Origin of the sequence: Streptomyces sp. Root1310, from assembly GCF_001426425.1 — a bacterium.
Classification (GTDB): Bacteria; Actinomycetota; Actinomycetes; order Streptomycetales; family Streptomycetaceae; genus Streptomyces.
Genome location: NZ_LMEQ01000001.1, coordinates 1 through 55,273, shown reverse-complemented (window position 1 = coordinate 55,273; position 55,273 = coordinate 1). Strand labels below are relative to the sequence as shown.

The 55,273-nt window shown below is 71.6% G+C and carries 58 protein-coding genes (1 of these 58 cut by a window edge); 33 read left to right on the top strand and 25 right to left on the bottom strand.

What is annotated here, in order from left to right:
• Together ASD48_RS00285 and ASD48_RS00280 are read left to right on the top strand one after the other, a co-directional pair.
• Nucleotides 1-137, top strand: partial view of an alpha/beta fold hydrolase gene (locus ASD48_RS00285; protein WP_057599280.1) — the 3' end only. Its footprint begins 1,000 nt before the window's first position; the window shows 137 of its 1,137 coding nt (coding positions 1,001-1,137); its start codon lies beyond the left edge, outside the window; the stop codon is at nt 135-137.
• 302 nt (nt 138-439) lie between these two features.
• Nucleotides 440-1,876 (top strand): hypothetical protein, encoded by a 1,437-nt coding sequence (locus ASD48_RS00280; protein WP_199875600.1) that lies wholly within the window; start codon nt 440-442, stop codon nt 1,874-1,876.
• A gap of 120 nt (nt 1,877-1,996) precedes the next feature.
• Here ASD48_RS00280 and ASD48_RS00275 read toward each other — a convergent pair whose 3' ends face one another.
• Nucleotides 1,997-2,410, bottom strand: coding sequence for a VOC family protein (locus tag ASD48_RS00275; protein WP_057600924.1), 414 nt, complete (start codon nt 2,408-2,410; stop codon nt 1,997-1,999).
• Between the two features lie 245 nt (nt 2,411-2,655).
• Between ASD48_RS00275 and abc-f the strand changes: the two genes are divergently transcribed.
• The 3 genes from abc-f to ASD48_RS00260 all read left to right on the top strand — a co-directional run bounded on the left by abc-f (nt 2,656) and on the right by ASD48_RS00260 (nt 5,806).
• The gene (gene abc-f, locus ASD48_RS00270; RefSeq protein WP_057599278.1) at nt 2,656-4,254 is read left to right on the top strand and encodes a ribosomal protection-like ABC-F family protein; all 1,599 of its coding nucleotides are present in this window, start codon (nt 2,656-2,658) and stop codon (nt 4,252-4,254) included.
• A 408-nt stretch (nt 4,255-4,662) separates the two neighbouring features.
• Nucleotides 4,663-4,884 carry a helix-turn-helix domain-containing protein gene (locus ASD48_RS00265; protein WP_004002281.1) on the top strand — a complete coding sequence of 74 codons (222 nt, stop codon included), beginning with the start codon at nt 4,663-4,665 and terminating at the stop codon, nt 4,882-4,884.
• A gap of 118 nt (nt 4,885-5,002) precedes the next feature.
• Entirely contained in the window at nt 5,003-5,806 is an 804-nt protein-coding gene (locus ASD48_RS00260; protein ID WP_057599277.1) for an enoyl-CoA hydratase/isomerase family protein, read from the top strand.
• 61 nt (nt 5,807-5,867) lie between these two features.
• On the opposite strand, the gene ASD48_RS00255 is transcribed toward ASD48_RS00260, so the two are convergent.
• Entirely contained in the window at nt 5,868-6,584 is a 717-nt protein-coding gene (locus ASD48_RS00255) for a nucleopolyhedrovirus P10 family protein (RefSeq protein ID WP_199875598.1), read from the bottom strand.
• A gap of 94 nt (nt 6,585-6,678) precedes the next feature.
• On the opposite strand from ASD48_RS00255, the gene ASD48_RS00250 reads away from it, so the two are divergent.
• Genes ASD48_RS00250 through amaP form a run of 5 tightly spaced genes read left to right on the top strand, consistent with a single transcriptional unit; the run spans nt 6,679 to nt 8,983 of the window.
• A complete protein-coding gene (locus ASD48_RS00250) occupies nt 6,679-7,164 on the top strand; it encodes an Asp23/Gls24 family envelope stress response protein (RefSeq protein WP_057599276.1) in 486 nt (161 codons plus the stop codon).
• 46 nt (nt 7,165-7,210) lie between these two features.
• Nucleotides 7,211-7,396 (top strand): hypothetical protein, encoded by a 186-nt coding sequence (locus tag ASD48_RS00245; protein ID WP_054239245.1) that lies wholly within the window; start codon nt 7,211-7,213, stop codon nt 7,394-7,396.
• Complete coding sequence (locus ASD48_RS00240; RefSeq protein ID WP_057599275.1) at nt 7,393-7,773, top strand: Asp23/Gls24 family envelope stress response protein; 381 nt, start codon at nt 7,393-7,395, stop codon at nt 7,771-7,773. The genes ASD48_RS00245 and ASD48_RS00240 overlap by 4 nt, the downstream gene beginning before the upstream one ends.
• Complete coding sequence (locus tag ASD48_RS00235) at nt 7,770-8,399, top strand: DUF6286 domain-containing protein (protein WP_057599274.1); 630 nt, start codon at nt 7,770-7,772, stop codon at nt 8,397-8,399. Before ASD48_RS00240 ends, ASD48_RS00235 begins: the two co-directional genes overlap by 4 nt.
• The gene (gene amaP / locus ASD48_RS00230; protein ID WP_107104193.1) at nt 8,396-8,983 is read left to right on the top strand and encodes an alkaline shock response membrane anchor protein AmaP; all 588 of its coding nucleotides are present in this window, start codon (nt 8,396-8,398) and stop codon (nt 8,981-8,983) included. Before ASD48_RS00235 ends, amaP begins: the two co-directional genes overlap by 4 nt.
• Nucleotides 8,984-9,089: 106 nt before the next feature.
• Here amaP and ASD48_RS00225 read toward each other — a convergent pair whose 3' ends face one another.
• The 5 genes from ASD48_RS00225 to ASD48_RS00205 form a co-directional block, all read right to left on the bottom strand.
• Entirely contained in the window at nt 9,090-9,845 is a 756-nt protein-coding gene (locus ASD48_RS00225; RefSeq protein ID WP_057599272.1) for an SDR family oxidoreductase, read from the bottom strand.
• Nucleotides 9,846-9,850: 5 nt separating this feature from the next.
• On the bottom strand, nt 9,851-11,638 hold the full coding sequence (locus ASD48_RS00220) for a glycoside hydrolase family 15 protein (protein WP_057599271.1): 1,788 nt from the start codon (nt 11,636-11,638) through the stop codon (nt 9,851-9,853).
• 352 nt (nt 11,639-11,990) lie between these two features.
• Entirely contained in the window at nt 11,991-12,782 is a 792-nt protein-coding gene (locus tag ASD48_RS00215; protein WP_057599270.1) for an SURF1 family protein, read from the bottom strand.
• Between the two features lie 94 nt (nt 12,783-12,876).
• Nucleotides 12,877-13,110, bottom strand: coding sequence for a hypothetical protein (locus ASD48_RS00210; protein ID WP_078615750.1), 234 nt, complete (start codon nt 13,108-13,110; stop codon nt 12,877-12,879).
• Between the two features lie 148 nt (nt 13,111-13,258).
• Nucleotides 13,259-14,260, bottom strand: coding sequence for a DEDDh family exonuclease (locus tag ASD48_RS00205; protein ID WP_057599269.1), 1,002 nt, complete (start codon nt 14,258-14,260; stop codon nt 13,259-13,261).
• Between the two features lie 315 nt (nt 14,261-14,575).
• Between ASD48_RS00205 and ASD48_RS00200 the strand changes: the two genes are divergently transcribed.
• The 3 genes from ASD48_RS00200 (at nt 14,576) to ASD48_RS00190 (ending at nt 17,179) form a co-directional block, all read left to right on the top strand.
• Nucleotides 14,576-15,286 (top strand): VIT family protein, encoded by a 711-nt coding sequence (locus tag ASD48_RS00200; protein ID WP_057599268.1) that lies wholly within the window; start codon nt 14,576-14,578, stop codon nt 15,284-15,286.
• Between the two features lie 250 nt (nt 15,287-15,536).
• The gene (locus tag ASD48_RS00195; protein WP_057599267.1) at nt 15,537-16,484 is read left to right on the top strand and encodes a sterol desaturase family protein; all 948 of its coding nucleotides are present in this window, start codon (nt 15,537-15,539) and stop codon (nt 16,482-16,484) included.
• On the top strand, nt 16,481-17,179 hold the full coding sequence (locus ASD48_RS00190; protein WP_057599266.1) for a lysoplasmalogenase: 699 nt from the start codon (nt 16,481-16,483) through the stop codon (nt 17,177-17,179). Before ASD48_RS00195 ends, ASD48_RS00190 begins: the two co-directional genes overlap by 4 nt.
• 45 nt (nt 17,180-17,224) lie before the next feature.
• Here the strand turns inward: ASD48_RS00190 and ASD48_RS00185 are convergent, their stop codons facing one another.
• The 3 genes from ASD48_RS00185 to ASD48_RS00175 all read right to left on the bottom strand — a co-directional run bounded on the left by ASD48_RS00185 (nt 17,225) and on the right by ASD48_RS00175 (nt 21,405).
• Nucleotides 17,225-18,175, bottom strand: coding sequence for a CopD family protein (locus ASD48_RS00185; RefSeq protein WP_057599265.1), 951 nt, complete (start codon nt 18,173-18,175; stop codon nt 17,225-17,227).
• A gap of 95 nt (nt 18,176-18,270) precedes the next feature.
• Nucleotides 18,271-19,749, bottom strand: a complete 1,479-nt coding sequence (locus ASD48_RS00180; protein WP_057599264.1) for a CoA transferase — start codon at nt 19,747-19,749, stop codon at nt 18,271-18,273.
• A gap of 126 nt (nt 19,750-19,875) precedes the next feature.
• Complete coding sequence (locus ASD48_RS00175; protein ID WP_057599263.1) at nt 19,876-21,405, bottom strand: S8 family serine peptidase; 1,530 nt, start codon at nt 21,403-21,405, stop codon at nt 19,876-19,878.
• 313 nt (nt 21,406-21,718) lie between these two features.
• On the opposite strand from ASD48_RS00175, the gene ASD48_RS00170 reads away from it, so the two are divergent.
• The 3 genes from ASD48_RS00170 (at nt 21,719) to moaA (ending at nt 24,860) form a co-directional block, all read left to right on the top strand.
• On the top strand, nt 21,719-22,075 hold the full coding sequence (locus ASD48_RS00170) for a DUF485 domain-containing protein (protein WP_057599262.1): 357 nt from the start codon (nt 21,719-21,721) through the stop codon (nt 22,073-22,075).
• Nucleotides 22,072-23,697: a cation acetate symporter gene (locus ASD48_RS00165; protein ID WP_057599261.1), complete on the top strand. Its 1,626-nt coding sequence runs from the start codon at nt 22,072-22,074 to the stop codon at nt 23,695-23,697. Before ASD48_RS00170 ends, ASD48_RS00165 begins: the two co-directional genes overlap by 4 nt.
• 173 nt (nt 23,698-23,870) lie before the next feature.
• Entirely contained in the window at nt 23,871-24,860 is a 990-nt protein-coding gene (gene moaA / locus ASD48_RS00160; protein WP_057599260.1) for a GTP 3',8-cyclase MoaA, read from the top strand.
• Here moaA and ASD48_RS00155 read toward each other — a convergent pair.
• Both ASD48_RS00155 and ASD48_RS00150 read right to left on the bottom strand, forming a co-directional pair.
• A complete protein-coding gene (locus ASD48_RS00155) occupies nt 24,857-25,075 on the bottom strand; it encodes a hypothetical protein (protein WP_054239261.1) in 219 nt (72 codons plus the stop codon). The genes moaA and ASD48_RS00155 overlap by 4 nt on opposite strands.
• A 195-nt stretch (nt 25,076-25,270) precedes the next feature.
• Complete coding sequence (locus ASD48_RS00150; protein ID WP_057599259.1) at nt 25,271-25,678, bottom strand: DUF3099 domain-containing protein; 408 nt, start codon at nt 25,676-25,678, stop codon at nt 25,271-25,273.
• A 246-nt stretch (nt 25,679-25,924) separates the two neighbouring features.
• On the opposite strand from ASD48_RS00150, the gene ASD48_RS00145 reads away from it, so the two are divergent.
• Nucleotides 25,925-26,203 (top strand): GlsB/YeaQ/YmgE family stress response membrane protein, encoded by a 279-nt coding sequence (locus ASD48_RS00145; protein ID WP_057599258.1) that lies wholly within the window; start codon nt 25,925-25,927, stop codon nt 26,201-26,203.
• 146 nt (nt 26,204-26,349) lie between these two features.
• On the opposite strand, the gene tyrS is transcribed toward ASD48_RS00145, so the two are convergent.
• The 3 genes from tyrS to ASD48_RS00130 all read right to left on the bottom strand — a co-directional run bounded on the left by tyrS (nt 26,350) and on the right by ASD48_RS00130 (nt 30,609).
• Nucleotides 26,350-27,618 carry a tyrosine--tRNA ligase gene (gene tyrS / locus ASD48_RS00140; protein WP_057599257.1) on the bottom strand — a complete coding sequence of 423 codons (1,269 nt, stop codon included), beginning with the start codon at nt 27,616-27,618 and terminating at the stop codon, nt 26,350-26,352.
• A 67-nt stretch (nt 27,619-27,685) separates the two neighbouring features.
• Nucleotides 27,686-29,089: a metallopeptidase TldD-related protein gene (locus ASD48_RS00135; RefSeq protein ID WP_057599256.1), complete on the bottom strand. Its 1,404-nt coding sequence runs from the start codon at nt 29,087-29,089 to the stop codon at nt 27,686-27,688.
• Nucleotides 29,086-30,609, bottom strand: a complete 1,524-nt coding sequence (locus ASD48_RS00130; RefSeq protein ID WP_057599255.1) for a TldD/PmbA family protein — start codon at nt 30,607-30,609, stop codon at nt 29,086-29,088. The genes ASD48_RS00135 and ASD48_RS00130 overlap by 4 nt, the downstream gene beginning before the upstream one ends.
• Nucleotides 30,610-30,852: 243 nt before the next feature.
• Here ASD48_RS00130 and fabG point away from each other — a divergent pair, with 243 nt between their 5' ends.
• The 3 genes from fabG to ASD48_RS00115 all read left to right on the top strand — a co-directional run bounded on the left by fabG (nt 30,853) and on the right by ASD48_RS00115 (nt 32,847).
• Complete coding sequence (gene fabG / locus ASD48_RS00125) at nt 30,853-31,557, top strand: 3-oxoacyl-[acyl-carrier-protein] reductase (protein ID WP_020130402.1); 705 nt, start codon at nt 30,853-30,855, stop codon at nt 31,555-31,557.
• 5 nt (nt 31,558-31,562) lie between these two features.
• A complete protein-coding gene (gene fabI / locus ASD48_RS00120; RefSeq protein ID WP_057599254.1) occupies nt 31,563-32,330 on the top strand; it encodes an enoyl-ACP reductase FabI in 768 nt (255 codons plus the stop codon).
• A 163-nt stretch (nt 32,331-32,493) separates the two neighbouring features.
• Complete coding sequence (locus ASD48_RS00115; RefSeq protein WP_057599253.1) at nt 32,494-32,847, top strand: hypothetical protein; 354 nt, start codon at nt 32,494-32,496, stop codon at nt 32,845-32,847.
• Here the strand turns inward: ASD48_RS00115 and ASD48_RS00110 are convergent.
• Nucleotides 32,828-33,517 (bottom strand): FadR/GntR family transcriptional regulator, encoded by a 690-nt coding sequence (locus tag ASD48_RS00110; protein WP_057599252.1) that lies wholly within the window; start codon nt 33,515-33,517, stop codon nt 32,828-32,830. The two genes, ASD48_RS00115 and ASD48_RS00110, sit on opposite strands and share 20 nt — an antisense overlap.
• Before the next feature lie 73 nt (nt 33,518-33,590).
• Between ASD48_RS00110 and ASD48_RS00105 the strand changes: the two genes are divergently transcribed.
• From ASD48_RS00105 to ASD48_RS00095, 4 genes are all read left to right on the top strand, one after another.
• Nucleotides 33,591-34,928 (top strand): MFS transporter, encoded by a 1,338-nt coding sequence (locus ASD48_RS00105; RefSeq protein WP_242432537.1) that lies wholly within the window; start codon nt 33,591-33,593, stop codon nt 34,926-34,928.
• A 44-nt stretch (nt 34,929-34,972) separates the two neighbouring features.
• A complete protein-coding gene (locus tag ASD48_RS45905; RefSeq protein WP_107104192.1) occupies nt 34,973-35,089 on the top strand; it encodes an SGM_5486 family transporter-associated protein in 117 nt (38 codons plus the stop codon).
• Between the two features lie 252 nt (nt 35,090-35,341).
• Nucleotides 35,342-35,548, top strand: a complete 207-nt coding sequence (locus ASD48_RS00100) for a hypothetical protein (RefSeq protein ID WP_057599251.1) — start codon at nt 35,342-35,344, stop codon at nt 35,546-35,548.
• A gap of 79 nt (nt 35,549-35,627) precedes the next feature.
• A complete protein-coding gene (locus tag ASD48_RS00095) occupies nt 35,628-36,146 on the top strand; it encodes a histidine phosphatase family protein (protein ID WP_057599250.1) in 519 nt (172 codons plus the stop codon).
• A gap of 125 nt (nt 36,147-36,271) precedes the next feature.
• On the opposite strand, the gene serB is transcribed toward ASD48_RS00095, so the two are convergent.
• Both serB and ASD48_RS00085 read right to left on the bottom strand, forming a co-directional pair.
• Complete coding sequence (serB, locus tag ASD48_RS00090; RefSeq protein ID WP_057599249.1) at nt 36,272-37,486, bottom strand: phosphoserine phosphatase SerB; 1,215 nt, start codon at nt 37,484-37,486, stop codon at nt 36,272-36,274.
• A gap of 142 nt (nt 37,487-37,628) precedes the next feature.
• Nucleotides 37,629-39,617 (bottom strand): streptophobe family protein, encoded by a 1,989-nt coding sequence (locus ASD48_RS00085; RefSeq protein WP_057599248.1) that lies wholly within the window; start codon nt 39,615-39,617, stop codon nt 37,629-37,631.
• A gap of 246 nt (nt 39,618-39,863) precedes the next feature.
• On the opposite strand from ASD48_RS00085, the gene ASD48_RS00080 reads away from it, so the two are divergent.
• Nucleotides 39,864-42,386: an FHA domain-containing protein gene (locus tag ASD48_RS00080; protein WP_057599247.1), complete on the top strand. Its 2,523-nt coding sequence runs from the start codon at nt 39,864-39,866 to the stop codon at nt 42,384-42,386.
• Between the two features lie 69 nt (nt 42,387-42,455).
• Here ASD48_RS00080 and ASD48_RS00075 read toward each other — a convergent pair whose 3' ends face one another.
• The 3 genes from ASD48_RS00075 to ASD48_RS00065 form a co-directional block, all read right to left on the bottom strand.
• Nucleotides 42,456-43,187, bottom strand: coding sequence for a transglycosylase SLT domain-containing protein (locus ASD48_RS00075; protein ID WP_057599246.1), 732 nt, complete (start codon nt 43,185-43,187; stop codon nt 42,456-42,458).
• A gap of 302 nt (nt 43,188-43,489) precedes the next feature.
• Complete coding sequence (locus ASD48_RS00070; RefSeq protein WP_057599245.1) at nt 43,490-44,614, bottom strand: S-adenosylmethionine:tRNA ribosyltransferase-isomerase; 1,125 nt, start codon at nt 44,612-44,614, stop codon at nt 43,490-43,492.
• Entirely contained in the window at nt 44,611-45,309 is a 699-nt protein-coding gene (locus ASD48_RS00065; protein ID WP_057599244.1) for an SDR family NAD(P)-dependent oxidoreductase, read from the bottom strand. The genes ASD48_RS00070 and ASD48_RS00065 overlap by 4 nt, the downstream gene beginning before the upstream one ends.
• Nucleotides 45,310-45,551: 242 nt before the next feature.
• Here ASD48_RS00065 and ASD48_RS00060 point away from each other — a divergent pair, with 242 nt between their 5' ends.
• The 4 genes from ASD48_RS00060 to ASD48_RS00045 all read left to right on the top strand — a co-directional run bounded on the left by ASD48_RS00060 (nt 45,552) and on the right by ASD48_RS00045 (nt 48,198).
• Complete coding sequence (locus ASD48_RS00060; protein WP_057599243.1) at nt 45,552-46,697, top strand: GAF domain-containing sensor histidine kinase; 1,146 nt, start codon at nt 45,552-45,554, stop codon at nt 46,695-46,697.
• Nucleotides 46,690-47,331, top strand: coding sequence for a response regulator transcription factor (locus ASD48_RS00055; protein WP_057599242.1), 642 nt, complete (start codon nt 46,690-46,692; stop codon nt 47,329-47,331). The genes ASD48_RS00060 and ASD48_RS00055 overlap by 8 nt, the downstream gene beginning before the upstream one ends.
• Before the next feature lie 189 nt (nt 47,332-47,520).
• A complete protein-coding gene (gene chpE / locus ASD48_RS00050; RefSeq protein WP_057599241.1) occupies nt 47,521-47,766 on the top strand; it encodes a chaplin ChpE in 246 nt (81 codons plus the stop codon).
• Between the two features lie 192 nt (nt 47,767-47,958).
• A complete protein-coding gene (locus tag ASD48_RS00045) occupies nt 47,959-48,198 on the top strand; it encodes a chaplin (RefSeq protein ID WP_057599240.1) in 240 nt (79 codons plus the stop codon).
• 345 nt (nt 48,199-48,543) lie between these two features.
• Here the strand turns inward: ASD48_RS00045 and ASD48_RS00040 are convergent, their stop codons facing one another.
• Nucleotides 48,544-49,332: a hypothetical protein gene (locus ASD48_RS00040; RefSeq protein ID WP_057599239.1), complete on the bottom strand. Its 789-nt coding sequence runs from the start codon at nt 49,330-49,332 to the stop codon at nt 48,544-48,546.
• A gap of 153 nt (nt 49,333-49,485) precedes the next feature.
• On the opposite strand from ASD48_RS00040, the gene ASD48_RS00035 reads away from it, so the two are divergent.
• The 3 genes from ASD48_RS00035 to ASD48_RS00025 all read left to right on the top strand — a co-directional run bounded on the left by ASD48_RS00035 (nt 49,486) and on the right by ASD48_RS00025 (nt 51,861).
• Nucleotides 49,486-50,283, top strand: a complete 798-nt coding sequence (locus ASD48_RS00035; protein WP_054239278.1) for an ABC transporter ATP-binding protein — start codon at nt 49,486-49,488, stop codon at nt 50,281-50,283.
• A 53-nt stretch (nt 50,284-50,336) separates the two neighbouring features.
• Entirely contained in the window at nt 50,337-50,768 is a 432-nt protein-coding gene (locus ASD48_RS00030; RefSeq protein ID WP_057599238.1) for an NfeD family protein, read from the top strand.
• Nucleotides 50,769-50,910: 142 nt separating this feature from the next.
• Nucleotides 50,911-51,861: an SPFH domain-containing protein gene (locus ASD48_RS00025; protein ID WP_020130381.1), complete on the top strand. Its 951-nt coding sequence runs from the start codon at nt 50,911-50,913 to the stop codon at nt 51,859-51,861.
• 67 nt (nt 51,862-51,928) lie between these two features.
• On the opposite strand, the gene ASD48_RS00020 is transcribed toward ASD48_RS00025, so the two are convergent.
• From ASD48_RS00020 to ASD48_RS00010, 3 genes are all read right to left on the bottom strand, one after another.
• Nucleotides 51,929-52,435 carry an HNH endonuclease gene (locus tag ASD48_RS00020; RefSeq protein WP_054239279.1) on the bottom strand — a complete coding sequence of 169 codons (507 nt, stop codon included), beginning with the start codon at nt 52,433-52,435 and terminating at the stop codon, nt 51,929-51,931.
• A gap of 197 nt (nt 52,436-52,632) precedes the next feature.
• Nucleotides 52,633-53,172 carry a YbhB/YbcL family Raf kinase inhibitor-like protein gene (locus ASD48_RS00015; RefSeq protein ID WP_057599237.1) on the bottom strand — a complete coding sequence of 180 codons (540 nt, stop codon included), beginning with the start codon at nt 53,170-53,172 and terminating at the stop codon, nt 52,633-52,635.
• A gap of 119 nt (nt 53,173-53,291) precedes the next feature.
• The gene (locus tag ASD48_RS00010; protein WP_057599236.1) at nt 53,292-54,074 is read right to left on the bottom strand and encodes a sporulation protein; all 783 of its coding nucleotides are present in this window, start codon (nt 54,072-54,074) and stop codon (nt 53,292-53,294) included.
• Nucleotides 54,075-54,225: 151 nt separating this feature from the next.
• On the opposite strand from ASD48_RS00010, the gene ASD48_RS00005 reads away from it, so the two are divergent.
• Nucleotides 54,226-54,867, top strand: a complete 642-nt coding sequence (locus ASD48_RS00005; protein WP_057599235.1) for a DNA-3-methyladenine glycosylase — start codon at nt 54,226-54,228, stop codon at nt 54,865-54,867.
• The last annotated feature ends 406 nt before the right edge of the window (nt 54,868-55,273 follow it).

The following is a 55,273-nucleotide window of genomic DNA, read 5'->3' as shown; positions in this document are numbered from 1 at the left end:
CCCGCCGTCTCGCCGACCTCCGCCCCGAGCTGGTCACCCTGCACACCGTCCCGCACGCCCCGCACGGCGCCATGTGGAACCCCGACCCCGCGGCCTACGAGGAGGCCCTGCGCCGCTTCCTGACCCCGCTCATGTGACCCGCCACGGGTGCGCGACAGTGGCGCACCCCTGAGCCGACGCCGACGCGGCCCGCTCGGGTGCGCCCCGGCAAGGCACCCCGCCATGGCCCGGCACGGCCCGTCATGGTGGCCCGTCAAGCTGCCCCGGCAAGGCGGCCGGGCAGGGCCGCCGGACCGGTGCCGCCGGTTCCGTTTAAGCCCGTACCACTGGCCTGAAGGCGCCTCTCCGCCCGTCACGGAACCCCGTGCCTTGGCCAGTCCCGTAGCCGGCCGTGACATTCCGTTTGGGTTTTCGGACCGTCAACCGGAAGACTGCACCCGTGACGTCCCGTATCCCGCGCGACTCCAGGCTTCGACTCGTCCGCCCGCGACCCCTGGCCGCCGCCCCCTCAGCTGTGAACGAGCGGCGCCCGCGCCGCCCCGCACCCCGCCCGCCGGAGGGCACCCCGGCCCCCGCGGAGCTGGCCAGAATGGCGCGCTCCGGACTGGCCGCCGCGGCCCGTGTCGCCCGCTGGGCCGACAACGCCCTCGGCCCCGGCCGAGACGCCGCCACGACCGACGGCAAGGCCACCCTCTCCGACGCGACCGCAGAACGGGCCGCCGGTGATCTGGGCCTGACCACGGACCGGATCCGCGCCGACTGGGACACCGCCCGGCTCGCCGGCCTCGTCGAGGTGCACGGCGACAGCGCCCGCCCCGGCTGGCGGCTGCGCGCCTGGAACCGCGACGACAGCGCCGTCCTGCGCGGCTGGGTCGCCCTGTTCGACGCCTGGTCGCTCGCCTCCCCCGAACCCGGGGACCACGAGCCCGCCGCCGTCGCCGAGGTCGTCTCGGCCATGCCCCAGGTGCTCTCCTTCCTCCAGCTCTCCGCCGGGCCCGTCCCCGTGGAGCAGCTGCTCGACCTGCTGCGCCAGCGGGTCACCGAACTGCGCACCGAGCGCTGCGAGGTGCCCTACGGCGCCGGCTCGGAACCCGCGACCCCGATCGCCCCGGTCCTCTCCGTCGACGCCGACCCGGCGGAGCCCGCCCAGGACGCCGAACTCGTCCCCCTCCTCGACTGGGCCCTGCACGCCCTCGCCGCCGTGGGCGCCCTCACCTACGGCGCCGGCCAGGCCACGCTCACCCCGCTGGGCAGCTGGGCGGTCTGGGTCAAGCTGGAGCAGATCTGCGTCGCCGCGCAGAGCCCCGCCGGCAACATCGAGCAGTCGGCCGAGGCCATGCTCCGCGGCTGCGCCCAGCTGCGCCCCAACGCCGCCCGCGCCGAGTACCGCGCCTGGCTCGCCGCCCGGACCGTCGGCAGCGCCGTCGCCGAGCTGCTGTTCGCCGCCCGCGGCGACGACGCCCTGCTGCGCGGTCTCGCCTTCGAGGCGCTGCGCGTCGTCGGAGCCCCCGCCGAGCCCGATGTCCGCGCGGTGGTCGACGAACCCGCCCTGCGGCCGTACGCGCTGCTGTGGCTCGCCGAGCACGACGGCGTCGACCCCGAGGACGCCCACGAGGTGCTCACCCGGCAGGAGGCCACCTGGCTGTGGGTCGACACCGCCGCGGCCGTCGCCGACCACGGGGAGGCGCCGATGCTCGTACGTCACCTGGAGTCGGCGCTGCAGCCGACCGTCCCCGCCCTGCTCACCGAGGTGCGCGCCGTCGGACATCCGCGCACCGTGCAGGTGCTGGTGGCGCTCGCCGCCGCGCACCCCGACCCGGCGCTGGCCAAGGCCGTCCGCCGGGCCGCCTTCCAGGTGCACACCGGAGGCAGCTGACCGGGCCCGGCACGGGTCCACAGGAGGCAGCCGACCGAGCCCGGCACGGGTCCACAGGAGGCAGCCGACCGAGCCCGGCACGGGATCCGCGGGAGCTCCGCGCGGGCTCCGGCGGGGCTCTCAGCCCTGTATCTCGGGCGCGTACGTGCCGAAGCTCCAGAGGTTGCCCTCGAGATCGCGGGCCATGTAGTCCCGGGAGCCGTAGTCCTGGTCCGTCGGCGGCATCACGATGTCCGTGCCGTGCTCCACGGCCCGCCGGTGGTGTGCGTCGACGTCGTCCACCACGACGTACACCCCGGTCGGGCCCGCGTCCTTCATCGCCGTGTCGAAGACTCCGCCGCGGCCCTTCGAGCCGAGCATCACCGCGCCGTTGCCCTGCACCAGCTCGGCGTGCACGACCGAGCCGTCCTCGCCCTCGTAGACGGACAGCTCCGCGAACCCCAGCGCCTCCGTGAGCTGCCGGATCGCCGCTTTCGCGTCGGTGTACAGCACCGTCGGATAGATGCTCGGGCGCCCGCTGTTCGTGCCTGCCATGCCGATCACTCCCTTGTGATCCACGACGGATTCGTCATCCGCGGCCCAGTCTGGCACCCGCCACTGACAACGCCCCCGGGAGCGGGATCCGGCGGCAGCCCGGCAAGATCGAACACCTGAACCCAGAAAAAGTGCTTGCACGGTCCCGTTAGACTGGCCCTCATGGCCATTCTCCTCGCGCATTAGACGGCGGGAACGTCCTCGGCCGTCCATCCTGCCAACGACCCCCGCTCTGGAGTCTGTCCGTGATCTCCGCCTCCGGCATCGAGCTGCGCGCCGGTGCCCGCATCCTCATCGAGAACGCCTCCTTCCGTGTGGCCAAGGGTGACCGCATCGGTCTGGTCGGGCGCAACGGCGCCGGCAAGACCACGCTGACCAAGGTCCTGGCCGGCGAGGGCATCCCGGCCGCCGGCCAGGTCACCCGCTCCGGCGAGGTCGGCTACCTCCCGCAGGACCCCCGCACCGGCGACCTCGACGTGCTGGCCCGCGACCGCATCCTCTCCGCGCGCGGCCTGGACGTCCTGATCCGCAAGATGCGCGAGAACGAACAGCGGATCGCGAACGGCTCGGGCGCCACCCGCGACAAGGCGATGCGCCAGTACGAGCGCCAGGAGACGGAGTTCCTCACCAAGGGCGGATACTCCGCCGAGGCCGAGGCCGCCACCATCGCCGCCGCGCTCAACCTGCCCGACCGGGTGCTCGGCCAGCCCCTGCACACGCTCTCCGGCGGTCAGCGGCGCCGGGTCGAGCTCGCCCGCATCCTGTTCTCGGACGCGGACACCCTGCTCCTCGACGAGCCGACGAACCACCTCGACGCCGACTCGATCGTCTGGCTGCGCGACTACCTCAAGACCTACCGCGGCGGCTTCATCGTCATCAGCCACGACGTCGACCTGGTCGAGACGGTCGTCAACAAGGTGTTCTACCTGGACGCCAACCGCTCCCAGATCGACGTCTACAACATGGGCTGGCGGCTCTACCAGCAGCAGCGCGAGTCCGACGAGAAGCGCCGCAAGCGCGAGCGCCAGAACGCCGAGAAGAAGGCCGCCGCGCTGCATTCGCAGGCCGACAAGATGCGCGCCAAGGCCACCAAGACGGTCGCCGCGCAGAACATGGCCCGCCGCGCCGACAAGCTGCTCTCCGGCCTGGAGGCGGTCCGTCAGTCCGACAAGGTCGCCAAGCTCCGCTTCCCCGAGCCCGCGCCCTGCGGCAAGACGCCGCTGATGGCCGAGGGCCTGTCGAAGTCCTACGGCTCGCTGGAGATCTTCACCGACGTCGACCTGGCGATCGACAAGGGCTCCCGGGTCGTCATCCTCGGTCTGAACGGCGCCGGCAAGACGACTCTGCTGAGGCTGCTCGGCGGGGCGGAGCAGCCCGACACCGGCGAGGTCGTCGCGGGTCACGGTCTCAAGCTCGGCTACTACGCCCAGGAGCACGAGACGCTCGACCCGGAGCGTACGGTCCTGGAGAACATGCGCTCCGCCGCCCCCGACCTGGATCTGGTCGAGGTCCGCAAGACGCTCGGCTCGTTCCTGTTCTCCGGCGACGACGTCGACAAGCCCGCCGGCGTGCTCTCCGGCGGCGAGAAGACCCGGTTGGCCCTCGCCACCCTCGTGGTCTCCTCGGCCAACGTGCTGCTGCTCGACGAGCCCACGAACAACCTCGACCCGGCCAGCCGCGAGGAGATCCTCGGCGCGCTGCGTACCTACAAGGGCGCGGTCGTCCTCGTCACCCACGACGAGGGCGCCGTGGAGGCGCTCCAGCCCGAGCGGATCATCCTGCTGCCCGACGGCGTCGAGGACCTGTGGGGTGCCGACTACGCGGATCTGGTCGCGCTGGCCTGACCGAACACGGTCTCCACGGCGTGATCAACGGCGTGATCCAGAACGTGATCCAGGACGTGACCAACGGCGTGATCCACGATGTTGGATCATTCGTCTGGATCATTCGGCCTACCGGTGATCCATCATCTGTGTGAGATCTCCTCGTATCGAGGTGTGTCCTACATCGATTTCGCGGCCGATCCCTTTGTCGACAAGGGGTCGGCCGTCGCGCGTCTCTGACCTGCCACTTCGCGCAACAACCCGTTCGGCCCCACGAACACCACGGGGTGGAATCAAAGACTCCACTTGTGGGGACGCGCTCCTGTCGTCAAAACCCTGTCGCACGGACCTTGCCGAATGGGTGGCCATCGCGCGCCGGAGGGGTGATCATGAGGATGACCAGAGCGCACTTCCCATGAGGAGGCACGGGTGGCCGAGACTCTGAAGAAGGGCAGCCGGGTGACCGGCGCCGCGCGCGACAAGCTCGCGGCAGACCTGAAGAAGAAGTACGACTCCGGTGCGAGCATCCGGGCGCTGGCCGAGGAAACCGGTCGCTCGTATGGCTTTGTCCACCGGATGCTCAGCGAGTCGGGCGTCACGCTGCGTGGGCGTGGCGGGGCGACCCGGGGCAAGAAGGCTGCCTCGTCCTGACCCGGGGCGGCCCACCGCTTTCGATGGTGGCCACCCGGTCGGTTGTCCGACCGGCCGGGTGGTTACTGTGCAGTCACTTAGCTGACCGCTAGCTGACCGCACTCATCGGAGGCTTCTCATGGCCACGCCCGACCAGGAACTCGTCCCCCTGCTCGACAAGGACGGCGTACGGCTCACCGTCGACGACACGCTCGCCACGGTGACGCTGGCCAACCCGGCCAAGCGCAATGCGCAGAGCCCCGCCATGTGGCGGGCGCTCGCCGAAGCCGGGCGGCTGGTGCCGGGCTCCGTCCGCGTGGTCGTGCTGCGCGGCGAGGGCAAGTCCTTCTCCGCGGGGCTCGACCGGCAGATGTTCACGCCCGAGGGGATCGAGGGCGAGCCGTCCTTCATCGATCTCGCGCGCAGTGGTGACGCCGAACTGGACGCCGCCATCGCCGGGTTCCAGGAGGGCTTCACCTGGTGGCGGCGCAACGACCTCGTGTCCATCGCCGCCGTCCAGGGCCACGCCATCGGTGCGGGCTTCCAGCTGGCTCTCGCCTGTGACCTGCGCGTCGTCGCCGACGACGTGCAGTTCGCCATGCGGGAGACCGGGCTCGGCCTCGTGCCGGACCTGACCGGCACACATCCCCTCGTCTCCCTGGTCGGCTACGGCCGTGCGGCCGAGATCTGCCTGACCGGCCGGTTCGTGCACGCCGAGGAGGCGGTGAGCTCAGGGCTCGCCAACATCGCCGTGCCCGCGCAGGACCTCGACACCGCGACGCGTGAGCTGGCCGCGGCGATCCTGGCCGCGCCCCGGGAGGCCGTCATCGAGACCAAGGCGCTGCTGCGCGGCGCCGGCGACCGCACCTACGACGAGCAGCGCGCCGCCGAGCGCGCCGCCCAGGGCCGCCGTCTGCGTGACCTGGCCGGCGTGGGCGAGTGAGCCGGCTCCTCGCGGGCCCGGTCACTCCACCGGCCCACGGGTCACTCCACCGGCCCACGGGTCACTCCACCGCCGTGACCAGAACGGCCACCGTCGGGTGATCCCGTAGCGCCTCCGACACCGCCGCACGCACCCCCCTGGCCACCTCCAGGGCCCGGTGGCGCGCACTCACCGCGATCTCCACGCGTGCGTGGCGGTGCGGCAGGGCGGTCGCGTGCTCGCGTTCCTCGATGCGCATCGCCCTGCCGACGACATCGGTCAACCGGGTCACCCCGGGCACGGACAGAGCGGCGACGGTCGCGCGTGCCTCGTCGCCGTGCTGTGCGGCCGCGACGTGCCGCGGCTCGGGACCGGGCCGTACCTCCGGTTCCGGTTCCGGGTCCTCGTCCAGCAGAGCCGTCACCCGCAGGTCCACCTCCGACACCACCAGGCCGAGCCGATCCGTCGCGGCCGCCGCCAGCGCCGTGCGCAGGCGGGCCGCCGTCGTCGGCAGCGGGCCGGACGAGGACGCGGCGATGTCCGCCGTGACCCGCAGCGGCCCGGGCGGCAGGCCGCTCGGCGGAGGTGGCACGGCGGGCTCGTACCCCCCGGCCGGGTCGGCCACCGCGATCCGCAGCGCGCCCATGCGCACGCCCTCCACACCCCGCACCGCCCGCCGCAGCACCGCCTCGGCCGCCGCCTCCGTGATCCACGCGCCGTCACGCGGTCCGCCCAGCGGGAGCAGCCTGCCGAGGCTCAGCTGATGCCGTACCGCGCTCGTCCATCCGTCCACCGTCATTGCTCCAGCCTGCCGCATCCCTGGCGCGCGGTCGGGCAACCGCGCTTACCGTGGTGGAGGGACGAGCACGAACCGGACGTAAGGACGTACGGCGATGACCGAGGCAGCAGCGGAGCAGCACCGGACGCAGGTCTCCGACGGCGGAACCGAGCCGCTGGGGACCCGCAGGACGACCAAGCGCGGCGGCGGTGATCCGGCGACCCGAGGGCGCACCACCATCGCCGACGGCGTCGTCGAGAAGATCGCGGGCCTAGCGGCACGGGACGTCCTGGGCGTCCACGCGATGGGCAGCGGACTCAGCCGCACCTTCGGCGCCGTACGGGACCGGGTGCCCGGCGGTTCGAAGTCGGTGAGCCGAGGTGTGAAGGCCGAGGTGGGCGAGGTGCAGACCGCGCTCGACCTGGAGATCGTCGTCGACTACGGCGTGGCCATCGCCGATGTGGCGCAGGCCGTGCGGGAGAACGTGATCGCGGCCGTGGAACGGATGACCGGACTGGAGGTCGTCGAGGTCAACATCGCGGTGAGCGACGTCAAGCTGCCCGACGAAGAGGACGAGGAGCCGGAGCCCCGGATCCAGTGACACGCAGACGACGGCCCGGTGACCGGACCGCCGAGGGGAGAACACCTTGAGCATGGCCGTGGTCGGCATGATCGCCGGCATGGCGCTGGGCTTCGCCGGATACTTCGGCGGGTTCGGGGCCTTCCTCCTGGTGGCGGCACTGGGCGCCGTCGGGTTCGTCGTCGGCCGGTTCCTGGAGGGGGACCTGGACCTCGGCGACCTCTTCCGTACCCGCGACGACCGGCGCCGGTGACCTCCGTGGGCGAGAAGGGCGCCGTGGGCGGGCGTCCGTCCGTCGTTCCCGCGGGCGCCCGCGGCGCGACCCGCATCGCCGACCGGGTCGTGGCGAAGATCGCCTCCCAGGCCGCCCGCGAGGCGGTCGGACCGCTGCCGTCCGACGCCGCGGGACCGCACGCCACCGTCGTCGTCCACCACGACGCCGCGCATGTCCGGGTCCATCTCGAACTCGACTATCCGACCGATATCGGCGGACGCTGTCACCGTGTGCGTCGGCATGTCACCGAGCGGGTAGGCGCGTTGGTGGGAATGGAGGTTCCGGAGGTCGCCGTCCAGGTGGAACGGCTGCACCTGACAGCGGCCCCGGGCGTGGCGCACGGGAGGGCGCGATGAGCGAGCCCGGAGGCTTGCAGGGCAGCACACTGCCTGTTCTGGAGAAACCCACGCAAGAAGAGCACCCCGGCGCGGCGGGCCCCGCCGACCACCGCTTCTGGTCGGCGCGCCGCGTCCCGGCCGGTGTCGTCGCGGTGCTGCTGCTCGTCGTCGCGGCCGCCTTTCTCTACGACGTGGTCGCGGTGCGCGCCCACCGGTCCGCCATGGCCTGGCGGACCGGACTCGCCCGGCAGCTCGCCGAGCGCCCCCTCGACGACATCTGGGTGCTGCTGGGAGCCGGGGTCGCGGCGGCCCTCGGCCTGTGGCTGGTCGTGCTGGCGGTGACCCCGGGCCTCAGGGAGGTCCTGCCGATGCGCCGCACCCACCCGGACGTACGGGCGGGCCTCGACCGGGACGCGGCCGCACTGGTGCTGCGCGACCGGGCCATGGAGGTCGCCGGCGTGCAGTCGGTACGCGTGCGCGCGGGCCGCCGCAGGGCCGACGTCCGCGCGCTCGCCCACTTCCGCGACCTGGACGACGTACACGCCGACCTGGACGCCGTCCTCACCGACGCGATCCACGGCCTGGGCCTGGTCCGGCCGCTCGCCCTGTCGGTCCATGTCCGGCGACCCGGGAAGAAGAGGTGAGGACGATGCTCGGTACCGTCAACCGCGTGCTCATCGCAGTCGCCGGAGTGGTGCTGATCGCCGTCGGCGGCGCGGTGCTGGCCGTGGGCCTGGGCGCCTCCGCACCCTCCTGGTGGCTCCACCAGGGCCCGCACGACGTCCTTCTCACCACCGCCGAACGCACCCGCTGGCGCGCCGACGCCTGGTGGTGGCCGACGGTGATCGCGGGCCTCGCGGTCCTCGTCCTGCTGACCCTGTGGTGGCTGACGGCGGTTCTGCGCCGCCGCCGGCTGGGCGAGCTCCTCGTCGACACGGGCGACGGTGCGGGAGCGCTGCTGCGGGGCCGCGCCCTGGAGGGCGTACTCGCCGGTGAGGCGGAGCGGCTGGACGGCGTCGCCCACGCGCATGTGGCGCTGAAGGGCAGGAGGGAGGCGCCCGAGGCACGGGTCCGCCTGGTGCTGGAGCCCCATGTGGACCCGGCGACGGCGCTGGACCACCTCACGTCTCAGGCCCTGACCCACGCGCGGGACTCGGCGGCGCTCGAGGCACTGCCCGCGGAGGTGCGGATGAAGGGCGTCAAGCACAAGGCCGAAAGGGTCAGTTGAGCTGCCCGGACCGCCCGGGTTGCCCGGACCGCCCGGACTGCCCGGACTGCACGGACTGCAGGGGCGGAGTCGAGCCGCCCCGGGTGCGGGTGCGGGTGCGGGCGGGTCAGAACCCGTGCCGCATCCCGCCGTCCACCGGCACCATGAGGCCCGTCAGATACGAGGCCGCCGGCGACAGCAGGAACGCGGCCGTCCGGCCGAACTCCGCCGGAGTCCCGTACCGCCGCAGCGGAATCCGGGACTCGTTCGCGGCCCGGGTGGCCTCGGGGTCGGCCGACAGCCCGTCCAGCTCCCGCACCCGATCGGTGTCGATACGGGCCGGCAGCAGGCCCACGACCCGGATCCCCCGGGGCCCCAACTCGTCGGCGAGCGACTTCGCGAACCCGGCCAGTCCCGGCCGCAGGCCGTTGGAGATGGTCAGCCCGGGAATCGGCTCGTGCACCGACCCCGACAGGACGAACCCGATGACCCCGCCCGCCTCCAGCTCGGCGGCGGCCGTCCGCGCCAGCCGGACCGCCCCGAGGAACACCGACTCGAACGCGGTCTGCCACTGCTCGTCCGTGTTGTCCGCGACGAACCCGGGCGGCGGACCGCCCACGCTCACCAGCACCCCGTCGAACCCGCCGAAGGCATCGCGCGCCGCCGCGATCAGCCGCGCCGCCGCCCCGGGGTCGGCATTGTCCACGGCGAGTCCGACGGCGTTCGGCCCCAGTTCGGCCGCGGCGTCGGCGACGCGCTTCTCGTCCCGCCCGGTGAGGACGACCTTCGCGCCGTCCGCGACGAGCTCGCGCGCGGCGGCGTTGCCGAGGCCGCGCGTCGCCCCGGTGACCACGTACACCCGGTCCTTCAGTCCAAGATCCATGGTCCCTATCCTGCCTTCTCGGCGCCGAACAGGGCGAGGGCGGTGTTCACCAGGCCGATGTGGCTGAAGGCCTGCGGGAAGTTGCCCAGGTGCCGGCCGGTCGACGGGTCGTACTCCTCCGCCAGCAGCCCCACGTCGTTGGCCAGGCCCACCAGCCGTTCGAACAGCTCCCGCGCCTCCTTCGTGCGGCCCGTCATGTGCAGCGCGTCCGCGAGCCAGAACGAGCAGGCCAGGAAGGTGCCCTCGTCGCCCGGCAGACCGTCGACGGTCGCGTCTTCCGTGCTGTAGCGGCGCAGCAGACCCCCGTGCCCGAGCTCCGCGCGGACCGCTTCGACGGTCCCGACCACCCGCGGGTCGTCCGGCGGCAGGAAGCCGACGCGCGGGATGAGCAGCAGGGCGGCGTCCAGCTCGCGCGAGCCGTAGTACTGGGTGAACGTGTTCCGTTCCGGGTCGTAGCCCCGCTCGCACACCTCCCGGTGCACCTCGTCGCGCACCGCCCGCCAGCCCGCCGGGTCACCGCTCAGCTCGGGATGCTCCTCCAGCGCGCGGACGGCCCGGTCGGCGGCCACCCACACCATCACCTTGGAGTGCACGAACTGGCGCCGGCCGCCGCGCACCTCCCACAGGCCCTCGTCCGGCTGCCGCCAGTTCTCGCAGAGCCACTTCATCAGCGCGCACTGCAACGACCATATGTGCGGCCGGGGCGGCAGGCCCGAGGTCCGGGCCAGCGACAGCGAGTCCATGACCTCGCCGTAGACGTCCAGTTGCAGCTGGTCCACGGCGCCGTTGCCGATCCGTACCGGCCTGGAGTCCCCGTAGCCGGACAGCCAGGGCAGCTCGCACTCGGGCAGCCGCCGCTCGCCCGCCAGCCCGTACATGATCTGGAGGTCCGCCGGATCTCCCGCGACGGCACGCAGCAGCCAGTTGCGCCAGGCCTCGGCCTCGTCCTGGTAGCCGGCCGCCAGGAGGGCGCCGAGGGTCAGGGTGGAGTCGCGCAGCCAGCAGTAGCGGTAGTCCCAGTTGCGGACCCCGCCCATCTCCTCGGGCAGGGAGGTGGTGAGCGCGGCGACGATGCCGCCGGTGGGGACGTAGGTGAGGGCCTTGAGGGTGATCAGGGAGCGGACGACGGCGTCCCGGTGGGGCCCGTCGTAGCGGCAGCGGGCGGCCCAGGCCTGCCAGTCGTCGACGCTGACCCGCAGCGCCTCCCACGGGTCGACGAGCGGCGGACGCGACTCGTGCGAGGGGTGCCAGGTCAGCACGAAGGCGACCGACTCGCCCTCGGCGACGGTGAACTGCGAATACGTGGTGAAGTCCTCGCCCCAGGTGGGCACCTCCGGCTCGCTGCGGAACCACACGGCGTCCGGCCCGCCGATCGCCACCCGGTGGCCGTCCGCACGGCGCATCCAGGGGACGACCCAGCCGTAGTCGAAGCGCAGCCGCAGCGCACTGCGGACGGTGACCCGGCCGCGCAGCCCCTCGACGATGCGTACGACGTCGGGGGCCCTGTCGCGTTGGGGCATCAGGTCGGTGACCCGGATCGCGCCCTCGGCGGTCTCCCACTCGGTGTCGAGGACAAGGGTGTCGGGCCGGTAGGCACGCCGCGTGCAGGGACCCTGCACCCCCCGGGGCGCGATGCGCCAGTGGCCGTTCTCCTCCTCGCCGAGGAGACGCGCGAAGCACGCGCCGGAGTCGAAGCGGGGCAGACAGAGCCAGTCGACGGAACCGTCCAAGCCGACCAGGGCGGCGGTCTGTTCGTCGCCGATGAGCGCGTAGTCCTCGATGCGGGGGTGCACGCAGTTCCGGGTTCCCGTCGGGCCCCGTGGGCAATCAGGGCTACGGCCGGGCGAGTGACGGCGGGGGCCGTCGGGGGGCCGCACCCGAGAAGACGACTCCAGGGTCCGGTGGGCCGGGTTTCCGTCTCTGGTCCACGTGCGCCCGGCGGACCCGGCGGACCCGGCGGACCCGGCGGGTGAGCGACGGGCGTGTACGGGTTCCCGGCCTCGCCCGGGCCCGGTCCGCGCCCGGGCCTGTCCGAGGCCCAGCCTCAGCCTCAGCCCCACCCCAGCTACAGCCTCAGCCAGTGTCCGTTCCCGTGTCTGCTGTCCGTCTATGTTTGCTGTCCGTCTGTCCGTCCGGCGTCGTCCGTCAGACCGTCGCCGGCTCGGCCTGCTCCGCCTCTCGCACGGCGGCTTGGGCCCGGTCGCGGGTCTCGCGGCGGACCAGGATCACCCAGCCGACGGGGACGCCCACGGAGAACAGCCACCACTGGATGGCGTACGCGTAGTTCAGGGCCGCGTCCTCGCTGCCGGGCCTGCCGACCAGCTCCGGGCTGTCGCCCTTGGGCTCGGGCGCCGTCTGCGCGATGTAGCCGCCGAGCACCTGCGCGCCGAGCCGCCGGGCCTCCTGCTCGCTGTTGATCAGCATGACCTGCCGGTCCGGCAGTCCCTTGAGGTCCTTGATGCCGCTCGCGGCGGTCGTCTCGTCGGGCATCAGCCGCCCCGTGACGGTGATCCGGCCGGCGGGCGGCGCGGGGACCTCGGGGAACGAGGTCTGCGTCGGGGCGTCCGCGGGGATCCAGCCCCGGTCGACCAGCAGCACCTTGCCGTCCGTCAGGACGAACGGGGTCAGGACGTGGAAGCCGACCGTCTCGTCGGCGTTGACCCGGCGCCTGACGACGACTTCGTGCTCGGTGTCAAAGGAGCCGGTGGCGGTGACGCTCCGGTACCGCTCGTCGCGGGTGACGGCGTGCCCCGGGGTGGTCAGCTTCTCCACGGGCACCGCCTCGGCGGTCAGCGCGTCGGAGACCAGCTGGTTGCGGGCGGTGCGCTCGTCGTAGCGATGCATCTGCCAGAAGCCCAGCCTGATCATCGTGGGGATGAGGAGGAGGGCGACCAGCGTGAGGATCACCCACTGCCGGGACAACAGGAAGCGGTACACCCCACGACCGTACAACTCGGTCGTGGGGCGCATTCGGCCGGGTACCGGAAGGCAGCGTCGTCGGACGTCGGTCCCCGGAAGCTGCCGGGCCGGCTCACACCTTGTCGACGATGCCCGCCCTGCCCTCCGCGCGGGCGCAGTGCGCGCCGCAGTACCAGTGGCCCTCCACCTCGACGCCCTGGCCGATGATCTGCACCCGGCAGTGCTCGCAGATGGGGGCCATGCGGTGGATCGCACAGGAGAAGCAGTCGAAGACATGGATCGCGCCCTGCGCGTGCACTTCGAAGGTCATTCCGTAGTCGTTGCCGCAAACTTCGCATCTCGCCATGCGCCACAGGGTGAGCCGTCACCCGCGCGCGGGCGAGCGGACGGCGGGCGAGTCGCGCGGCAATCACCCGTACGTACGGGTCACCCCTGCGTACGGGTCACCCCTGCGTACGGGTCACCCCTGCGTACGACACGCCCCTGTGTACGGATCACTCGTCGGCGGGCTCCACGTCCCGCAGGAGTTGCCCGAAGGCGGCCTCGTCGACGACGGGCGTCCCGAACTGGCGGGCCTTCACCACCTTCGAGGTGCCCGAGTCGGGGTCGTTGGTGACCAGCAGGCTGGTCAGCCGGGACAGGCTCGTGGCGACGTGCAGCCCCGCCTCGGCGGCGCGGTCCTCCAGCAGCTCCCGCTCGACCGACGTGTCGCCCGAGAAGGCGACCCGCATGCCCTGCTTGAGCCTTTTGCCGTCTTCGTAACGGCCTGGGTTGGGATGGGGGCATGCGGGCCTTTTGCGGGACGGTCGCCAACTGCCGGGCCGGTAGCTGCCGTAGCCGCCGCCCGAACCGCTCGCCTGCCGGCCGATCAGGGGCGCGGGCCGGTCGGCCCACTCGGTCAGCGGCCGGCACTCGAGCAGCGGCAGCCGGACCCCGCCGGCCGCCGCGGCCCGCAGGCTCGGCCGGAACGCCTCCGCGAGCACGCGCGCGTCGTCCAGCGCGTGGTGGGCCCGCTGCTGCACCACGCCGAAGTGGGCCGCCAGGGACTCCAGCTTGTGGTTGGGCAGCGGAAGGCCGAGTTCCTTGGAGAGCGCGATGGTGCACAGCCGCTGCCGCACCGGCGCCTCGCGCTCCGCGCGCGCGTACTCCCGCGCGATCATCTGCCAGTCGAAGACCGCGTTGTGCGCGACGAGCACCCGCCCGTCGAGCCGGGCGGCGAACTCCGCGGCCACCTCCTGGAAGAGGGGCGCACCCTCGAGCACGTCGCTCGTCAGACCGTGGATCCACACCGGGCCCGGATCGCGCTCCGGGTTGACCAGCGTGTACCAGTGGTCCTCCACCTCGCCGCGCGCGTCCAGCCGGTAGACGGCGGCGGAGATGATCCGGTCGTCCCGGGCCAGGCCGGTGGTCTCCACGTCAACGACCGCGTACCCCTGGGGATACGCGGTCGGCCACTCCGTGGGGGAGGACGCTGTCGTCGTGTGGTCTTCGAGCATGGTCATTGAGGATACGGGCCCCCACTGACAGCTTGCGGCACCCGCCCCGAAGAGAGGCCGTGCGAAGCCCTTCGGGCCGTACGGGAGTTCGCGGGGCGCACGCGCGCGTGCCTGCGGCCGCCGGCTGACACCCGGCCAATTCCGACCTTCGGGACGACGGTTCACGCTCCCGTCCCGCCCACCGGTCCCGCCCGGCCCGTCGCAGGCGTCGCGGTCGTCGCGCCCCGCCGGTCGCGCCCGGCCCGTCGTGCCCAGTCCCGCGACGACGAGCGTCGGTACGGGGCACGGGCCTCCCGGGGTGCCATCCTCCGTGCTGTGACGGAACCCACCCACGCCGAGGGCCACGGAGGCTCGCTCGGATCCCGGCTGAACTGGCTGCGGGCCGCGGTGCTCGGCGCCAACGACGGCATCGTCTCCACCGCCGGCCTCGTCGTCGGCGTGGCCGGTGCGACGGACGACCGCTCGGCCCTGCTGACCGCGGGCCTCGCCGGTCTGCTCGCCGGGTCGATGTCCATGGCGGCGGGGGAGTACGTCTCGGTGTCGACCCAACGGGACTCCGAGAAGGCGGCCCTCGCACTGGAGCGGCGTGAGTTGCGCGAGCAGCCGGAGGCCGAGCTGGCGGAGCTGACCGGGCTGCTGGAGGAACGCGGACTGTCCCGGGACGTGGCCCGGGAGGCCGCCGTCCAGCTCACGGAACGGGACGCCCTGAAGGCCCACGCGCGCGTGGAGCTCGGCATCGACCCCGACGACCTCACCAACCCCTGGCACGCGGCCTGGGCCAGCTTCCTCGCCTTCACGGCCGGTGCCCTGCTCCCCCTGTTCGCCATCGTGCTGCCCCCGGCGGACTGGCGCCTCCCGGTGACCGTCGCATCGGTCCTGGTGGCCCTGGCCGGCACCGGCTGGAGCAGCGCCCGCCTGGGCGCGGCGGCACCGGGCCGCGCGGTGCTGCGCAACGTGGGCGGCGGGGCACTGGCGATGGGGGTGACATACCTCGTCGGCTCGCTGCTGGGGGCGGCGGGGGTGTGAGAGCGAGGACGGCGACCCGGAGGTCCGGCGACCCGGAGGTCCGGCGACCCGGAGGTCCGGCGACCCGATGGCCCCGAGGTCCGGCGACCCGGAGACGTCAGAGGCACGCAGACACGGAGACCGCGCCCTGTGCCCGGCGCGACCCACCCGCCGATTGGCGGAGATCGCCAACAAGCAAGCGCGTACCGTCGGTAATACTTGTGGGTAACAACGTCTAGCCGCAGCCCACCAGCCGTTCTACGGTGCCCACATGCCGAACCTGCCCGATGTCGTGCTGTGGTCGATACCCGCCTTCGTGCTGCTCACCGTGGTCGAGGTGATCAGCGTCCGGCTCCATCCCGACGAGGACGCGGCCGGGTACGAGACGAAGGACGCCGCGACGAGCGTCGGCATGGGGCTCGGGAGTCTCGTGTTCGACTTCGTCTGGAAGATCCCGATCGTGGCGATCTACACGGCGCTCTACGAACTGACCCCGCTCCGTGTCCCGGTCCTGTGGTGGACGCTCCCGTTGATGCTGCTCGCGCAGGACTTCTTCTATTACTGGTCCCACCGCGGCCACCACGTCATCCGTGTGCTGTGGGCCTGTCACGTCGTCCACCACTCCAGCGAGAAGTTCAACCTCACCACCGCCCTGCGCCAGCCCTGGACCACGCTGACCGTCTGGCCGTTCTACGTCCCGCTCATCGCCCTCGGCGTCCACCCGGCCGCGCTCGCGTTCTGCTCCTCGGCCAACCTCGTCTACCAGTTCTGGATCCACACCGAGCGGATCGACAGGATGCCCCGGTGGTTCGAGTTCGTGTTCAACACGCCCTCCCACCACCGTGTCCACCATGCCTCCCAGGGCGGCTATCTGGACCGCAACTTCGGCGGCATCCTCATCGTCTGGGACCGGCTCTTCGGGTCGTTCGTGCCCGAGGTCGACCGGCCCGTCTACGGGTTGACCAAGAACATCAACACGTTCAACCCGATCAAGGTGGCCACTCACGAGTACGTCGCGATCGTCAAGGACGTGAAGGCGGCGCGCAGTTGGCGCGAGCGGACGGGGCGCGTGTTCCGCGGGCCCGGCTGGCAACCCGCGCCCGCTCCGGCAGCCGCGTCCGCGTCCGCCACCGCCACCGCCACCGCCTCCGCCACCGCCACCGCCTCCGCCACCACCCCGGCCACGGCCGCCACGGCAGAGGAGACCACGGCCGCGTGACCCGCTCCCGCGTCCTCCTCGGCCTGTTCGCCCTCGCCGCGACCGTCGACCTGCTCGGCCTCGCGGTCGGATCCGACACGGGGCACACGGTGGCCAAGCCGCTTCTGATGCCCCTCCTGGCCGCCTGGGCCACTTCGCGGGGCGCGCCCCGTCTCCTCGTCGCCGCCCTGGTGTGCGGCTGGGGCGGCGACACCCTGCTGCTGCTCGACGCCGACCCCGCCTTCCTCGCCGGCATGGCGTCCTTCGCCGCGGGTCACGTCTGCTACCTGGCGCTGTTCGCCCGCATCGGCCGACCTCACGCGCGCGGCGCCCTCCTCGCCCCGTGCTACGCCACCGCCCTGATCGCCACCGTGGCCCTGCTGTGGCCCGACCTGCCCGCGGACCTGCGCCTTCCCGTCACGGTCTACAGCACCCTGCTCACGGCCATGGCGTACTTCGCCGCCACCCGGCTCGGTGCGGTCGCCGGTGCGGGCGGTGCGCTGTTCCTGCTCTCCGACACCCTCATCGCCACCGGGGTCGCCGACTGGCCGCAGCCTCCGCGTCCCGACCTGTGGATCATGCTCACCTATCTCGCCGCACAGGTCCTGCTGGTCCTGGGCGCGACAAGCGGCCGCCACCCGGCAGTCGACCCACGGCTGGATCCTGGACCCCTGGCCTCCGGCGACCGTGCTTCAACGGTTGACCCGCAGCCCTGACCCGCAGCCCTTACGCGTCAACCCTTGATCGGCAGGTCGCGATCATCAACCCTTGACCGGCAGCGGCAACGCCGTCAACAGCCCCGACACCGCGACCACCACCCCCAGCGCGACGATCTCCACGCGCGCGGGGGAACAGGCGGCCAGCGGGTCGGGGGCCTGGCGCAGCCGGGTCCGCGCCCACAGGGCGAGCAGGGCGACCGCCCCCACGACAAGGACCTTGGCGAGCAGCACGCGCCCGTACGCCGTCGTCGTCAGCTGATCGAGCACCGCCTCGGAAGGCATCCGGCGCAGCGAACTGCACAGCCCGGTCGTGGTGACCCCGGCGAAGAGAACGGCCGCCACGCGCGCGTAGACCCCCAGCAACGCCGCGCCCGCCTCGGTCTCGCCCCACCCCCGCAGCATGCGGAGCACGTTCAGCAGTCCACCCGCCCACAGCGCCGAGCACGTCAGATGGATGACCGTCAGCCCGGAGCCGATCAGCGGCGTGGGCTCGGTCGGCGGATGCGCGCGCAACGCCTCCGCCAGGATCACCGCCGCGAGCGGCCACACCTGACGGTTCGGCCGGCGCGTGAGCGCGCACAGCCCCGCCACGGCGAACGCCACCGCCTCCAGCAGCGCGAGAACACCGCCCCGCGAACCATGACCGTGCGGCGCCAGCTCACCGGCTGCCGCCGCCGCCGAGAATCCCACGACCGCCGCGTACGGCGCCCAGCCGACCGGCCGGCCGGGCGGGGCGCCGGGCACCCGCCGGGCGAGACCGGCCGCGAACAGCTCGCCCACCTGCACGCACAGCGCCGCGAACAGCAGCACCCGCAGCAGCGCGACCACGCCCGAGTCCGTGGTCGGGGCCTCCCCGGTGCCGTGCGCGGCGACGGAGGGTCCGAGCAGCGGGATCAGGGCCGCGAGCCCCACCAGGACGAGCAGCGCCACCGCCCTGCCAGGGCCGGTACGGCGTACGGATTCGGTCACTTCGGTCGGTCGTATGAGGGCCATGCCAGGATCTTCACCATCACCGGCAAATCCGGGCAACTCATTCTGAACCGGTCAGGTGGGTCCGGTGTCGACGCTTGAGCCGATCGTCCTGGGCCTCAGAGCCAGCGCGCCGGGTCGGCTCCCCAAGGCCCCGGCGGCCGGGTCCAGTCGCCCGGCCCACCGTCGAAGGACACCGGCGGAAGGGCGTGACGCAGCCGCCCGAGCGGGCTGTCGGTCTCCGCGAGCCAGGGCCCGGGGTCGACGCTCCCGCCCCCGCTCACCTGCCGTTCCTGCGCCTTGGTCATCCCTTTGCCCTCCCCTTCGTCCATCCGGACGGCCTCGCTTCGGACGTCCCCGTGCCCGGCGCCCCCGCCGTGGACGGCCTCGCTCCCGCCCGCCCGGGCTCCCTCGGTGAGCCACGCCGCGGTCCGGGCCAGCGCCACCCGTACGAACCGGCTGCCGCCGTCGTAGGACTGCTCGGTCAGCGCCCGCAGCACGGCCGCCGCCAGCAGATAGCCGGTGCCGTGGTCGAGGGCCTGCGCGGGCAGCGCGCCCGGCCGCCCCGCGGCGCCCTCGACGGTCGCGATGCCGGTGGCCACCTGGACCAGGCTGTCGAAGCCGCGCCGCCCGCCCCACGGCCCGTACGCGCCCCACGCCGACACCTGCGCCACGACCAGCCCGGGCCGGCGCTCGGCCAGCGCCTCCGGGGAGAGTCCGAACCGGTCGAGGGCGCCCGGCCGGTAGCCGGTGACCACGACATCCGCCGTCGCGAGCAGGTCCTCGAAGGTGCGCCGGTCCGCCGTCAGGTCCAGCAGGGTCGAGCGCTTGCCGAAGCCCGTGTCGGCGTGCTGGTCGGGCAGCTCGGGCAGCTGCGGCGCGTCGACCCGCAGGACGTCCGCGCCCAGCAGGGCGAGGGTGCGGGTGGCGACCGGCCCGGCCAGGACCCGGGTCAGGTCCAGGACGCGCAGTCCGGCGGCGGGCAGCAGCGGGCCGCCCTCCAGCGGCGCGAACGTCCGCACGCGTGTCTCGTCCGACCGGCCCCGCTCCACCAGGGGGCGAGCGGCGACCATGGCCGCCTGTTCCTGGGCCGCCCACTCGTCGGGCGTGCGCGACGCGACGGCCAGGCCCCCGGCCGCGTACACCGTGTCCTCCACCTCCAGGGCGGAGCGCTCGGCGAGCGACGCCTCGACGGCGGCCGGGTCGGTGTCCTGGGGCAGCGCCAGCGCCCTGAGCAACCGCGCCCGGTGGTGCGGGTAGTTGGCGTGGGTGCGCACCCATCCGTCGGCCGTCCGCCAGAACCGCGACAGCGGGGCGAAGGCGACCGGCGCCCGCCCGTCGACCAGCAGCACCCGCTCGCCGGTGAACGCGGTGGCCACCGCGGCGTCGTCCACCCGCACCCGAGGCACCTCCGGGAGGCCGGCCCGCCGTGCCCCCAGTTCGGCGCCGGCCAGCGCGCACACGCCCACACAGGCGCGCGCCAGGTCCCGCACCGGAAGACGCGCCCGCAGGGCGTCCTCCCGGACGACGGTCGACACGCGCGCGAGGAGAGCGGGATCGCCGCCCAGCTCCGACCAGGCAAACTTGATTCCAGTCATGACTGCAGTATGCATTATTGATTCAATCAACATATGCGCCCGCGGGTGTACACGGGAACACGCCCGCGTACACGCACGAAGGGCCGGGCGGATGTCCGCCCGGCCCTTCGTCCGCCTGTCAGACGACTACTTCACGGCACGCAGCGCGTTCACGACGCCGAAGCCGAAGAAGCCGTTGAGGCGCTTGCCGCCCACGCAGGTCGCGTCCACGACCCCGTTGCCGTCGCCGTCGTACGGCTCGGTCGGGCACGCCGTGCTGTCGGCCTGGAGCTTGAGCAGCGCCTGGAGCTGGGCCGGGCTCGCGTGCGGGTGGGTCGACTTCAGCAGCGCGGCCACACCGGAGACGTGCGGGGACGCCATCGAGGTGCCCTGGAGGAAGCCGTACGTGTTGTTCGGCAGCGTCGACAGGATGCGGCCGTTGGCGGACGGGGTGTCCGGGATCTGGTACTTGTCGCCACCCGGAGCCGCGACGTCGATCGCGCCCAGGCCGTACGTGGAGTAGTACGACTTGGTGCCCTTGACGCCCGTGGCGCTCACCGTGACGACCCCCGGCAGCTGGGTCGGGACGTCGAAGCACTCGTGCGGGTCGACGGTCCGCTCGACCGGCGTGGAGTCGTCCGGGCTCGAGGCGTCGACCAGGGAGTCGGAGTCCAGGTCGTGGTTGGAGTTGCCCGCCGAGGCGACGTTGAGCGTGCCCTTCTTCTGGGCGTACAGCTGGGCCCTGTTGACCGCGTCGACGATCGCCTTCTGGTCGGGGTCGTCCATGCAGTTGTACAGCCACGGGTCGACGTAGTAGCTGTTGTTCGTGACCTCGACGCCGTGGTCGGCGGCGAACACGAAGGCGCAGACGACGTTCTCCGGGTAGAAGAGGCCGTCCTTGGGGTCGCTCACCTTGATGCCGGCGACCTTCACGCCGGGCGCGACGCCCGCCACGCCGATGCCGTTGCGGGCCGCGGCGATCTCACCCGCGACATGGGTGCCGTGGTAGTCGTCCGCGGTGTAGGGGCGCCAGGCGCCCTCGCTGGTGTCCGCGACGCCGCCGACGCAGTTCGCCGACTGGGACGCGGAGAAGTTCGGCGCGAGGTCCGGGTGGGTGTCGTCGACGCCGGTGTCGATCACGGCGACCGTCACCTTCCTGCTGCCCGGGTTGATCCCGGCGGCCTTGTCGGCGCCGATCGCGCGCAGGTCCCACTGGTCGGCCTCGAGCGGCTCGCTCTGGCCCGCCGCGTCGGACGCCTTCTCGACCTTCGCGGCCTCCGCCTTGGAGAGGACCTGCGCGGCCCCCTCGTCGGTGGTGCCCGCGGCGGTCAGCGGCGCGGTACGGGTCGCACCCGCCGACTGCACGCCGCGCACCGCGCGTATCTGCGGCCCGAAGTCGGGGTTCGCCGAATGGACGACGAGGACGCCGATCTTCTCGTACGCCGCGACGACGGTGCCGCCGGCCGCGGCGATCGCCTTCTTCACCGACCCGATCGTGCGGTGGTCCACCTTCGTGTTGACGACGTACGCCAGGGTTCCGGCATCGGCCGTCCGGGTGGCCGAAGTCGTGACGGGTGCCGCGGAGGCCGCCGTCGGCAGGAAGCCGAGGGAAGCGGTCAGCGACAGCACGACGGGCACCGCGAGCGCGAGGCGGCGTCTGGAAGGCAGATGAGCCATGGGGTCTCCACATCATCCGGAAACGGGACCTGACCCAAGCGCAGGTGCTGCTTGGGCAGGTACATGACGGGTGGTGCTTGCCCGAAGCTATCTCCCTGACTCACCGGCCAGCAATGACTTCCAGGCGGCGAGTTTGCCGACCCATGACCTGACACGGCCCCCGCTCGTTGGTCATGACCTGCCGAAGGCCACTTCGACAAACCCGCCCGACGCGTTGAACCCGTCCCCGTGCGGCGCCGTGACCTTGGGCAGGGAGCGAGAGGACACTCGCCTCCTTTCGCCGTCCGACCCGTATCCGCAACGAGGAGACTTCGTGGCCACCGAGACACCGCCCCCCTCGAAATCCCCAACCCAACTCCCGTCCACCGAGGAGTTCGTCGCGGTGCAGGAGAGCGCGGAGTTCGGTGAACTGCGCAGCTCCTACCGCGGCTTCGCCTTCCCCCTGACGGTCGCCTTCATCGCCTGGTACCTGCTGTACGTCCTGCTGTCCAACTACGCGGGCGACTTCATGGGCACCAAGCTCTTCGGCAACTTCAACGTGGCCATGACCCTCGGCCTCGCCCAGTTCCTCACCACCTTCCTCATCGCCTGGTGGTACGCGCGGACCGCCGCCGCACGGTTCGACCCCAAGGCCGAGGCCATCAAGTCCCGGATGGAGGGCGGAGCATGAGCCCCGCACAGCACACCCTGCTCGCCGCGGGAGAGGCCAGTGAGCACCGTACGCTGATCATCATCCTGTTCTCGGTGTTCGTCGCAGCGACCCTCGTCATCACCGTCTGGGCCGGCCGCCAGACCAAGGACGCCGCCGACTTCTACGCCGGCGGCCGCCAGTTCACCGGCTTCCAGAACGGCCTCGCCGTCTCCGGCGACTACATGTCGGCCGCGTCCTTCCTCGGCATCGCGGGGGCCATCGCCCTCTTCGGCTACGACGGCTTCCTGTACTCCATCGGCTTCCTGGTCGCCTGGCTCGTCGCCCTGCTCCTGGTCGCCGAGCCGCTGCGCAACTCCGGCCGCTACACCATGGGTGACGTCCTCGCGTACCGCATGCGCCAAAGGCCGGTCCGCACGGCGGCCGGCACCTCCACCATCGTGGTGTCGATCTTCTACCTGCTGGCCCAGATGGCGGGCGCCGGCGTCCTGGTCTCCCTGCTGCTGGGCATCACCAGCGACAGCGGCAAGATCGGCATCGTCGCACTGGTCGGCGTACTGATGATCGTCTACGTGACGATCGGCGGCATGAAGGGCACCACCTGGGTCCAGATGGTCAAGGCGGTCCTGCTCATCGCCGGCGCCCTCCTGCTCACCTTCCTGGTCCTGCTGAAGTTCGACTTCAACCTCTCCGACCTGCTGGGCTCGGCCGCCGACAACAGCGGCAAGGGCGCGGCCTTCCTGGAGCCCGGCCTGAAGTACGGCGCCACCGGCACCACCAAGCTGGACTTCATCTCGCTCGGCATCGCCCTGGTCCTGGGCACCGCGGGCCTGCCGCACATCCTGATCCGCTTCTACACCGTGCCCACCGCCAAGGCCGCCCGTAAGTCGGTCCTGTGGGCCATCGGCCTGATCGGCGCCTTCTACCTGATGACCCTCGCCCTCGGTTTCGGCGCCGCCGCGCTGATCAAACCGGACGAGATCACCGCCTCCAACAAGGCCGGCAACACCGCGGCGCCGCTGCTCGCCCTCCATCTCGGCGGCGTCGACTCCAACTGGGGCGCGATCCTGCTGGCCACCATCTCGGCGGTCGCCTTCGCCACCATCCTCGCGGTCGTCGCGGGCCTCACCCTGGCGTCGTCCTCGTCGTTCGCCCACGACATCTACGCCAACGTCATCAAGAAGGGCACCGCCACCGAGAAGCAGGAGATCAACGCGGCCCGCTACGCCACCGTGGGCATCGGCGCCGTGTCCATCCTCCTGGGCGCCCTCGCCCGCGACCTGAACGTCGCCGGCCTGGTCGCCCTCGCCTTCGCGGTCGCCGCCTCCGCCAACCTCCCGACGATCCTCTACAGCCTCTTCTGGAAGCGGTTCACCACCTCCGGAGCCCTGTGGTCGATCTACGGCGGCCTGGTCACCGCGGTCGGCCTGGTGCTGTTCTCGCCGGTCGTCTCGGGCAAGCCCACCTCGATGTTCCCGGACGTCGACTTCCACTGGTTCCCGCTGGAGAACCCCGGCATCATCTCGATCCCGGTCGGCTTCCTGCTCGGTGTCGTCGGCACCCTCCTGTCGAAGGAGGAGCCCGACAAGGGCAAGTACGCCGAACTGGAGGTCCGCTCCCTGACCGGCACCGGAGCCCACTGAACCACCGCCGACCCTTCACCCTCCCCCCGCGGCCGCGTCGTAGATCCCTACGACGCGGCCGCGTCCCGCTCCATGGGATCTCGTGGGATCGGGCACTGTCGTTGTCACCGGTGTCACGTAGGCTCGCAAGTGACGGAGAAGAACACGCGATCGCTACGAGGGAGGGGGCCCACGTGCTCATCGACACCTACGGCCGCGTGGCCACCGACCTGAGGGTCTCGCTGACGGACCGGTGCAATCTGCGCTGTACGTACTGCATGCCCGAAGAGGGCCTGCAGTGGCTGGCCAAGCCCGATCTGCTCGACGACGACGAGATCGTCCGGCTGATCGGCATAGCGGTCTCCACGCTCGGCATCGAAGAGGTCCGCTTCACCGGGGGCGAGCCCCTGCTGCGCCCGGGTCTGGTCGGCATCGTCGAGCGGGTCGCGGCCCTGACACCCCGCCCCCAGATGTCCCTCACGACGAACGGCATCGGCCTGCGCCGCACCGCCGCCGCCCTCAAGGCGGCGGGCCTGGACCGGGTCAACGTCTCCCTCGACACCCTGCGGCCCGACGTCTTCAAGACCCTCACCCGCAGGGACCGCCACAAGGACGTCCTCGAAGGCCTCGAAGCCGCCCGTGACGCGGGCCTGACCCCGGTGAAGGTCAACTCGGTCCTGATGCCCGGCCTGAACGAGGACGAGGCCCCCGACCTCCTCGCCTGGGCCGTCGAGCACGACTACGAGCTGCGCTTCATCGAGCAGATGCCGCTGGACGCCCAGCACGGCTGGAAGCGCGACGGCATGATCACGGCCGGCGACATCCTGGCCTCCCTGCGCACCCGCTTCGACCTCACCGCCGAGGGCGAGGGAGAGCGCGGCTCCGCCCCGGCCGAACGCTGGCTGGTGGACGGCGGCCCGCACCGGGTGGGCGTCATCGCCTCCGTCACCCGCCCGTTCTGCGCCGCCTGCGACCGTACCCGCCTCACGGCCGACGGCCAGGTCCGCACCTGTCTCTTCGCCCGCGAGGAGACGGACCTGAGGGCGGCCCTGCGCTCCGGCGCACCCGACGAGGAGATAGCCCGTATCTGGCGACTGGCGATGTGGGGCAAGAAGGCGGGCTCGGGCCTGGACGACCCGACGTTCCTCCAGCCGGACAGGCCGATGTCGGCGATCGGCGGCTAGGAGGCTTCCGGGGACTCCCACTCGGTCAGCAGGACGACGTCCTTGAGGAAGCCCCGGACGCCGAGGAACTGCGACAGATGCTCCCGGTGCTCCTCGCACGCGAGCCACGTCTTGCGCCGCTCCGGCGTGTGCAGCTTCGGGTTGTTCCATGCCAGTACCCACACCGCGTCGACGCGGCAGCCCTTGGCGGAACAGATCGGGGTCTCGTCACTCACAGATTTGTCTCACCACACGCACAAAGGCGACGCCGAGCAGCCACGGGGGGAGCTGCCCGGCGTCGGTCCGTCGCTCCGACGGGGGATGCGGAGCGCGTACGAAGTATGTCATGGCTCACGGTCCGCACGGCACTGGAACAACATGATTGATCTGAGCTTTTCCTGAGCTTGGAGCACAGTCCGCTCATGGCCTGTTCACGGCTGACGCTCGGCCGGACCGGGCTCCGGTTCCTTGCGGAGGGATTCCGCGAAGCCCTCCTCTTCCGGCACCGAGTCCACGGATTCACCCTCGGGCCGCGGCGGAGCGATCATGGTTCGCACCGGCACGGTCAGGAAAGTGGAGGGGAGCGAAGGTACGTTCTCCCGCCCCGCGTTGGCGATCACCACCGAGATGTAGGGGAGCACCACCCCCAGGACCAACGCCACGATCGCCACATGGCGTTCCACGTTCCACAAGGTCGCCGCGAGGATCACCGACAGCGTACGGATCGACATCGAGATGACGTATCGCCGCTGCCGTCCCCGCACGTCGTCCTGCAGTCCCTGGCGCGCACCGGTGATCCGGAACACCTGGACGTTGCCGCCACCACCCTGCTTCCGCATCACATTCCACCGTCCGCCCGCATCGGCCTTGCCCCGGCCCCTCTCCGGCCCGCACCCGATCGGGGAGCCGGGCCCGGACAGCGTCCACGTTACGCCGCGACTGCGCCGCCTTCGAGACCGGGTCACCCGCCGCCCGGGCGAGTGTTCTGCGCCCTGCCGCGTATGGCCGCACCCGACATGCGCCGTACGGCGGGCGCACCGAGACTTGGGGGCAATGCTCACGTAGAGCCGTACAAGGAGGCAGCCATGGGCTGGTTGTGGGCCATCATCGTGGGATTCGTGCTGGGCCTGATCGCGAAGGCGGTCCTCCCGGGGAAGCAGCACAGCCCGCTCTGGCTGACCACCATTTTCGGCATGCTGGGCGCGATCGTGGGCAACTCGATCGCCCGCGCGGCGGGGGTCGAATCGACGTCCGGCATCGACTGGAGCCGCCACCTGTTCCAGCTGATCGCCGCGATCATCATCGTCGCCCTGGGCGACATGCTCTACATGGCGACCCTGGGCAAGCGCAAGCAGAGGACGTGACGGCGGCGCCCACGGGCGCGCGGTTCCCCGCGCCCCGTGGGCGCCGGGAACCGCGCGACTAGCCGCGACGAAAGCAGCGGCCGGCGGAGACCCGCGATCCTGCGGCGCACCCCCTGCGCGCAACCCGCGGAGCGGAAGCGCGGCACTCAGACGTCGGTGACCTCGACCGCCGCGAGGTTCTTCTTCCCGCGCCGCAGCACCAGCCACCGCCCGTGGATGAGCTCTTCCCTCGCCGGGACGGCGTCCTCCGCGGTGATCTTTACGTTGTTCACGTAGGCACCGCCCTCCTTCACGGTCCGCCGCGCGGCGGACTTGCTGGCCACCAGGCCGACCTCGGCGAACAGGTCCACGACCGGTCCGAGCTCGGCGACCTGGATGTGCGGCACCTCGGAGAGGGCCGCGGCCAGCGTCCGGTCGTCGAGCTCGCCGAGCTCGCCCTGGCCGAAGAGGGCCTTGGACGCGGCGACCACGGCGGCCGTCTGGTCGGCGCCGTGCACCAGCGTCGTCAGCTCCTCGGCCAGCGCACGCTGAGCGGCCCGGGCCTGCGGACGCTCCTCGGTCTGCCGCTCCAGCTCCTCGATCTCGGCATGGGACCTGAAGCTGAAGATGCGCAGGAACTTCGACACGTCCCGGTCGTCCGCGTTCAGCCAGAACTGGTAGAAGGCGTACGGCGTCGTCATCTCGGCGTCGAGCCAGATCGTGCCGGACTCCGTCTTGCCGAACTTGGTGCCGTCCGCCTTGGTGATCAGCGGGGTGGCCAGCGCGTGCACCACGGCGTCGGACTCCACCCGGTGGATCAGGTCGGTGCCCGAGGTGAGGTTGCCCCACTGGTCGCTGCCACCGGTCTGCAGCGTGCAGCCGTGCCGCCGGTACAGCTCCAGGAAGTCCATGCCCTGGAGGATCTGGTAGCTGAACTCGGTGTAGCCGATGCCCGCCTCGGAGTTGAGCCGCCGGGAGACGGCCTCCTTGGCGATCATCTTGTTGACGCGGAAGTGCTTGCCGACGTCCCGCAGGAACTCGATGGCCGACAGGCCCTGCGTCCAGTCCAGGTTGTTGACCATGACCGCCGCGTTCGGGCCTTCGAAGTCGAGCAGCGGCGCGATCTGCGCGCGCAGCCGCTCGACCCACTGGGCGACGACCTCGGGCGAGTTCAGCGTCCGCTCCGCGGTGGGCTTCGGGTCGCCGATCAGCCCGGTGGCGCCCCCGACCAGACCCAGCGGACGGTTGCCCGCCTGCTGGATCCTGCGCATCGTCAGGATCTGCACGAGGTTGCCGAGGTGCAGGCTGGGCGCGGTCGGGTCGAAGCCGCAATAGAACGTGACGGGACCGTCCGCGAACGCCTTGCGCAATGCGTCCTCGTCAGTGGAGAGGGCGATCAGCCCGCGCCACTGCAGTTCGTCGACGATGTCCGTCACGGTTCTCGTATCTCCTTGATGATCTTCAGACTGTGTGCGGGCGGTCGAGCGACCACCGGCTACGAGGTTATACGCCCTGACTGACAGAGCTCATATTGAAGTCCGGCACCCTCAGCGCGGGCATCGCAGCCCTAGTGAACCAGTCGCTCCACTCCCGGGGCAGCGTCTTTTCCGTGCGCCCCGCCTCCGTCGCCCGCCCCAGCACGCCGACCGGCGACTCGTTGAACCGGAAGTTGTTCACCTCGCCGACGACCTCGCCGTTCTCCACCAGGTAGACGCCGTCCCGGGTCAGGCCGGTCAGGAGCAGGGTCGCCGGGTCGACCTCGCGGATGTACCACAGGCAGGTCAGCAGCAGCCCGCGTCCGGTGGTCGCGACCATCTCCTCCAGGGAGCGGTCCTCGCCGCCGTCCAGGATCAGGTTGTCGGCCCCCGGCGCCACCGGCAGGCCGGTCAGGGCCGCGCTGTGCCGGGTGGTCGTCAGGTGCTTCAGTTCGCCCGCGGAGACCCATTCGGTGGGCCGCACCGGCAGGCCGTTGTCGAAGACGGACTGGTCGCCGCCGGAGGAGTGCGCGATGACGAACGGCGGCGACTCCAGGCCCGGCTCGTTCGGGTCGCTGCGCAGGGTCAGCGGCAGGTCGGACAGCTTCTCGCCGATGCGGGTGCCGCCGCCGGGCTGGGAGAACACCGTCCGGCCCTCGGTCGCGTCCCGGCCGGACGCCGACCACAGCTGGTAGATCATCAGGTCGGCCACCGCGGTCGGCGGCAGCAGCGTCTCGTACCGGCCGGCGGGCAGCTCGACGCGCCGTTCCGCCCAGCCCAGCCGTACGGCCAGCTCGGCGTCGAGCGCCGCCGGGTCGACGTCCTTGAAGTCCCGGGTCGAGCGCCCGGCCCACGCCGAGCGGGTCCGGTCGGGGGACTTGGCGTTGAGTTCCAGCGTCCCGTTCGGCTGGTCGTGCCGCAGCCGCAGCCCGGTCGACGTGCCCAGGTACGTCGAGACGAGCTCGTGGTTGGCGAACCCGTACAGCTCGCGGCCGCCCGCACGCGCGCGTGCGAACGCCTCACCCAGGGCGGGCGCGAAGTCGGCGAACACCGCCGACGAGGTCTCCGCGGGCGCCTCGGTGAAATCGGGGGACCGCGCCACGTCGCCGACCAGCGGCTGCGCGTCCTCGGCGGGGGCCGCGCCCCGCGCGGCGGCTTCGGCGGCACGGACCAGCGGCTCCAGCTCGTCCCTGGTGACGGCGGCCCGGGAGACGACACCGGAGGCGGTGCCCTCTTTGCCGTCCACCGTGGCGATCACGGTGAGCGTGCGCCCGCGAGTGACGCCGTTGGTCGTGAGCGCGTTGCCGGCCCAGCGCAGGTTCGCCGTCGACTGTTCGTCGGCGATCACGACGCAGCCGTCGGTCCGTGACAGTTCGAGGGCGCGCTCGACGATCTCGTGCGGCTGCTGCGCCTTGTTGCTGCCCGCGCTCATCGACCGGCCTCCTGCGTGGTGTTCAGAATGTTGACGCCCTTGAAGAGGGCCGACGGGCAGCCGTGCGACACCGCCGCGACCTGGCCCGGCTGGGCCTTGCCGCAGTTGAAGGCGCCGCCGAGGACGTACGTCTGCGGGCCGCCGACCGCCGCCATCGACCCCCAGAAGTCGGTGGTCGTCGCCTGGTAGGCCACGTCCCGCAGCTGGCCGGTGATCCGCCCGTTCTCGATCCGGAAGAACCGCTGCCCGGTGAACTGGAAGTTGTAGCGCTGCATGTCGATGGACCAGGACCGGTCGCCGACGACGTAGATGCCCCGGTCGACGCTGCCGATGAGCCCCTCGGTCGACATCCCGGCCGGATCCGGCCGCAACGACACGTTGGCCATGCGCTGCACCGGCACATGGCCGGGGGAGTCGGCGAAGGCGCACCCGTTGGACCGCTCGAACCCGGTCAGCTTCGCGATCCGCCGGTCCAGCTGGTAGCCGACGAGCGTGCCGTCCTTCACGAGGTCCCAGGACTGGCCCTCGACGCCCTCGTCGTCGTAGCCGACGGTCGCCAGGCCGTGCTCGGCGGTGCGGTCACCCGTGACGTTCATCAGGTCGGAGCCGTAGCGCAGCTTGCCGAGCTGGTCGAAGGTGGCGAAGGAGGTGCCGGCGTAGGCGGCCTCGTAGCCGAGGGCCCGGTCCAGCTCGGTGGCGTGCCCGATGGACTCGTGGATGGTCAGCCACAGGTTCGACGGGTCGACGACCAGGTCGTACAGTCCCGGCTCGACGCTCGGCGCCCGCATCTTCTCGGCGAGCAGCTCCGGGATCCGTTCGAGCTCGTCGTCCCAGTCCCACCCGGTGCCCGTGAGGTACTCCCAGCCGCGTCCGGCGGGCGGCGCGATCGTGCGCATCGAGTCGAACTCGCCGCTCGACTCGTCGACCGACACCGCGGTCAGCGCCGGGTGCAGCCGCACCCGCTGCTGGGTGGTCACCGTCCCGGCCGTGTCGGCGTAGAACTTGTTCTCGTGGACGGTGAGCAGCGAGGCGTCCACGTGGTTGATGCCGTTCGCCGCGAGCAGCCGCGCGCTCCAGTCCGCGAGCAGCGCCGCCTTCTCCTCGTCCGGGACGGTGAACGGGTCGATCTCGTAGGACGAGATCCACGTCCGGTCGGCGTGCACCGGCTCGTCGGCCAGTTCCACCCTCTCGTCCGAACCGGCCGCCTTGATCACCTGCGCGGACAGCTTGGCCATCGCCACGGCCTGCGAGGCGACCCGGGCCGCGGCGTCCATCGTGAGGTCCACGCCGGAGGCGAATCCCCACGTCCCGCCGTGCACCACCCGCACCGCGTACCCGAGGTCGGTCGTGTCGGAGGACCCGGAGGGCTTGGCGTCCCGCAGCCGCCAGGACGCGCTGCGCACCCGCTCGAACCGGAAGTCCGCGTGCTCCGCCCCCAGCGCACGCGCGCGTGCGAGAGCGGCGTCGGCGAGGGCGCGTAGGGGTAGAGCCGTGAAACTTTCATCGATGCTGTGGGGCACCTACGTGTCTCCCTGGTGTCGTCGGGTGTGAAGGCCTCGATCATGTCGCGCCCGACAGCCCCGGACCACACGTTTCCGCCCCGCTTCCGCAAACTTTCTGTAGAGACCCCACAGCCAGTCCGGTGAGCCACTGTCGGTGCCCGAATGTCCGTCGGGCGAGGCTGACCGATAGGTTTCGAAGGAAGCCACCTGCCGTTACGTGTTCGGGCGGGTGCGTCAGACCCCTATGGAAAGGGTGATCCGTTGAGCCGCTCGGTTCTCGTCACCGGAGGAAACCGGGGCATCGGCCTCGCCATCGCCCGCGCGTTCGCCGATGCCGGCGACAAGGTCGCGATCACGTACCGCTCGGGCGAGCCACCGGCCGGCTTCTTCGCGGTCAAGTGCGACATCACCGACTCCGAGCAGGTGGAGCAGGCCTACAAGGAGATCGAGGCCGAGCACGGCCCCGTGGAGGTTCTGATCGCCAACGCCGGCGTCACCAAGGACCAGCTCCTGATGCGCATGTCCGAGGAGGACTTCACCTCGGTCATCGACACCAACCTCACGGGCACCTTCCGCGTGGTCAAGCGCGCGAACCGCGCCATGCTGCGCGCCAAGAAGGGCCGTGTCGTCCTGATTTCCTCGGTCGTGGGACTGCTCGGCTCCGCCGGGCAGGCGAACTACGCCGCCTCCAAGGCCGCCCTGGTCGGCTTCGCGCGCTCCCTCGCCCGTGAGCTGGGATCGCGCAACATCACCTTCAACGTCGTCGCGCCCGGCTTCGTCGACACCGACATGACCAAGGTGCTCACCGACGAGCAGCGCGCGGGCATCGTCTCGCAGGTCCCGCTCGGCCGGTACGCGCAGCCGGAGGAGATCGCCGCGACGGTGCGGTTCCTCGCCTCGGACGACGCCTCGTACATCACTGGAGCCGTCATTCCCGTTGACGGCGGACTGGGAATGGGTCACTGATCACCATGAGCGGAATTCTCGAGGGCAAGCGCGTCCTGATCACCGGCGTGCTGCTGGAGTCCTCCATCGCCTTCCACACCGCCAAGCTGGCCCAGGAGCAGGGTGCCGAGATCATCCTGACCGCGTTCCCGCGGCCCACGCTGACCGAGCGCATCGCCAAGAAGCTGCCGAAGCCCACCAAGGTCATCGAGCTCGACGTGACGAACGACGAGCACCTCGGCCGGCTGGCCGACGTCGTCGGCGAGGAGCTCGGCGGTCTCGACGGCGTCGTGCACTCCATCGGCTTCGCGCCGCAGGACGCCATGGGCGGCAACTTCCTCAACACGCCGTTCGAGTCGGTCGCCACGGCCATGCACGTCTCGGCGTTCTCCCTGAAGTCGCTCACCATGGCCTGTCTGCCGCTGATGCAGAACGGCGGCTCGGTCGTCGGCCTCACCTTCGACGCGTCGTTCGCCTGGCCGCAGTACGACTGGATGGGCCCCGCCAAGGCGGCCCTGGAGGCCACCAGCCGCTACATGGCGCGTGATCTGGGCAAGCAGAACATCCGCTGCAACCTGGTCTCCGCCGGCCCGATCGGTTCCATGGCGGCCAAGTCCATCCCGGGCTTCTCCGAGCTGGCCTCCGTGTGGGACGACCGCTCCCCGCTGGAGTGGGACCTCAACGACCCGGGTCCGGCCGGCCGCGGTGTGGTCGCCCTGCTGAGCGACTGGTTCCCGAAGACCACGGGCGAGATCGTGCACGTCGACGGTGGTCTGCACGCCATCGGAGCCTGATCACCGGCACGCCGTCGACGCCCCGGTCCCCGCTCGCGCGTGGGGAGCGGGGCGTCACCCGTTCGGCTCACCCGGCCGGGCGGGGGAGTGCCCCGGCAAGGCACTCTGAAGTGCGGGTTCCTTACCGCGCTTTCCTCCCCAGCACGGCCGAGGAGGTCCCCTTGTGCGCCTGTCTCGCAGCCTGGCCCCAGTGACCGTCGCCGTCTGTCTCGTCCTGTCGCTGCCGTACGACGCGCTGCCCCACGCGCGCGTGCCGGCCCGGCAGGCCACCGCCGCACCCGAGGAACCGTTCGGCGCGGAGTGCCGCACCGAGGTCCGCGGCTCCCGGGTCGTCGCCTACTGCCACAACCCCTACGCCGACACCGACCGCGTCCGTCTGCACATCGAGTGCGACCGATGGTGGGATCTCGACACCGACGGCACTCCCACCGACGCGGGCCCCGCCCAGACCGTACGGCTCACCGGTCGCTGCTGGAAGGAGGTCCGCTCGGCCTGGGTCAGCCACCAGAAGCTGTGAACCGGCCGGGCCGGCACAGCAGGGGATAGCCGGCCGCCTCGACGGCGGCGGCCTCCGCGTCGCCCGCGCGGATCGCGTCCACCAGCCGGGTGTGGTCCATGTAGGTCTCCGGCGTCAGCTCCTCGCCGACGTCCTCGCGCAGCCAGTCCCGCAGCACCTCGCCGAGGTCCGCGTACATCGCGGTCATGACGTCGTTGTGGGAGGCCGCCACCACCGCCAGGTGGAAGGTCGCGTCCGCCGCCACGAACGCCTCCGCGTCGCCCGAGGCCCAGGCCTCCTCGCGCCGCAGGAGGAGCGCGTCCAGGTGCTTGAGGTCCTTCTCCGTGCGCCGTCCGGCCGCCAGCTTCGCCGCGCTCGACTCCAGCGTGGCGCGCAGCTCGGCGATGTGCCCGGGGTCGGCGTCGGCGAAGCGGCGGTGCATCACGCCCGCCAGTTCGCTGGTCGCCACGACATAGGTGCCCGAGCCCTGCCGGATGTCCAGCAGCCCGTTGTGCGCGAGCGCCCGGACGGCCTCGCGGACCGTGTTGCGGGCGACGCCCAGCTGGTCGACCAGTTCGGGCTCCGTGGGGATGCGCGCGCCGACCGGCCACTCGCCCGAGGTGATCTGGGTGCGCAGGGCGGCGATGACCTGCTCGGACAGCGCCGAGCGGCGGGGATGGCTCAGGGGCATGGCACACCTTCGCACGGGTGGGGCTGCCGAGGGGAGCCCGGACCTGGACAACCAATCATCCCATGATTCTATGATGGTCGGCATGGCGCAGACCCGGACGACGACACCCCCGCCCACCCGCGCCCCGGCCGCGGGCGAGCCCTCGCGAACGGCCCCCCGCGCGTGGGACCGGGGCACACGGCTGCTCGTCGTCGGCATCGTGCTGGCCGCACTCAACCTCCGGCCCGCCATCACGAGCCTCGGCGCCCTCCTCGAAGAGGTGCGCGACGGACTCGCCATGAGCGGCAGCGTGGCCGGGCTCCTCACCTCCGTGCCCCCGCTCTGCTTCGCCGTCTTCGGCGTCATGGCACCTCGTCTGGCCCGCCGCTTCGGGCCCGGCGCGGTGGTGTGCGCCGGCATGGTCGCCATCACGGCGGGGCTGCTCCTGCGTCCCTGGGCGGGCGGCACGGCGGGGTTCCTCGCCGCCAGCGCCCTCGCCCTCATGGGCATCGCCGTCAGCAACGTCCTGATGCCGGTCATCGTCAAGCGCCACTTCCCCGACCGGGTGGGCACCATGACCGGCCTGTACTCGATGGCCCTCGCCCTCGGCACCTCCGCCGCCGCCGCGATCGCCGTGCCCATGACCGAGGCACTGGGCGGCAGTTGGCAGACCGGCCTCGCACTCTGGGCGGGCCTGGCGGCGGCGGCCGTCCTGCCCTGGCTGCCGCTCGCACGGGAGCGCGGGACGGCAGCGGGCGGCGCGCGTACGGAGCGGGAGCGGCGGGAGCGGGGACCGGGGCCCGCCCCGCAGACCCACGCGCGCGTGCCGCGGCCGCCGGCCGCCCCACTGCGCATCACCCGCAGCCGTACCGCCTGGGCGCTCGCCGTCTTCTTCGGCCTCCAGGCCACCGCCGCGTACATCACCATGGGGTGGATGCCGCAGATCTTCCGGGACGCCGGGGTGCCGGCGAGCACGGCCGGGCTGCTCCTCGCCGTGACGATGGCGATGGGCGTGCCGCTGGCCTTCGTCATCCCGCGCGTCGCCACCCGGCTGCCGCACCAGGGTCCGATCGTGCTCGCGCTCGGCGGCTGCGGCCTCGTCGGATACGGCGGTCTGTACCTCGCGCCGGCCGGCGGCGCCTGGGCCTGGGCCCTGCTGCTCGGCATCGCCAACTGTGCCTTCCCGCTGGCCCTCACGATGGTCGGGATGCGGGCCAGGACCGGCGCGGGTGTGGCGCAGCTGTCGGCGTTCGCGCAGAGCACCGGCTATCTGATCTCCATCCCCGGCCCGCTCCTGGTAGGGGTTCTGTACCAGCACAGCGGCGGCTGGGGCCTGCCCCTCGCGCTCATGGCGGCCCTGATGGTCCCGCAGACGGTCGTGGGCGTCCTGGCCGGCCGGGACCGTACGGTGGAGGAGGAGGCCGCCCGCTGACCCCCGGGGGAACCGTGCGGGACGCGGGGTGCGAGACTTGCCGTATGCCAGTGCTCGACCCGAACCCCCAGAACGGTCAGAAGAAGATGCTGATCGTCTTCGGCTCGTTCCTCGCCATCTTCGTCGTCATCGCCGTCATCGCGACCATCGCCTCGCCCTGACGGCTCGGCCGGTGACGAACCTGCCGGCGACGAACCGGCCGGGACGGCCCGCCGCATCGGCCCTGCCGGGACCCCGTCCGAGCGACCGGGGTGGGGTTAACCCCCCTGTCCCCTAGGGGGTGAGGGTCAGGGTCAAGTGGGTGGATCACCGGATGGGTTGAGGGCCGCCGATTCCGTAACTTCGAGGTGTGGCCGCAGGACGCGGATCACCTGCCAAGGTCCACGGACCACTCGAAGACAGCGGAGGCACCCATGTCGGCCCCTACGCACACCCGGCCCCACCCGGCCACCTCGGGCGGCGTCGACAGCTGGCTGCCCTGGTGGGCTCTCGCCCTTCCGACGCTCGCCTTCATCACCCTGCTGGTGCTGATACTGAATCCCGCCGACGCCCACGCGGCCACCGGCGACCCGGCGATCACGCACCTCGTCGAGCGCGTGCAACAGCTGGTCACCCGCTAGCGCGAGGCTCAGGACCGCTGGTGAGGCCGCGTGTCAACTCCCTGCGCCCCATGGCCTGTTTCATGCGAAGCTGGGACTCATGAGCGTCGCAGAACCCCGCAGGATCGTCCTCTTCCGTCATGCGAAAGCCGACTGGCCGCAGGTGACCGACCATGAGCGTCCGCTCGCTGACCGGGGCCGCATGGACGCCGCCGTCGCCGGACGCAAGCTGGTCGACAGCGGCATCCCCATCGACCTGGCCGTCTGCTCCACCGCGACCCGCACGCGCGAGACGTGGAAACTCGCCGTCCATGAGTTCCCGCAGCGGCCGAAAACCGTCTACGAGGAGCGGATCTACGAGGCCTCGCCCGGTGAGCTGATCGCGCTGCTCAACGAAACACCCGACGACGTGCATGATGTCGTCCTGATCGGCCACAACCCGGGCATCCAGGGCCTCGCCGACATCCTGTCCGGCCGGAGCGACGGCGACGCAGGTGAGCGGATGCGCCGCCGCGGGTTCCCGGCCGCGGCCTTCGCCGTCGTCGCCTTCGACGGCTCCTGGAAGTCCCTGGAGCCCGGCGTGGGCACGCTGCTCGACTACTGGGCCCCCTCCGAGTGATCCATCCGGCACGCGCGAGGGCCCGGCACCGCGATGGTGCCGGGCCCTCCGCGTCCTTCGGGACATCCTCGCGTCCGTGCTCCGGCGCCCTCGCGCCTTCGCGCCTTCAGCACGCCGGCGCGGGGCTACTGCTCGTCGTGCGTCTCCGCGGCCTCGACCTCTTCACGGGTGATGCCGAGCAGATACAGCACGGTGTCCAGGAACGGCACGTTCACCGCCGTGTGGGCCGCCTCGCGCACCACCGGTTTCGCGTTGAAGGCGACCCCGAGACCGGCCGCGTTGAGCATGTCGAGGTCGTTGGCTCCGTCGCCGATCGCCACGGTCTGCGAGAGCGGTACGCCCGCCTCCGCGGCGAACCGGCGCAGCAGCCGTGCCTTGCCCGCACGGTCCACGATCTCGCCGGTGACCCGCCCGGTCAGCCTGCCGTCGACGATCTCCAGCGTGTTGGCCTGCGCGAAGTCCAGCCCGAGCCGCTCCTGAAGATCGTCGGTGACCTGGGTGAAGCCGCCGGAGACGACCCCCACCTGGTATCCGAGCCGCTTCAGCGTCCGGATCAGCGTGCGCGCACCCGGCGTCAGCCGGACCTCGGCGCGCACCTTGTCCACGACCGACGCGTCCAGTCCCGCCAGCAGTGCCACGCGCGCGTGCAGTGACTGCTCGAAGTCGAGCTCACCCCGCATCGCGGCCGCCGTCACCTCGGCGACCTCGTCCTCGCAGCCGGCGTGCGCGGCGAAGAGCTCGATCACCTCGTCCTGGATCAGGGTGGAGTCCACGTCCATCACGACGAGCCGCTGGGCCCGCCGGTACAGGCCCGCGTCCACCACCGCGACGTCCACCCCCAGCGCCGCCGCGTCCGTGACCAGGGCGGTGCGCAGGGGCGCGGTCTCCACACCGGAGACGGCGAACTCGACGGCGGTGACGGGGTACTTGGCGAGCCGGAAGATACGGTCGATGTTCCCGCCGGCCTTCGTGATCTTCGCGGCCACCGCCGCCGTGGCCTCCGCGGTGAGCGGATGCCCGAGCACGGTGACCAGCGACCGGCCGAGGCCGCGCGGCCGGTTGTCACCGATGCCGGAGATGATCTCGGCCTGCATCTTCATCGACTCGGCCCAGCTGTGGACCGTGGACCGCAGTTCCCCCTCGAAGCCGGTCGGCGGCTCGGTCACGAGCGCGCACAGCACCATCCGGCCTCGCGTGACGACCTGCTCGATGTCGACCACGTCGACGGAGAAGGCGGCGAGGGTGTCGAAAAGGCCGGCCGTGATGCCCGGCCTGTCCTTGCCGAAGATCTTGACAAGGAGCGTAGGGACGTCGGAGGACGAAGTCTGCAAAGCGCTCATGGTGTACCCACCGTATCCGGCACCCAGTGCCGCGCGCCTCCGAGGTCCGCCTGACGGACGGGGAACAGTGGATGTCAGCGAGATGGCGGGCTCCGCAACAGTCGGCTGCGGGCGTTCCGCGGGTGTTCCGGACCCCGGCCCCTCACCGCGGTCCGCCAGGCGGCCTGGGGCCCCTCGGAGGAGCGGGAGGAGGGGGCGGAGGCGGCGGCGGACCCTCCTCCGCCCCGGACGGCGGCCGCTCACCGGTCCGCGGGCCGGGAGGCCGGCGCGGTGTGCGGGGGGCCGGCCCGATCGGCCGGACCACCGTCGGAGCGCCGTAGACGTCGTCCGCCCCCGGCGGCCCGGCAGGCGGCCGGCCGTCGCCCGGGGGCGGATCGGTCCGCCGCGAGCTCTCGTAGGACCTCGACCGCCCGCTCCCGTCCTCCCCGGCCCGCTCGGGCCGGACCCGCTGCGGCCCCGCGTCCCGCGACTCCCGCAACTCCTCCGGTACCCGCAGATAGGGATTGGTCGCCGGATTCGGCGGCCGGTACGAGGGCGCACCCGGCGCGTACGGCCCGGCCCGGTCGTCCGGGCCCGAAGGCCCCCGTGCCTCGCCGGGACCCGAGACGCTCCTCGGGTCACTCCGTGCCAGTGGCGCCGCCCGCCGCCCCACGGCGCCACCGGCCCACGCCAGCAGCGCTCCGGCGGCCCCCGCCCCCGCGCCCCACCCGGCACCCAGCAGCAACGCCGCCCCGAGGTGCCCGTGCAGCTCGATCCCGGCCCCGAAGGCGTCGAACCCCAGCACGGACAGCGAGGCGTCCACGGACACGTTCGTCAACCAGGCGATCAACGCCAGCGCCACGGCGGTCGCCGCCCCCAACCGCACGGCGCAACGCCCGGCGAACCCGACCGCGCCGGCCCCGCGCCCGCCCCGGCCCTCGGACCCCGACCCCGATCCCGCGCCCGGCGGAGACCCCGTCGGTCCGGCAGGAGTCCGCACCGCCGTCCCCACGGCCGTCCCCCTCCCTGTCCCCACCGGCGTCCGCACCGCCGTCAGCACCCCCGCCAGCAGCATCATCAGTGCCGCCGCCACGCCGAGCAGCCACACCCGTCCGTCCAGCTCGGCGAGCCCGCCCAGCGTCACCGACTGCTCGGTGCCGACGCCCAGCAGATCGTCCAGCGGGTCCGGGAGGACGCGTGTCAGCGCGCCGGTCGCCCGTCCGTCCCAGGGGACGAACAGGCCGATCGGGATACCCAGCCAGACCCCGTTCGGCGCGCCGAGCAGCGCCGCTCCCGCGATCCGCCGGGGATGGTCGTCGCCGATCGCCGCGTACGCCGCCGCGGCGAACCCGGCCGCCACGGCCACCAGCAGCACGGTCACGACGGCGGACACCGCCGGACGCACCACCCGGTGCACCGCCTCCCAGCCGCCCGGCAGCGGCGTCCGGCGCGAGGCCAGCAGCGCGATCAGCAGGATGCCGAGGGACCAGCCGAGGCCTCCGAGCAGCGTGGGCGCCGTGTCGACGGTGAAGCCGACCGCGGCCTTCGCGTCGACGAGGTCGCCGAGCCGGTCGGGCAGCAGTCCGCCGATGTCCCCCAGCCCGGGGATCTCCAGGCCGCCACCGCCACCGCCCCCGCCCCCACCGCCGGGCAGGTCGTCCAGCCCCAGCGCGCCCCCGTCGAGCGTGATGACGTCGTGCCCCGCCCAGGCCAGCCCGCCGAGCATCGCCACGTACAGCGCGACCACCGCCCCGGCCCGCGCGAGGAGTTCGGCCGGGGCGATCACAACTCCCGCCGCCCGCAGGGACCGCAGGAAGAACCACGACAGCAGCAGCGCGCCCACCAGGCTCACCCCCAATGGCGTGATCTCGATGGCCGTGTTCGCCTCCGCGCCCGTGAGCCCGAAAGCGGACACATCGCCCGACGGAGTCACCGAGCCCCCGGCGGCCAGCGCCACCACCGCCGCCGTCATCGGGCCCAACGAGCCCGCGGAGTCCGCCTCCAGGAGGTGCAGCCCCAGCGCCGCCGTCCCGGCCATCCCGATCAACGCCCAGCTCACCGCCGCGACGGCGGCCAGCAGCACGTCGATCCACGGCACGCCCCTGCCGTGCGCCGTGCTCCCACTGCCTTCGACACCCGTACCGGCACTCATGCAGACCCCCCGATCCGCGGCGCGCAGCGGCGAAGATCGCCGCTTCCGTCCCCCTCGCGTGCCTTTACCACTCTCCGGCCCGGTTTCAACCCCGTCAACGGGAACGGCCGATACGCTCGCGCACGCTCTTCACAAGGCCCGACTTTCGGTCAGGGGGCCGCTACTGAAATAGTTCCCCCCGATGTTCGACATCCCTAGACTCCCCGTTGATGGGGCTAACTCGGGGGACAACTCAGTGGGGCTGGAGTGCCGGAACTCGTACTGGAATTGAACGGACGTACCTGGACGCTGGATCCGTCCAGGCCATACACCCTCGGACGTGATCCGCAGGGCGACATCGTCCTCGACGACGCCAGGGTCTCCTGGCGTCACGCCACGGTCAGCTTCAACGGGCGCAGTTGGGTGGTCGAGGACCACGGGAGCACCAACGGCACGTTCGCGCAGGGGCAGCGGATCCATCAGCTGGAGATCGGCCCCGGCTCGGCGCTGCACCTGGGCAACGCGACCGACGGGCCGCGCGTGAACCTCTCGGGCGCGCAGGCGCCCGCCGCGCAGCCCCAGCAGCCGTACGCCGCGCAGGCCGCGAACCCGGGCTGGGCCCAGCAGGCCCCGCCGCAGCAGGCACCGCAGGCCGGATGGCAGCCGCCGCAGCAGGGCGCGCCGCACGTCCCGCAGCAGCAGGGGCCGAGCGAGCCGTACGTACAGAAGGTGCCCGGTGGAGGCGCGGGGGCGCCGCCGGTCTACGGAGACCGCAGCCCGACCACGTTCCACCAGTTCTCCCTCGGCCGTGTGATGCGCATCGGCCGTGCCCTGGAGAACGAGCTGGTCGTCTCCGACCTCCAGGTCTCGCGGAACCACGCCGAGTTCCACTCGACGCCCGACGGCCGCATGGAGATCCGCGACCTCGGCTCGCACAACGGCACCTACGTCAACGGCCAGCCGATCCCCAAGGGCGGCTCGGTCCAGCTGGGGCCCACCGACATCGTGGGCGTCGGCCACTCGACGTTCCGGATCGTCGGCGACCGGCTCGAGGAGTTCGTCGACACCGGTGAGGTCTCCTTCTCGGCCCGCCATCTGACCGTCACGGTCGACGGCGGCAAGCAGATCCTCAAGGACGTCTCCTTCGGCGTCCCGGAGAAGTCCCTGATCGCGGTCATCGGACCCTCCGGTTCCGGCAAGTCGACCCTGCTCAAGGCACTGACGGGCTACCGCCCGGCCAACCAGGGCGACGTCCTCTACGACAACCGGAACCTGTACAAGCAGTTCGCCGAGCTGCGCCAGCGCATCGGTCTGGTCCCGCAGGACGACATCCTGCACAAGGAACTGACCGTCAAGAGGGCCCTCAAGTACGCGGCCAAGCTCCGTTTCCCGGCCGACACCACGGCCGCCGAGCGCGACGCCCGGATCGACGAGGTGCTGCGCGAGCTGAAGCTCGACATCCACAAAGAGAAGAAGATCACCTCCCTCTCCGGTGGCCAGCGCAAGCGGGTCTCGGTGGCGCTGGAACTGCTGACCAAGCCGTCACTGATCTTCCTGGACGAGCCGACCTCCGGCCTCGACCCGGGCATGGACCGCGATGTCATGCAGCTGCTGCGCGGCCTCGCCGACGACGGCCGCACGGTCCTGGTCGTCACGCACTCCGTGGCCGAACTCGCGATCTGCGACAAGCTGCTCGTGATGGCGCCGGGCGGTGCCGTCGCCTACTTCGGCCCGCCCGAGGAAGCGCTGAACTTCTTCGGCTACGACACCTGGGCCGACGTCTTCTCCGCCTTCGAGAACTACCGCGACTACGACTGGGCGGGCCGCTGGAAGGGCTCGCAGCACTACCAGATGTACGCCGCGGACATCGACGCCATCGCGCCGCAGTCCGTACAGATGCCGCCGATGCAGGCGATGAAGCCGCCGAAGCCGCAGGGCTGGATGTCCCAGTTCGCCACTCTGGTGCGCCGCTACGTCTCGGTGATCGCCTCCGACCGGGGCTTCCTCGCCCTGACGGTGATCCTGCCGGCCGTCCTCGGCGCGGTCAGTCTGCTGATCGACTCCGGGAACAGTCTGCTGCCCAACCCGGTCAACCCGAAGACCGGCCGGATCATCCCCAACGGCACGGCCACCACCGTCCTGCTGATCCTCGCGGTCGGCGCCTGCTTCGCGGGCGCGGCCAACTCGGTCCGCGAGCTCATCAAGGAACGCGTCATCTACGAGCGGGAACGCGCCACCGGTCTGTCCCGGTCCGCGTACCTGATGTCGAAGGTGTTCGTGCTCGGCGTGGTCACCGTGCTCCAGGGCCTGCTGGTCGGCGTGATCGGCTTCGCGAGCCGGGAGATCCCGGCCGAGGGACTGGTCCTCGGCAGCGCCACCATGTTCGAGCTCTCCATCCCGATCATGGCGCTGGGCTTCACCTCGATGATGTTCGGCCTGGTCATCTCGTCGCTGGTGAAGACGGCCGAGAAGACCATGCCGCTGCTGGTCATGTTCGCGATCATCCAGGTCGTGTTCACCGGCTGCCTGTTCACCTTGAACGGCGCGGTCGGCGTGAACGAGTTCTCGTACCTGATGCCCTCGCGCTGGGCGGTCGCCGCCGCGGGCGCCACGCTGGACTTCAACAAGATCAGCCCGCCCAAGGACGGCGGCGAGACGGACCCGCTGTGGGAGCACACCGTCGGCGCCTGGGGCCTGGACATGGTCGCGCTGATCGTCCTCGGTGTGATCTGCGGCTTCTTCGTGGCCCGCTTCCTGCGCCGCCACGAGCCCGAGGTCATGCGCAAGTAGTCGCCGCCGTAGTACGCCGATGGGCGGCACCCCGGTAAGGGGTGCCGCCCATCGGCGTACGGAGGTGGCTCAGTACGCGCTGTCGACGTTGTCGATCGTGCCGTACTTGTCGGCCGCGTAGTTCGCGGCGGCGGTGATGTTGGCGACCGGGTCGTAGATGTTCCAGGACGTTCCGGCGACGTGGTACGCGGCGAAGGTCGGCGGGATCACCTGGAGCAGGCCCTTGGACGGGATGCCGTTGATGGCGTTGATGTCCCAGTTGTTGATGGCCTTCGGGTTGCCCGAGGACTCCCGGATGATGTTGCGGTGCAGACCGCTGTAGGAGCCCGGGATGCCCTTGGCCTTCATGATGTCCAGGGAGTGCTTGATCCAGCCGTCGAGGTTGTTGGCGTAGCTCTTGGCGGCGGTCTTCTTGACCGCGACACGCTTGGCGGACCGGCTCGCGGCCTCCTGGGCCTTGCGCGCGGCGGCGGCCTTCTTGGCGGCGGCCGCGGCGGCCGCCTTCTTCTTCGCTGCGGCTGCCTTCGCGGCGGCCTCGGCGGCGGCCTTCTTCTTCGCTGCGGCGGCCGCGGCGGCCTTCTTGGCCTCGATGGCGTCGACCTTCACGCTCGTCGTGGCCAGCTGGTCGGTCACGCTGGCCTTGACGGCCTGCACCGGCGTCGAGCTGTAGGCGACCCGGGCCGAGGAGACGGCGTCCGTAGTGGTCGTCTGCGCGTCGGCCGGCACCACGGAGAAGGCGAGGGCGGCGGCGCCGAGCGTGGCGGCACCGGCGATCGCGATCTTACGAGTGTTCATGGGCATGCGGATGGACCTCTTCGAATAGCGCGGAGGTCGCTCTCTTCGTCCGACGGCGGACAGCGGGTGCGTTCGGCACGGGCGCCGCCGGGGGAGAACCCACGGCGCTGAGCGACGAGAGCCATTGTTAGCGGCCGCAAAAAGGGCAGGCAAAGGTGTGACGTACGATCCCCGATAGTGGATCAGGGAAGGGCAAATCGGGACAGATGGAACCATCTGCCCCGTTCACCGCGTCCCCTTTATCTCCTATTGCCCGTAGTACGTGATCCGCGCCCTATGTGCGGGCTCACACGGGCCCCGCCCAGGTGTCACTGATGGTCGCTCCAGCAACGCTCTGCGTCAGCACTCTCCTCCGGCAGGACGAGGTGCACGTCCCCGAACTCGTGCCACAGGTAGCGCCCGCCCAGCGCCTCCTCGTAGCCACGGCTGATCGCGGCCCGCCCCGCCACCGCCTCCAGCATCAGCAGATGCGAGGCCTCCGGCTCGTGCAGCCCGGTCAGCAGCCCGTCCACCACCCGCACCCCGCGCGCGGGAGTGACCACGAGGTCCGTCCATCCCGCACGCGCGCGTACGACCCCGTCCGCCCCGGCCGCCGACTCCACGGCCCGCACGGCGGTCGTCCCGACGGCTATCACCCGCCCCTTCCCGGCCCGCGCGGCGTTGATCAGCCGCGCCGACGCCTCGGGCACCACGAACCGCTCCGGGTACGGCGGCTCGTGCACCTCCGCCGAGGCGACCCCGGTGTGCAGGGTGATCGGCGCGAACTGCACCCCCCGGCTCACCAGCTCCGCCACCAGCCCCGCCGTGAAGGGCCGCGCCGCACTCGGCATCTCCGCGCTGCCCGACCCGTCGGCCGACGGCAACGCGAACACCGTCTGGTAGACGGACAGCGGCTGATCCCGCTCCGTATAGGAGTAGCGGATGGGCCGCCCGTGCTCCCGCAGCAGCCCCGGCACCGCGCCGTCGGGGGACACCCGCGCCCACCACAGCCGTCCGCTCCCCGGGCTCAGCGGCTCCTCCAGCGTCAGCCGCACACCCCCGGCCAGTCCCACCTCGGTCCCCGCAGGCCCGCCCGCACGCGCGCGGGTGGTGCCCTTCCCGTCCGGGTCCCGCAGCTCTACGGCCCACCGTCCGTCGTCACCGCGCGTGGAGAAGTGCACGACCACGCGCGCGTGCCCGACCCGCCCGTCCACGGCCGCCGCCAGCGTCGGCGAGGTGTTCACCACGAGCAGGTCCCCGGCCCGCAGCAGACACGGCAGCTCCCGGAACGCGTGATGCGTCACCTCCGTCCCCCGCGACACCAGCAGCCGTACGTCGTCCCGTTCCCGTCCCGGCCCGCGCTGCTCGGCCGGCACCCGGGCCGACAGCTCCTGCGGCACCTTCCCCCACCCTCGACTGCGCTCGTGCGGCGGCACCCCCAGCGCCAGCGTCATCGCCGTCCCTCCAGCAGGGCCGGAGCCCCGTACCGCCCGCTCGCCGGGCGTTCGTCCAGCAGCCGCAGGAAGGCCGGCGCCACACCGGCCGGATCCGGCCGCGGATCGTCGTCGTCCGGTACGGCCGCCGCGTACAGGTCCGTGGCCATGTCCCCGGGGTCCACCGCCCACACCCGCAGCCCCGGCTCCTCCGCACCGAGCACCGCCGCGAGATGGTCCAGGGCCGCCTTGGACGCCCCGTAGCCGCCCCACGTCTCGTACGCCTCGGCCGCCGCGTCCGAACTGACGGTGATCACCGCGCCCGCAGGCGCCCCGTGCAGCAGCGGCAGCGCCTCCTGGACCAGCCCCAGCGCCGCCACCACGTTCACCTCCAGCGCCCGCCGCAGCCCGTCCAGGGGCAGCTCGGCCAGCGGCATCAAAGGCTCGGCGCCCAGCGCGCTCGCGTTGTTCACCAGCAGGTCGCAGCCCCCGAGCCGCCAGGCGGCCGCCACCAGCTCGGCCCGGTGCGCCGCATCCGTGACGTCTCCCGCGCGGGCCTCGACCCGGGTCCCGTGCGCCGCCAGGGCCGCCGCCGTCTCCTTCAGCACCTCCGCGGTCCTGGCGTCGAGCACCAGATCCCAGCCGCGTGCGGCCAGCGCCTCGGCCAGCGCCCGCCCCAGCCCCTTCGACGCACCCGTGATGATCGCAACCGGCATGACAACCGTCCCCTCGTCCGACCCGCCTCCGTCCGGCGGTGATCCCAACGTAGGAACCCGCCCCCCGCCCCCGCCTCGGACGCGGGACGCAAGCCGGAGGGGCCCTTCGTCGTACGCCCGCGCACCCGGTCCCCTCGCCCTAGGCCGCGCTACCGGGGACCTCCGACCTAGGTCCTGCGCCCCAGCCCGTGGCCGTCACAGGTCCGATCCGCGCTGTCACACCCCGCCGGTACCGTGAGGGCATGAGTCAAGGCCCCCGGTCCGGCCTCGCGGCGGTCAGTTCCGCGCTGCTGGCCATGAGCAGGCACCTCGAGGTGCGCGACGTCCTCAAGACGATCGTCGCCTCCGCCCGCGAACTGCTGGACGCGCAGTACGCCGCCCTCGGCGTCCCCGACGACCACGGCGGCTTCGCCCAGTTCGTCGTCGACGGCGTCGGCGAGGAGCAGTGGAAGGCCATCGGCCCGCTGCCCCGCCAGCACGGCATCCTGGCGGCCATGCTCCGGGAGGCCCGGCCCCAGCGCCTCGCCGACGTCCGCAAGGACCCGCGCTTCGAGGGCTGGCCGTCCGCCCACCCCGAGATGTCCGACTTCCTGGGCCTGCCCGTCCGGGACGGCGACGAGGTCCTCGGCGCCCTGTTCCTGGCCAACAAGAACTGCGCCAGGCCCCAGGGCGGCTGCGGCTTCACCGAGGACGACGAGGAACTGCTCTCGATCCTCGCCCAGCACGCCGCCATAGCCCTCACCAACGCCCGCCTGTACGAGCGCAGCCGTGAACTGACCATCGCCGAGGAACGCTCCCGGCTGGCCCACGAACTGCACGACGCGGTCAGCCAGAAGCTGTTCTCCCTGCGCCTGACGGCCCAGGCCGCCACCGCCCTCGTCGACCGCGACCCCGCGCGCGCGAAGGGCGAACTGCAGCAGGTCGCGGCGCTCGCCGCGGAGGCCGCCGACGAACTGCGCGCCGCCGTGGTCGAGTTGCGCCCCGCGGCCCTGGACGAGGACGGCCTCGTCGCCACCCTCCGCACCCACATCCAGGTCCTCGACCGCGCCCACACCGCGCGCGTGACCTTCACCAGCCAGGGCGTCCGCGCGCTGCCCGCCGCGCAGGAGGAGGCCCTGCTGCGGGTCGCCCAGGAGGCTCTGCACAACGCGCTGCGCCACTCCGGGGCCGAGCGCGTCGAGGTGACCCTCGGCAGGCGCGGCCCGGCCGCTGTCCTGCGCGTCACGGACGACGGGGCCGGCTTCGACCCGACGACGGTCCGCCGGGCCGGCCGCCACCTCGGACTGGTGTCGATGCGGGACCGGGCGAGCGGCGTCGGTGGCACGCTCACGGTGGAATCGGCGCCCGGCAAGGGCACCACGATCGAGATGGAGGCTCCCGGTGGCTGACGCAATCAAGGTGCTGCTCGTCGACGACCACCAGGTCGTCCGCCGGGGCCTGCGCACCTTCCTGGAGGTGCAGGACGACATCGAGGTCGTCGGCGAGGCCGCCGACGGCGCCGAAGGGGTCACCCTCGCGGAGGAGTTGAAGCCCGACGTCGTCCTGATGGACGTCAAGATGCCCGGCATGGACGGCGTCGAGGCCCTCCGCAGACTCCGCGACCTCGCCAACCCCGCGCGCGTGCTGATCGTCACCAGTTTCACCGAACAGCGCACGGTGGTCCCGGCCCTGCGCGCGGGTGCCGCCGGGTACGTCTACAAGGACGTGGACCCCGACGCCCTCGCCGGCGCCATCCGCTCGGTCCACGCCGGGCACATCCTGCTCCAGCCGGAGGTCGCCGGCGCACTCCTCTCCCAGGACGAGGGCACCTCGGGCCAGGGCCGAGGCGGCGCGCTCACGGAACGCGAGCGCGAGGTCCTCACCCTGATCGCGGACGGCCGATCCAACCGCGAGATCGCCCGGGCCCTGGTCCTCTCCGAGAAGACCGTCAAGACACACGTCTCGAACATCCTGATGAAGCTCGACCTCGCGGACCGCACCCAGGCCGCGCTGTGGGCCGTCCGCCACGGAGTGACCCGCTGAGACACGCTCCGGCGCACCACCCGGGCATCGCGGGGGCGCCCCGGTGGGGCGACGCGGAAGGTTAACTTCCGATCCGAGATTCATACCGTCGTGGGAATGTCCCCCGGATGGCGCATCCTTCGCGGCCCGCAGCCGTTCTCCAGTGCGTGCCGCGGCGATTGCCGCGGCAATCGCTAGGAGGGGTCAGAAGTGAAGAACCTGAAGAAGGCAGCGGCCGTGACGATGGTGGCCGGCGGCCTGATGGCCGCGGGTGCCGGCATGGCCTCCGCCACCGACGGCGCCACCGCTCTCGGCGAGGCCAAGGGCTCGCCGGGCGTCGTCTCGGGCAATCTCGTCCAGGCCCCGGTGCACGTCCCGGTCAACGTGGTCGGCAACAGTGTGAACGTCATCGGCGTGCTGAACCCGGCCTTCGGCAACCTGGGTCTCAACCACTGAGGTCCCGCCCGCACCCGCGGTGACCTCCGGCCTCCCTCGGCCCCCACCGAGGGAGGCCGGTCTGTTTGTCGCTCCAATGATCCGAACGAGGTGTCTTCCCGGCGGGCCCCGCATCGTTCCCGATCACTCCGCGTTGGGCAGCGTACGGCCCGCGGCCGGGTCGGACACGCAAACGCAGGAGGAACGCTTCTCATGAACATCGCCAAGAAGGCTGCTGTGGCCCTCACCGTCGCGGGTATCGCCGCGGGCGCCTCGGCCGGTGCCGCCGTCGCCGACTCGGGGGCGGAAGGCGCGGCCGTGAAGTCTCCGGGCGTCATCTCGGGCAACGCCATCCAGGTGCCGTTGAACATCCCGATCAACATCTGCGGAAACACGCTCAACGTGGTCGCCCTGCTGAACCCGGCGTTCGGCAACGTCTGCATCAACCGCTGAGTCCGTCACCGCACCACAGAGGGCCCACGCGCCACAGCCGACGCGTGGGCCCTTCCGCATACCCCCATCCACCGCCGCCCGGCCCTCCAGCCGGCCGAGCCCCCGGCCAGCCGACACCTTCCACCGCCGCCCGGCCCTCCAGCCCATGCGGCGCCCGGCCTGCCACGACCTTTCACTCCAGCTCGGCCCTCCAGCCCGTGCGGCCCTGGCTCGTCGGGACCTTCAACCGACCGCCCGCAATCCAGCCCGTCCGGCGCTTGAGGACAAGGCCCCTTCAGGGCCGAAGGGGGTCTGGGGGGCACCCCCAGAGGCTCACACCCCCGGGGTCACCGTAAGCACCCACGCTCACCGAACCCCCCGCTCCCGCTCCTCCACAACGGAGTTGTACGCGGCGACCTGCGCCCGCCGCCCAGTCCGCTCCACCGGCCGCAGCGCCTCCGCCCGCACCGCCATCTCCGCCGAGCTGACCGCACCCCCGGGGCCGTTCTCATAGGCGAGGGACACCAGCAGGCCCACTCGCTGGGCCAGCTCCAGCACCCGCACCGCCCGCGGCGGATACCCCGGCGCCAGGACCTCCCGGCCCCGCTCGGCCCGAGCCCGGTACGCGTCGATCGCCGCCTCCGCCACCGGCCCCGAACCCGCCAGGTCCAGTCGCGCCAGCACCGCCGTGGCGTCCCGCAGCGCCTCCGCCAGCTCCCGCTCCGCCTCGCCCAGCGAGGGCACATCGGCCGGCGGGGCCTCCCGCACCGGCAGGCAGTGCCACACGACCTCGACATGTACATCACCGTCGGGTCCGGCCTCGTACACCTCCGGTACCAGCCCGTATCCGGCGCCGTGACACACCACGGCCTCCTCCGCCTCCAGCGCCCGCGTATTGAACTCCGGCGGCCCGCTCAGCCCCAGCGGATGTCCCGGCGCGGGCAGCGCCACCCGCAGACCGTCGACCCCGAGCGCCCGCAGGCGCCCCAGCGCGAGCGTGAGTCCGACGGGCGCCGACTCACCGGGCAGCCCCTCCACCCGGTGCACGGCGTCCTCACCGACGATGGCGAGGACGGCGTCGTCCGGCGAGACAATTCCGGCCAACAGGGCATTTCCCCAAGCGGCAAGGCGACCAGAGCGCGGTTCCGAGAGCATGCCTCCACCCTAAGGACCGGACCGATGGATCGGGCCGCCCGACCGGTGGCGTAGATTTTCCCGGAGAGGCCGCGCCCACCCATGCGCGGCGGTCCGAGCCACAGGTGCCCGCGACCACCGACCGGCCACACAGCAAGGGGAGACAACGCGCTCATGAGCGATGTTCTGGAGCTTCAGGACGTATCCGTGGTCCGTGAGGGCCGGGCTCTGGTGGACCAGGTCTCCTGGTCGGTCAAGGAGGGCGAGCGCTGGGTCATCCTCGGTCCCAACGGGGCCGGCAAGACGACCCTCCTGAACATCGCCTCGACCTACCTCTTCCCCAGCGCCGGCACCGTCTCCATCCTCGGCGAGACCCTCGGCAGCCCCGGCACCGATGTCTTCGAGCTGCGCCCCCGCGTCGGCATGGCCGGCATCGCCCTAGCCGACAAGCTCCCCAAGCGCCAGACCGTCCTGCAGACGGTGCTGACCGCCGCGTACGGCATGACGGCCGGCTGGCAGGAGGAGTACGAGGACGTCGACGAGCAGCGTGCCCGCGCCTTCCTCGACCGCCTCGGCATGAGCGACTACCTGGACCGCAAGTTCGGCACGCTCTCCGAGGGCGAGCGCAAGCGCACCCTCATCGCCCGCGCCCTGATGACCGACCCCGAGCTGCTGCTCCTCGACGAGCCCGCCGCCGGTCTCGACCTCGGCGGCCGCGAGGACCTCGTACGCCGCCTCGGCCGTCTCGCGCGCGACCCCATCGCCCCCTCGATGATCATGGTGACGCACCACGTCGAGGAGATCGCCCCCGGCTTCACCCACGTCCTCATGATCCGCCAGGGCAAGGTCCTCGCCGCGGGCCCGGTCGAGCTGGAGCTCACCTCCCGCAACCTCTCCCTCTGCTTCGGCCTCCCGCTCGTCGTGGAACAGGTCGGCGACCGCTGGACGGCACAGGGCCTGCCGATGTCCTGACCGCTCCCTGTGCGCCCTGTCCCCGGCAGGACGTGCGGCCCTACCATGACGGTGTGAACGACATCGACGCGTGGGTGTGGTGGCTCGTCGGCGCGGCAGCGCTCGGAATCCCGCTCGTGATGACCGCGATGCCCGAGTTCGGCATGTTCGCGGTCGGCGCGGTGGCCGCCGCCGTCGTGGCAGGTCTCGGCTTCGGAGCCGTCGCCCAGGTGCTCGTCTTCATCGTCGTCTCCGTCGCACTGATCGCCGTCGTACGCCCGATCGCGACCCGGCACGCCAAGCAGCGTCCCCAACTCGCCACCGGCATCGACGCCTTGAAGGGCAAGCAGGCCGTCGTGCTGGAGCGCGTCGACGGCTCGGGCGGCCGCATCAAACTCGCCGGAGAGATCTGGTCGGCCCGCGCCCTCGACACCGACCGCGCCTACGACGTCGGGCAGGAAGTCGATGTCGTGGACATCGAGGGGGCCACGGCGATCGTCATCTGACCCTGCGCAACTCCCGTACGACGTAAGTGAACAGAACACCTCACGAGCCGCACGACGGTCTGTCACACTCGTCCAGCAAGATCTTCAACAGGCATAAGATCTTCCGAAAGCGCCGAGGCGGAGAAAGGTACGGGGAGCCGCGATGGAACCGGTCATCATCGTCCTGGTCATTCTGGTGGTGTTGGTCTTCATCGCCCTGATCAAGACGATCCAGGTCATCCCGCAGGCGAGTGCCGCGATCGTGGAGCGGTTCGGCCGCTACACACGGACGCTCAACGCGGGCCTCAACATCGTCGTCCCGTTCATAGACACCATCCGCAACCGCATCGACCTGCGTGAACAGGTCGTGCCGTTCCCGCCGCAGCCGGTGATCACCCAGGACAACCTGGTCGTGAACATCGACACCGTCATCTACTACCAGGTGACCGACGCGCGGGCCGCGACCTACGAGGTCGCCAGCTACATCCAGGCGATCGAGCAGCTCACCGTCACCACGCTCCGCAACATCATCGGTGGCATGGACCTCGAGCGGACCCTGACCTCCCGCGAGGAGATCAACGCGGCGCTGCGCGGAGTCCTCGACGAGGCGACCGGCAAGTGGGGCATCCGCGTCAACCGCGTGGAACTGAAGGCCATCGAGCCCCCGACCTCCATCCAGGACTCGATGGAGAAGCAGATGCGCGCCGACCGTGACAAGCGCGCCGCGATCCTCACCGCCGAAGGCACGCGCCAGGCCGCCATCCTCACCGCCGAGGGCGAGAAGCAGTCCCAGATCCTGCGCGCCGAGGGTGAGGCCAAGGCGGCCGCGCTGCGCGCCGAGGGCGAGGCCCAGGCCGTGCGGACGGTCTTCGAGGCCATCCACGCCGGCGACCCGGACCAAAAGCTCCTCTCCTACCAGTACCTCCAGATGCTTCCGAAGATCGCCGAAGGCGACGCCAACAAGCTCTGGATCGTCCCCAGCGAAATCGGCGACGCCCTCAAGGGGTTGTCCGGCGCCATGGGCAACTTCGGTAACTTCGGGGGCAATTCGGGCGGCAACAACTCCGGCAACGGCGGCGGTTCGGAACGCCGCGAGAAGCCGTCGATCGACTGACCCGCGGACACACGACCGGGGCCCACCTTCCGAGCGAAGGTGGGCCCCGGTCACATCCGGACACGTGCTACGCCGCGTCCATGGTCAGCCACTCCGGCAGCGCGGCCAGGTCATCCTGCCCCAGAGCCAGGAGCATCGCGTCCGCAGGCGTCGGCTCGAACGGCTGCCGCAGCAACGGCATCTCCGCCTGCTCCGGAGTCCGGTCCGCTTTACGGTGATTGTCCTCCGCGCACGAGGCGACGGTGTTCAGCCACACGTCCTGACCGCCCTGCGCCCGCGGCACCACGTGGTCCACGGTCGTCGCCCGGCGACCGCAGTACGCGCACCGGTGCCGGTCCCGTATCAGCACACCCCGTCTCGACCACGGAGCTTGTCTTCGGAAGGGCACCCGTACGTATCTGCACAGCCTGATCACACGAGGCGCCGGGATGTCGACCTCGGCGCCGCGCATCCGCAGTTCGGGGTGGGCCTGCTCGACGACGGCCTTGTCCTGGAGCACCAGAACGACGGCTCGGTTCAACGTCACCGTCGACAGCGGCTCGAAGCTCGCGTTCAGTACCAGCGTGTCCCGCATACCAGCCCACCTCCTGTGTGCACCGGCCCACCCCCTGGCGGGCTGGGATCAACTCTGGCCGGGCACGCCGAGATGGACAACGCAATATCTGCTGCTCCACGGGAGGTGACCCCCGCGACCCCCGGCAACAAAAATGCCCGCCTCTGATCACTTCCAAGACCAGAGGCGGGCAAACGTTCAATGAACGATGAGCTGACTCATCCTTCCGCGGGAACCTCGTACTCACCGATCAGCTGAGCGCGGGCGATCGCGTGGAACCGCAGATTGAAGCCCACGACGGCGGGCGAGGCATCGGCATCCGGCCCGAGCTTCTCCTGATCCACCGCGTACACCGTGAAAACGTACCGGTGCGGTCCGTCCCCCGGCGGCGGCGCGGCCCCGCCGAACTCCTTGGTCCCGTAGTCGTTGCGCGCGTGCACGGCGCCCTCGGGCAGCCCCTCGAACTTGCCGCCGCCTGCACCCGCCGGCAGCTCGGTCACCGAGGCCGGGATGTCGAACAGGACCCAGTGCCAGAATCCGCTGCCCGTCGGGGCATCCGGGTCGTAGCAGGTCACGGCGAAACTCTTGGCCCCGGACGGGAAACCCTCCCACCGCAGCTGGGGCGAGGTGTTCCCCGCAGCATGGACCTGGGCGTCCTTGAGCGTCGCCCCCTCCTCGACATCCTCGCTCGTGACCGTGAACGACGGAACCGGCGGATGGAAAGCGTGGGGCAGCGGCCGCCTCTTCGGCTCGGTCACTTCGACACCTCCTGATCGATCGGCAAGCACTCCCTTCGGAGCCTACGACCTCCGCGCCGCGCGCGCGGACGCACGGAGGGCCCGGAGCGCTGTACGGCACTCCGGGCCCTCTCCGTGTGTCAGAACCAGTTGCGCTTGCTGCCGACCTCGGACAGCCACTGGTTGAGGTACGCCGCCCAGTCGGTTCCCTGGTAGTCGTGCAGACCCACCTGGAACGAGCGGAAGGTGTCGCTGCCCTCGCTGAACAGCCCCGGCTTCTTGTCCATCTCCAGCACGACGTCCATCGTGTGCTCGTCGGCCACGAAGCTCAGCTCGACCTGGTTCAGCCCCCGGTACTGCGACGGCGGGTAGAACTCGATCTCCTGGTAGAACGGCAGCTTCTGCCGCGTGCCGCGGATGTGCCCGCGCTCCAGGTCCGCGTTCTTGAAGCGGAAGCCCAGCTGGATGAAGGCGTCCAGGATCGCCTTCTGCGCCGGCAGCGGGTGCACGTTGATCGGGTCGAGGTCACCGGAGTCCACGGCGCGGGCGATCTCCAGCTCGGTGGTCACACCGATGTTCATGCCACGCAGTGTCTGACCCTCGATCGTCGTGACCGGCGTCTCCCACGGGATCTCGAGCCCGAACGGAACCGCGTGCACGGCACCGGCCTGGAGCTCGAAGGCACCCCCGAGCCGCAGCTTCGTGAACTCGATGTCCTGCTTGTACTCCTGGTCGCCGTTCTCCACCTCGACCTTGGCCTGAAGCCCGACCGAGAGCCCCTCGATCTGCTGGTTGACGGACCCGCCCTGGATTCGCACCTCACCCTGCACGACACCGCCCGGAACGACGTTGACCTCGGTCAGCACCGTCTCGACCGAAGCCCCACCGGCCCCCAGACTCGCGAGCAGCTTCTTGAACGCCATGTCTCTCCCTCTACGACCTTCTTCTTACGGGGTCCCTCGACCCCTACATACGCGATCCCGGCGCGGCCGGTTCCGTGCCCCACACCCTGGCAAGGCGGATGCCCGCTGACCACCCCGACGCACCCACGCGTCTGCACTACGCTCGGAGAGCATGATCGCGACCCCCGACCGTACGCCCCTCCCCAGGACCTTCTTCGACCGCCCTGTCCTGGAGGTGGCCCGGGATCTGCTCGGCCGTCACCTCGTCCGTACGACCCCCGACGGTCCGATCGTCCTGCGCCTCACGGAGGTCGAGGCCTACGACGGCCCGAACGACCCGGGCTCCCACGCCTATCGCGGCCCCACGGCCCGCAACGGCGTGATGTTCGGTCCGCCCGGTCATGTGTACGTCTACTTCACCTACGGCATGTGGCACTGCATGAACCTCGTCTGCGGTCCGGACGGCACGGCCTCCGCAGTTCTGCTCCGCGCCGGCGAGATCGTCGAGGGCGCCGAGTCGGCCCGCAAACGTCGACTCTCGGCCCGAAATGACAAGGAACTGGCCAAAGGACCCGCCCGCCTGGCCACCGCCCTGGACGTGGACCGAGCCCTCGACGGCACGGACGCCTGTGCGACGGGGGACACCCCCCTGAGGATCCTGACCGGTACCCCGGTCACCTCCGACCAGGTACGCAGCGGCCCGCGCACCGGAGTGTCCGGCGATGGGGCGGTCCACCCCTGGCGGTACTGGGTCGCCGACGACCCGACGGTGAGCCCCTATCGGGCCCATGCCCCCAGGCGCCGCCGAAGTTGACTCGCTGTTGGCCGGAGCGTAATGTAGCCCGAGCCGCTTGACCCGGGTACGGCATTCGCCGGCAGTCGGAAGCGGCCAACCCACTACCTACGACGCCCCTCAGCGGGAGCGAATTCGGCATGCCCGCATGCCCGAATTCCAACCCGGCGGAACTCGATTATGAGTTGCGGAGGGAATCGGCTAACGTAGTGAATGTCGAAAGGCCGACAGGCGAAAGTCCAAAGCCCCAGACAATCCCCCCGACAGGGAATCGGATCAAGAAAAGGATCTGATAGAGTCGGAAACGCAAGACCGAAGGGAAGCGCCCGGAGGAAAGCCTGAGAGAGTCTCTCGGGTGAGTACAAAGGAAGCGTCCGTTCCTTGAGAACTCAACAGCGTGCCAAAAATCAACGCCAGATATGTTGAT

What these genes read in the sequence shown, in the direction of transcription:
- ASD48_RS00260 (WP_057599277.1), top strand. Translation starts at nt 5,003, where the DNA reads ATGGCCACGCCCGACCAGGAACTCGTCCCCCTGCTCGACAAGGACGGC.
- ASD48_RS00065 (WP_057599244.1), bottom strand. Translation starts at nt 45,309, where the DNA reads ATGCCGGTTGCGATCATCACGGGTGCGTCGAAGGGGCTGGGGCGGGCG.
- ASD48_RS00025 (WP_020130381.1), top strand. Translation starts at nt 50,911, where the DNA reads ATGGAACCGGTCATCATCGTCCTGGTCATTCTGGTGGTGTTGGTCTTC.
- ASD48_RS00040 (WP_057599239.1), bottom strand. Translation starts at nt 49,332, where the DNA reads ATGCTCTCGGAACCGCGCTCTGGTCGCCTTGCCGCTTGGGGAAATGCC.
- ASD48_RS00250 (WP_057599276.1), top strand. Translation starts at nt 6,679, where the DNA reads ATGACCGAGGCAGCAGCGGAGCAGCACCGGACGCAGGTCTCCGACGGC.
- ASD48_RS00185 (WP_057599265.1), bottom strand. Translation starts at nt 18,175, where the DNA reads ATGGCCCTCATACGACCGACCGAAGTGACCGAATCCGTACGCCGTACC.
- ASD48_RS00235 (WP_057599274.1), top strand. Translation starts at nt 7,770, where the DNA reads ATGAGCGAGCCCGGAGGCTTGCAGGGCAGCACACTGCCTGTTCTGGAG.
- ASD48_RS00110 (WP_057599252.1), bottom strand. Translation starts at nt 33,517, where the DNA reads ATGCCCCTGAGCCATCCCCGCCGCTCGGCGCTGTCCGAGCAGGTCATC.
- ASD48_RS00005 (WP_057599235.1), top strand. Translation starts at nt 54,226, where the DNA reads ATGATCGCGACCCCCGACCGTACGCCCCTCCCCAGGACCTTCTTCGAC.
- ASD48_RS00100 (WP_057599251.1), top strand. Translation starts at nt 35,342, where the DNA reads ATGTCGGCCCCTACGCACACCCGGCCCCACCCGGCCACCTCGGGCGGC.
- ASD48_RS00075 (WP_057599246.1), bottom strand. Translation starts at nt 43,187, where the DNA reads ATGCCCATGAACACTCGTAAGATCGCGATCGCCGGTGCCGCCACGCTC.
- ASD48_RS00210 (WP_078615750.1), bottom strand. Translation starts at nt 13,110, where the DNA reads ATGGCGAGATGCGAAGTTTGCGGCAACGACTACGGAATGACCTTCGAA.
- ASD48_RS00165 (WP_057599261.1), top strand. Translation starts at nt 22,072, where the DNA reads ATGAGCCCCGCACAGCACACCCTGCTCGCCGCGGGAGAGGCCAGTGAG.
- fabI (WP_057599254.1), top strand. Translation starts at nt 31,563, where the DNA reads ATGAGCGGAATTCTCGAGGGCAAGCGCGTCCTGATCACCGGCGTGCTG.
- ASD48_RS00020 (WP_054239279.1), bottom strand. Translation starts at nt 52,435, where the DNA reads ATGCGGGACACGCTGGTACTGAACGCGAGCTTCGAGCCGCTGTCGACG.
- ASD48_RS00180 (WP_057599264.1), bottom strand. Translation starts at nt 19,749, where the DNA reads ATGACTGGAATCAAGTTTGCCTGGTCGGAGCTGGGCGGCGATCCCGCT.
- ASD48_RS00150 (WP_057599259.1), bottom strand. Translation starts at nt 25,678, where the DNA reads ATGCGGAAGCAGGGTGGTGGCGGCAACGTCCAGGTGTTCCGGATCACC.
- ASD48_RS00225 (WP_057599272.1), bottom strand. Translation starts at nt 9,845, where the DNA reads ATGGATCTTGGACTGAAGGACCGGGTGTACGTGGTCACCGGGGCGACG.
- ASD48_RS00135 (WP_057599256.1), bottom strand. Translation starts at nt 29,089, where the DNA reads ATGAGCGCGGGCAGCAACAAGGCGCAGCAGCCGCACGAGATCGTCGAG.
- ASD48_RS00195 (WP_057599267.1), top strand. Translation starts at nt 15,537, where the DNA reads ATGCCGAACCTGCCCGATGTCGTGCTGTGGTCGATACCCGCCTTCGTG.
- ASD48_RS00085 (WP_057599248.1), bottom strand. Translation starts at nt 39,617, where the DNA reads ATGAGTGCCGGTACGGGTGTCGAAGGCAGTGGGAGCACGGCGCACGGC.
- ASD48_RS00010 (WP_057599236.1), bottom strand. Translation starts at nt 54,074, where the DNA reads ATGGCGTTCAAGAAGCTGCTCGCGAGTCTGGGGGCCGGTGGGGCTTCG.
- ASD48_RS00070 (WP_057599245.1), bottom strand. Translation starts at nt 44,614, where the DNA reads ATGACGCTGGCGCTGGGGGTGCCGCCGCACGAGCGCAGTCGAGGGTGG.
- ASD48_RS00095 (WP_057599250.1), top strand. Translation starts at nt 35,628, where the DNA reads ATGAGCGTCGCAGAACCCCGCAGGATCGTCCTCTTCCGTCATGCGAAA.
- ASD48_RS00060 (WP_057599243.1), top strand. Translation starts at nt 45,552, where the DNA reads ATGAGTCAAGGCCCCCGGTCCGGCCTCGCGGCGGTCAGTTCCGCGCTG.
- ASD48_RS00175 (WP_057599263.1), bottom strand. Translation starts at nt 21,405, where the DNA reads ATGGCTCATCTGCCTTCCAGACGCCGCCTCGCGCTCGCGGTGCCCGTC.
- ASD48_RS00105 (WP_242432537.1), top strand. Translation starts at nt 33,591, where the DNA reads ATGGTCGGCATGGCGCAGACCCGGACGACGACACCCCCGCCCACCCGC.
- ASD48_RS00275 (WP_057600924.1), bottom strand. Translation starts at nt 2,410, where the DNA reads ATGGCAGGCACGAACAGCGGGCGCCCGAGCATCTATCCGACGGTGCTG.
- ASD48_RS00035 (WP_054239278.1), top strand. Translation starts at nt 49,486, where the DNA reads ATGAGCGATGTTCTGGAGCTTCAGGACGTATCCGTGGTCCGTGAGGGC.
- ASD48_RS00045 (WP_057599240.1), top strand. Translation starts at nt 47,959, where the DNA reads ATGAACATCGCCAAGAAGGCTGCTGTGGCCCTCACCGTCGCGGGTATC.
- serB (WP_057599249.1), bottom strand. Translation starts at nt 37,486, where the DNA reads ATGAGCGCTTTGCAGACTTCGTCCTCCGACGTCCCTACGCTCCTTGTC.
- ASD48_RS00145 (WP_057599258.1), top strand. Translation starts at nt 25,925, where the DNA reads ATGGGCTGGTTGTGGGCCATCATCGTGGGATTCGTGCTGGGCCTGATC.
- ASD48_RS00255 (WP_199875598.1), bottom strand. Translation starts at nt 6,584, where the DNA reads ATGACGGTGGACGGATGGACGAGCGCGGTACGGCATCAGCTGAGCCTC.
- ASD48_RS45905 (WP_107104192.1), top strand. Translation starts at nt 34,973, where the DNA reads ATGCCAGTGCTCGACCCGAACCCCCAGAACGGTCAGAAGAAGATGCTG.
- ASD48_RS00205 (WP_057599269.1), bottom strand. Translation starts at nt 14,260, where the DNA reads ATGCTCGAAGACCACACGACGACAGCGTCCTCCCCCACGGAGTGGCCG.